We start from the raw sequence: 55,560 nt of genomic DNA, 5'->3' as shown, positions 1-55,560 counted from the left end.
TGGTTCAGACTCTCGTCCATTGACCAATATTCCTCACTGCTGCCTCCCGTAGGAGTTTGGACCGTGTCTCAGTTCCAATGTGGGGGACCTTCCTCTCAGAACCCCTATCCATCGAAGACTTGGTGAGCCGTTACCTCACCAACAATCTAATGGAACGCATCCCCATCAAACACCGAAATTCTTTAATAGCAATAAGATGCCTTATCGCTATACTATCGGGTATTAATCTTTCTTTCGAAAGGCTATCCCCGTGTGAATGGTAGGTTGGATACGTGTTACTCACCCGTGCGCCGGTCGTCAGCGGTATTGCTACCCTGCTACCCCTCGACTTGCATGTGTTAAGCCTGTAGCTAGCGTTCATCCTGAGCCAGGATCAAACTCTTCATTGTAAAAGTATTTTTGATTGATTACTAAATTTACACTCAGTAATCGAATTCTTGCTCTGTTAGGATGTTGTAAATTTATTGACGTTTATTCAAATCCCTGCTTCATTTGTAATGAATCAAATCATTGACGGTTTTAAAATTTTACCCGAGATTCCTATCTAAAAAGACAAGTCTCTCGCTCTTGTACTACTTGTATTGTTTATGTAAATCTTTCAAAGAACGCTTCTTTAAGTATGCTTCGTTTTAAAAGCGGATGCAAAGGTAAGACTTTATTTTTAAACACCAAAACTTTTGAGAAGTTTTTTTTGTTTTTCTTTTTCGTCCCGTGCGCTTCTCTTGTCGTCTCTCTTGCGAAAGGAAGAAAAGCCTCTGCGAGCTTTTAAACAGAATGTCAATCTTTCAAGGCTTAGCTTCTCTTGCTAAGCGGATGCAAAAGTAGGCTTTTTACCCATACAAGCCAAACTTAAACACCTTTTATTTTGAATAAAAAGGAAATTAATTTGTAATACACTGAATGAGAGATGTGTTATAAAACATAATTCAGGAAGGGGGAAAAAGGAAAGCAAAGAGAACACACATTATAATATATACGCGCGCGTATACACGCAGATAAAGGAAGAAGAAGGAGGCTTCCTTTTAAACACTGTTAACCGCATTTTGACTTATACATTGCCTCTAGTAGCAAGAGTATATACTCTTACCATCAACTAGTACGTACTTTTAGTATGCAAGAGTACGTATTTAACAGGTAGTTAAAGTAGATATTCCGAGAGCAACGAAAAGCGAAGCTATGAAAGAACGGAACAAATGGCATCAACGCACTCATATACTGATAATTAGATCAATAATAAGAGTTCCATACCCATACACCGTTACCTCTTTTTTTCATTTCTTCCGCTCCTGTCTTCTCGTTTTCCAGAATGGTCGTACTTATTCATTTATCAACTTTAGTCACTCTGCTATCTACTCTATGTTCATTGCGTGGTCTTTTTGTTTCATATCTACACTGCCCAAAAAATTTGTAGATACAGTAAAATCAAATCAAAGAGCCATATTCGCACATCAATGATCAAATCGGGTGTCACTTTTTGAAGATATACATAACCATTTATTTAGATAAATACATTATCTTTGTGTAAAGTGAAATAGCTCGACTATATTATTACCGAAAAACCTATTTATCATGAAACAGGTCAACCATTTTCCCACTACGTATCTTCTCATTCTATTCGCTATGGCGATCGGCATCGTATCGTGTAGCCGTAGCCAAAAGGAGGTTATTCCATCGGCCGCATTCGCTCCGTATGTAAACGCATATACGGGAGGCAATATCTCACAGTCATCGCCCATTCGGATTGAGTTGACTCAAGAACAAGCTGCGGTAGACCTCAATCAAGAATTGAAGGAAAATCCGTTTGACTTTTCGCCTTCACTCAAAGGAAAGGCGTACTGGATCAACAATAGCACCATCGAGTTTTTGCCCGAAGAGGGAGCGTTGAAACCGGGCGAGATGTACGAAGCAAGGTTTCATCTGGGAGACTTTGTACAGGTAGAAAAGGAACTAAAGGAATTTGACTTTTCGTTTCGGGTGCAAGAAAACAACTTCGCTTTGCAACTGCAACCGATTGAAATCGAAGCGGGAAACCCAAACGTGACTATCATCAAAGGCAGCATACGCTTCAGTGACAAGGCAAACAGCGAACAGGTAGGCAAAATGCTATCGGCAAGCAACGGAGCCAAAATCACGGTCAGTGCTACCACAAGCCCGAGTCTGTTTGAGTTTGCCGTAGCGGGAATAGCCCGGCAGAAGAGCGACCTCGAACTCACCCTCACCGCCGATGGTAGTCCGGCAGGAATTGACCGCAAAATAAGCGAGTCCATCATCATTCCGGCACAAGGAAGTTTCCGTTTCTTATCTGCCCAGCGGATTGATGAGCCCGAGAACGGAATTGAGGTCGTATTCTCCGACCCGCTCTCGATGTTGCAAGACTTAAAGGGGCTGATCGAACTACCCGAACTATCTGCTTATATCTTCGAGGTAAAGAACAATAAAGTGAATATCTACTTTGAACCCAGCCAACTGAGCAAACTAACACTGAACATCCACCAAGGGGTGAAGAACTTCGACGAGAAACCACTTGGCAACTCTCATAGCATCGCCTTTAGCGAACTGAACCTGAAACCGCAAGTGGAGATAAAGAAGGCGGGAGCCATCATCCCCGATTCTAAAAACCTGATTATCCCTTTCCGTGCCGTTAGCCTATATGCAGTAGACCTGAGTGTGATTCGCATCTTCGAGAGCAACGTACTACAGTTTATGCAGACCAACTCGCTCGAATCGGGCAATGAACTGCGACGCTCGGGACGGTTGGTGTATAAAAAACGCTTGGTACTAACCAGCGACCCAAGCAAGGATGTGCGCCGTTGGGAAGATTACTCCATAGATCTGGCAGGGCTCATCAAGCAGGAGCCGGGTGCTATCTACCGGGTAGTACTATCGTTCAAGCAAGCGTATTCGGCCTACCCGTGTGGCGGTGGCAGTAGCAACCGAAGCTTTGCACCTGATGATGCGGTCGTGCTGACCAACATATCCGACGGATTGCCTTCGGCCGAGAGCGAAGCCGAATGGGATACGCCACAGGCTTACTATTACTATACCGGAGGCGAACAGCCCGACTGGAGCGAATACCAATGGGAGGAACGCGACAATCCGTGTCACCCATCCTATTATATGCTATCAGATCGCTCGGCTGCCTGCAATGTATTGGCGTCGAACCTGGGGCTGACCGTGAAACGAAACTCACTGAACAAACTTTGGGTAGCGGTGAACAACCTGCTCGATACTCAGCCGGTAAAGAAGGCCACCGTAACCGCTTACAACTTCCAGTTACAACCCATCGCACAGGCCGAAAGTGATGACAATGGATTTGCCACACTCACCCCCAAGGGAGTGCCCTTCATGGTCGTAGCCGAGGCAGACAAGCAAAAAGCGTATGTGAAGGTAGCCGATGGCGAAGAGCTGTCGGTCAGCCGTTTCGATGTAGGCGGCAAGGATATTCAGAAGGGGCTGAAAGGCTTTGTGTATGGCGACCGCGGAGTATGGAGGCCGGGCGATACACTGCATATTTCGTTCATGCTCGAAGATCGCTTGAAACGAATACCAGACAAACACCCGGTGGTACTGGAGCTATACAACCCGAGAGGGCAGTTCTACACCAAACAGCTATCGACCAACGGGTTGAACGGACTTTATACCTTCCACGTAGGCACGCAGCCCAACGATCCGACAGGATTGTGGAACGCTTATATAAAGGTAGGTGGCACCACCTTCCATAAACCACTGCGGGTAGAGACCGTAAAGCCCAACCGATTGAAAATAAACCTCACCTTGCCGGTTGCCATCATCAAAGCCTCAGCAAAGAAGCTGCCAACCACCCTTACGGCCAACTGGCTGACGGGAGCTACTGCCTCTCACCTGAAAGCCACCGTTGAAATGTCGCTGAACAAAGTAGAGACACAGTTTCAAGGATATCAGCACTACCTGTTCAATAACCCTGCCACCAACTTCACCGTAGGTAAGATGGACCTGTTTACCGGTACACTCGATGCCAACGGGCGCACAGCCTTTACATTGGATTTGCCTCAGGCAACAAATGCGCCGGGTATGCTACGTGCCAACATCACCACCCGCGTGTTTGAACCCGGAGGCGATGCAAGCATCAGTACCCTGACAGTGCCCTACTCTCCGTTTACTTCGTACGTAGGCATCAACCTCAACCAGCCCAAGGGGCGATACATGGAGACGGACAAGAATCATACGTTCGATGTAGTTACCCTGAATGCCGAAGGCCGTCCGGTAGACCGTGGCAATCTGGAATATAAGATTTACCGCATCGATTGGAACTGGTGGTGGAGCAAGGCCGATGAATCGTTCGAAACCTACATCAACAGCACCGCCTATACCCCCGTTGCCACAGGCAGACTATCGACCCACGGCGGAAAGGCGCAGATTGGCTTCCGGGTCAACTATCCCGACTGGGGGCGTTACCTTGTTTATGTCAAAGACAACGAAAGCGGACATGCCACCGGAGGAACCATCTACGTAGACTGGCCCGATTGGCGCGGACGTTCGGGCAAGACAGACCCCAGCGGCATCACCATGCTAGCCTTCTCGATTGACAAGGAGAAGTATGCACCGGGCGAAACCGTGACTACCATTATACCCGCCGCTGCCGGAGGTCGAGCCTTGGTAGCGATAGAGAATGGTTCGGAAGTGCTACACCGCGAATGGATCGAAGTTTCGCCAAAGGGCGACACCAAATATCAGTTTAAAGTAACACCCGAGATGGCTCCCAATGTGTACCTGCACATCAGCCTGCTGCAACCGCATGCACAAACGGTCAACGACCTGCCGATTCGTATGTATGGCGTAATACCTGTCTTTGTGAGCAACCGGCAAACGGTGCTCGAACCACAGATCAATATGCCTGCCGTGCTTCGCCCCGAACAGGAGTTCAGCGTAAGTGTAAGCGAAAAGAGCGGCAAACCGATGACCTACACGCTCGCCATTGTAGACGATGGACTGCTCGATCTGACGAACTTTAAAACACCCGACCCTTGGAATGATTTCTATGCACGCGAAGCCCTCGGCATCCGTACGTGGGATATGTTCGACAGTGTACTGGGCGCCTTTACCGGCAGCTACAGTTCGCTATTCAGTACCGGAGGCGACGAAGCCCTCAAACCATCCGATGCGAAGGCCAACCGCTTCAAGCCCGTGGTGAAATTCATCGGTCCCTTTGCCTTAGGCAAAGGCAAAACACAGACGCACCGCATCGCCCTACCGATGTATGTGGGCAGCGTACGAACCATGATCGTAGCCGGACAGGACGGTGCATACGGTAACGCCGAGAAAACAACACCGGTGCGCACGCCCCTCATGCTACTGTCAACCCTACCACGGGTATTGAGCACGAACGAGGAGATTTTAGTCCCCGTCAACGTTTTTGCCATGGAGAATCAGGTAAAAGAGGTTAGCGTATCGCTCACCACCACCGGCAAAGCACAGATTGTAGGAGAAGCCCGGAAAACTGTACGCTTCGCCAAGACGGGCGATCAGTTACTCTTCTTCCGACTGAAAACCCATTCGAAAACCGGGAAAGAGACCATCCGATTAACAGCAAGCGGTGGCGGACAGACCACCAAAGAGCAAATCGAAATAGAGGTACGTAACCCCAACCCTGCTATCACCTTTGCCGAAAGCAAATGGGTGGAGAGTGGTAAGAGTTGCGAACTTCCGTATGCACTGCAAGGTGCGGCAGCCGAAAGCAGCATCCGCCTCGAAGTTTCTCGTCTGCCCTCGGTCGATCTGAGCCGACGGATGGACTTCCTTACCTTCTATCCGCACGCCTGCACCGAGCAGCTTACTTCAAAAGCCATCCCCCTCCTCTACCTGGCACAGTTTAAAACACTGACCGAGACAGAGAACAAAGCCGTACAAAGCGGCGTACAGGATGCCATCAAAGAACTCTATGCAAGGCAGTTGCCCAACGGAGGGTTCGTTTACTGGCCGGGCAATTCCGTAGCCAACGAGTGGATCAGCTCGTATGCCGGCATGTTCCTCAGCCTCGCACAAGAGAAAGGATATGCAGTCAACGCCCCTGTACTGGAGCGTTGGAAGCGTTTTCAACGCATGGCGGCACAAAACTGGAAGCCCGTTGCAGCCGATCAGGATGCCGGTTACTGGCAATCGGACTTGCAACAGGCCTACCGTCTCTATACACTTTCTTTGGCAGGTGCTCCCGAACTCGGGGCGATGAACCGCATGAAAGAGATGCCGCAACTATCGGCACAAGCTAAATGGCGATTAGCAGCCGCTTACGCCCTGAACGGGAAGATGAAACCTGCACAGGAGTTGGTCTATCAAGCTAAAACAACAGTTGAACCCTATTCGCTCCACAACACGATCTACGGATCGTCGGATCGGGACGAGGCAATGATTCTGGAAACCTTGCTGCTGATGAAACGCAAGCAGGAAGCATTGACACAAGCGCAGCGAGTCTCTACCAACCTACTTGCCGAAAGCGCATTCAGTACACAATCCACCGCCTTCTCCCTGTTGGCAATGGGGCAATTGGCAGAATCGCTATCGGGCACACTCAACTTTACATGGACACTCAACGGACGTGTACAACCGGCGGTAAAATCGGCCAAGGCACTCTTCGTTGCTCCCATCGCTACCTCGCCGCGCAACGGAACAGTCACCGTTAAGCAGCTAGGAAGCGGTGCGCTCAAAGTAGACCTGATTGTACGTACACAATTGCTTACCGACACCTTGCCCGCCCGTGCCGATAACCTCAGGCTCGATGTTCGCTATACCGATCTCAACGGAATGCCCGTCAGTATCGAAAAGATGAAGCAGGGAACCGACTTCCAAGCCATCATAACGGTAGCCAACATCAGCGGTACAACCGATTATACGAACCTGGCACTCACGCAGATCGTTCCTTCGGGATGGGAAATTTACAACGAACGCCTTGCCGGACAGGCTGCCGGAGCAAATTACAGCTACCAAGATATCCGCGATGACCGGGTACTGACCTATTTCGACTTGAAGGAGGGCGAATCGAAAACATTCACCACCCGGCTACAGGCCACCTATGCCGGTGAGTTTGTATGCCCGGCGGTGCAGTGCGAAGCCATGTACGATGTACATGCACAGGCACGTACCAAAGCGGGACGTATCTTAGTAGAGAGGTAAGCGGGCGTATGAAGTGGAGAAGTGTACTTCCTTCCGGTAAGCGGGGGAAGATTGTTGCAGGCATTGCATGCCTACTGTTTGTGGGTTATCTGTGTTGCTTGCCGAGACAGCTGTTTCGCGTACCCTATGCCACCGTTGTAGCCGACAGGCACAACGAACTGCTGGGTGCACGCATTGCAACAGATGGACAGTGGCGCTTTCCGCCGCGTGATACCGTACCCGCTAAGGTAGAGGCCTGCCTCGTTGCCTTCGAAGATCATCGGTTTTACAAGCATTGGGGAGTCGACCTACTTGCCGTAGCCCGGGCGACACGACAAAACATAAAGGCCGGACGCGTAGTGAGTGGTGGAAGCACCCTCACCATGCAAACCATCCGGTTGGCACGGGGCAACACCAACCGCAGCTTCGGCGAAAAGTTGATCGAGATGCTTTGGGCTACCCGCCTCGAGTTCCGATGTTCGAAAGAGAAGATACTTGCCCTATATGTATCGCATGCTCCTTTTGGCGGCAATGTAGTGGGACTGGATGCAGCTGCCTGGCGATACTTTGCCCATTCGGCGGAAGAACTCTCGTGGGCAGAGGCGGCCATGCTTGCCGTACTGCCCAATGCACCTGCCATGATTCACCCCGGCAAAGGGCGGCAAACTTTATTAAGAAAGCGCAACAAACTACTGGCTACCTTATATAAAGAAGGCACCATTGATCGGTCTGCTTACGAACTGGCGTTGGTAGAGCCGCTTCCGCAAGAGCCGCGCCCGTTGCCGCAAACCGCTCCGCATCTGATAGATCGCTATTACCAGACGCAACGCGGGCAGTATCATGTATCGACCATCGACCGGGGATTGCAACAACAGGTAGAGGCGGTAGTAGAACGATGGAACAGAGAGTTTGTCCGAAGCGATATCCGCAACATAGCCGTGTTGGTGGTCGATGTACCCAAAGGCGAGGTACTGGCCTACTGCGGCAACACGCACTTAAACAAACAGCTACCCGGCAATCAGGTCGATGTCATTCAGTCGCCCCGCAGCACAGGTAGCATCCTTAAACCGTTCTTGTACGATGCCATGCTGTCCGAAGGGGGGCTGCTGCCCAATACCCTGCTACCTGATGTACCGATCAACATCAATGGCTTTACACCACAGAACTTTAATCAGCAGTTCGAGGGGGCTGTACCGGCTTCGGAGGCCATTGCCCGTTCGCTCAACATCCCGACGGTCATCATGCTGCAACGCTATGGAGTACCCAAATTTTACAGCTACCTGCAACAGTTGGGGCTAACAACCCTCACCAAACCGGCTGCTCATTACGGGCTTTCGCTCATTCTGGGAGGTGCCGAAGCTACCTTATGGGAAGTAACAGAGGGATATCGTAAGCTCGCAGGCAGTTTGCTGCCCCAAGCAGCAACCACACTTCACACAGAGTTCAAACAAGGCAGCAGAGAGAATAGGTTAAACGGAGCAGAGAGCACCATTCATCAGCCATCCGTTAAGATAGACCGTGGTGCGGCCTACCAAACCCTATCGACCTTGCGCGAAGTGAACCGTCCGGATGAAATAGACTGGCGCCTCATCCCCTCCATGCAACCTATCGCTTGGAAAACAGGTACAAGCTACGGCTTTCGAGATGCATGGGCAGTGGGTGTTACCCCCCGCTATGCCGTAGGGGTATGGGTAGGTAATGCCACAGGCGAAGGAAAACCCGGACTGGTCGGTGCACGCACTGCCGGGCCGGTGCTGTTCGACCTCTTCAATCTCTTGCCCGCTTCGGCCTGGTTTAACAGACCAACGGGCGTATTTGTCGATGCTGAAGTCTGCCGCCTGTCGGGTCATCTCAAAAGCCGTTTCTGCGAAGAAACCGATACGCTGCTCATACTCCCTGTCGGACTCAAAACGGAAACCTGCCCATACCATCATGCCGTAACCCTATCGGTCGACGAGCAATTCCGACTCTACGCAAACTGTGCACGTACGGAGCCTACGCTACAACGTAACTGGTTTACGTTGCCGCCCGTGCAGGAGTGGTATTATAAGCAGCAACACCCTGAATATCGTCCGCTTCCCCCCTTCAAACCGGGGTGCGGAGAGGATAACCGACAGCCGATGCAGTTCATCTATCCGCCTGCCAACGCACACATCCGTCTTCCCAAGCAACTCGACGGAACACCCGGACAGATTACCTTCGAGCTGGCACATACACAGCCGCACGCTACGGTTTACTGGCATCTCGACCAGACTTACCTGATGCAGACGCAGGATTTTCATAACCTGTCTATTTTGCCGGTACCCGGTAAACATAGCCTCACGGCAGTAGATGAAGAGGGAAATACCTTATCCACAACATTCTATATCGAATAACTGTTATAACAAAAAATATATATGAAATACGGAGTCAACAGACAAACATTACTTCTTACAGCCGGCATTGTATGGCTAGTGGCAGGAGCCAATATTCTACGCATCGGGCTCATTACTTGGTTCAACAGTCCCCGTGATCTTCTTTTCAAAGTGGGAGAGGCTACTGTTGTGTTTCTGTTGTTCTTCCTCTTTGTCTTTAAGAAACTGTACGATAAACATACACGCCGCATCGAACAGAAAACAGATAAAAGCTGTCCGTTCTCCTTCTTCGATGTCAAGGGATGGATCATCATGACCTTCATGATTGCACTGGGCATTACCGTACGAGAGTTTCACCTGCTGCCCAACCGCTTTATCTCGGTGTTTTATACCGGCTTGTCACTGGCACTCATGTTCACCGGATTACTCTTTCTTCGCTATTGGTGGAAGAAGCGTCGCACAACTTAAAGTGCCACCTGAAAACATAATTTAGTAGATTTGTGTTACCTTTGTACGCTAAAACCAAAGAAAGTGATATGAATCTGACAGAAAAGACTCTCCAAGAGTTTCTTCGCTTCCAACGAAACGAAATAACCGAAAGCATCGTTTACGACCGATTGGCTTCAATCGAAAAGGACGAGACAAACCGCGAAACCTTGCGCCTGATATCGAATCAAGAGAAGGGGCATTATGCCGTGCTGAAAGAATACACTCAACAAGACGTAGCTCCCAAGCGGTTTCGCATCTTTAAGTTCTACTGGCTGGCACGTATATTGGGTATCACCTTTGCCATCAAGCTGATGGAATCGAGCGAAGAGAGCGCGCACAATGAGTATGCCACCTATACCGATTACCCCGACTTGCAGGCCCTCTCGCTCGAGGAAGAGGTACACGAAAAGAGTCTGATCGCACTCATCAACGAGGAGCGGTTGGAGTACATGGGCTCGGTCGTACTGGGATTGAACGATGCGTTGGTAGAGTTTACCGGTGCATTGGCAGGATTTACGCTTGCTTTAAGCGATCCCAAACTCATTGCGCTAACAGGCAGTATCACCGGTATTGCTGCAGCACTATCTATGGCATCGTCCGAATATCTGTCAACCAAGTCGGAGGGCGACAAGAGCAAGCACCCGACCAAAGCGGCGGTCTACACCGGAATTGCCTACCTCATTACAGTCATCGCACTCGTGAGCCCGTTTATCCTGATCGGTCATGCCTTGCTGGCATTGGCAGTGATGCTGATCATGGCACTCCTCATCATTGCCTTATTCAATTATTACTACGCAGTGGCACGAAGTGAGAGCTTTCGCAAACGATTTACCGAGATGGCGATACTGAGCTTCAGCGTAGCGGCAGTGAGTTTCCTGATCGGTTATCTCCTCAAAACATTTACCGGGCTCGATGCCTGATACCCCTTAACATGAATTAAATAAAATGAAGAAAGTTCCTTCTCCGCTCGTATCGCTGATACCGCTTGTCGTACTGGTCATTTTGCTGTTTGCCATTATCCGCACCTTTGGTAGCGATGCCCTAACAGGAGCCAGCCAGATTGCTTTATTAACCACAACCGGGGTTTGCGTACTCATCGGCATGGCCTTTTACCGTATTTCGTGGAAAGACTATGAGCTGGCCATTACCAACAACATCACCGGTGTGGCTTCGGCTATTATCATTCTGCTTATTATCGGTGCGCTTAGTGGTGCGTGGATGGTGAGTGGCGTTGTACCTACCCTGATTTATTACGGTATACAAATTATCCACCCCAGCTTCTTTCTGGCCTCGACGTGCATCATCTGCGCCTTGGTATCGTTGATGACTGGCAGTTCTTGGACTACCATAGCCACCATTGGCATTGCCCTTATGGGCATCGGTAAGGCGCAGGGATTTGCCGACGGATGGATAGCCGGTGCCATCATCTCGGGAGCTTACTTTGGCGATAAGATATCGCCTTTGTCAGACACCACCGTACTCGCCGCTTCGGTTACCGACACACCACTGTTCAAGCACATCCGCTATATGCTCATTACCACGGTACCTTCGCTCATCATCACTCTGGTACTGTTTACTATTGCAGGATTGACACACGAGGGAGGCGATACGGCACACATTGCCGAATTTGCCGCTTCGCTCGACGGTAAGTTCAACATTACCCCCTGGCTGCTGATCGTACCGACAGCAACGGGTCTGCTGATTGCCCGACGTGTGCCATCAATTATTACCTTATTCTTGTCTACTGCCATGGCGGCAGCGTGTGCAGTCATCTTCCAACCTGAACTATTACACGAAATAGGAGGACAAGCAGAACACGGTATAAACTCTCTCTTTAAAGGCTTCATCATGACCCTTTACGGAGGCACCAACCTGCAAACAGAAAACGCTGCACTGACTGAGCTGATCGCTACGCGCGGCATGGCAGGAATGATGAATACCGTTTGGCTCATTCTCTGCGCCATGTGCTTTGGAGGAGCAATGACAGCAAGCGGTATGCTTGGTAGCATCACTTCGGTGTTTGTACGCTTCATGAAGAACACCGTAAGCATGGTGGTATCGACCGCTTGTTCGGGTATCTTCCTGAATCTGGCCACAGCTGATCAATACATCAGTATCATCCTTACAGGAAATATGTTTCGTAACATCTACGAGAAAAAGGGTTACGAAAGTAGACTGTTGAGCCGCACTACCGAAGATTCAGTTACCGTTACATCGGTACTCATTCCTTGGAATACCTGCGGCATGACACAAGCCACGATATTGAGTGTACCTACACTCACCTATCTACCATACTGCTTTTTCAACATTATCAGCCCTTTAATGAGCATTACCATTGCGGCGATCGGATATAAAATTGTGCGAAGGCAATGAACAATATGCAACAGCCGTTGTTTTGCAATAAACGAACAACATTATTCAACCTAAACAAAAAAGAATTATGAAAAAGTTTATTGCATTAGTAGCATTAGTATTAGTAAGTGCATCAACTATGTTGGTTGCACAGGAGTCATCAAGAGAAATCCGTAAAGCAGAAAGAGATGCCGAAAGAGCAAAGATGAAAGCTGAAGAAAATGCAGCCAACACACTTGCTTATCAGCAAGCCGTGCAAGCACTGAAAGACAAACAATTTGTGCTGGAAGCAGATCAGGTAATCTTCCGCAACGGACAAAGTGCTTTTGTATCGACTACCACTAACTTTGTGATGATGAACGAACAGCGTGCCACCGTACAGATTGCCTTTAACACTGCATACCCCGGCCCTAACGGAATTGGTGGTGTAACCGTAGACGGTACCGCATCGGATATGCAAATGACAACCGATAAGAAAGGCAATGTGAATTGTAACTTCAGCGTACAAGGTATTGGTATTTCAGCTCAGGTTTTCATCTCGTTAACCAACGGCGGTAACAACGCAACCGTAACGGTGAACCCGAACTTCAATTCGAACACACTTACCTTGAATGGCAATCTGGTACCATTGAACCAGTCGGATGTATTCAAAGGACGCTCTTGGTAAAAAATTACTCGTAGCTAAAAGCGAATAACTTAACGAATCTCCGCTGCAAATCGCACAAAAAGTGTACATTTGCAGCGGAGTTTTTTATTCGGATTACTTATGAGAGAATATATCATTGCAGATAATCAAGATATTAGCAAAGCGGGAATGATGTTTCTGCTGGGCAGACAGAAAGACGTGTCGTTACTACTCGAAGCAGACAGCAAAGCAGAGTTAATAAAGGAGCTTCGCTTGCACCCTGAGGCAGTGGTTATTCTTGATTATACACTTTTCGATTTTAACGGTGCCGATGAATTGATGGTACTGCAACAACGATTCAAAGAGGCCGACTGGCTCTTGTTCTCGGACGAACTGAGTATGCACTTCCTACGTCAGGTGCTATTTAGCAGCCGCACTTTTGGTGTGGTGATGAAAGACAGTTCAAAAGAAGAGATCATGACCGCCCTGCAATGTGCATCGCGCAAGGAGCGATTTATTTGTAATCACATCAGTAACCTATTACTGTCCAATAACACCTCGTCAAACACGGGCATTACTCATATTCCCGAAGACCATCTGCTTACTGCCACCGAGAAAATAATTCTCAAAGCCATTGCTCTTGGCAAAACGACCAAGGAGATTGCTGCCGAGAAAACACTCAGCTTTCATACCATCAACAGCCACCGAAAGAACATATTCCGTAAACTAGGGGTTAACAATGTGCACGAAGCTACGAAATATGCCATGCGAGCTGGCATTGTAGACCTGGCCGAATATTATATCTGAATCTCTCCGCTACCGATGCAGATCTGTGCCCCTTCGTCGTACACCACACCAAACTGTCCGGGCGCAATGCCTTGCAGTTTCTCGGACGATAGCAGTCGCAAGCCGTCAGGCTCGCGAATCAGTCTCCCTTTGATAAACTCGGGTGTATGGCGAATCTTAAAGGTTACACCCACCTCGCCTGCTTGTCCGACCCAAGGATCTTCGGTAATGAAATGAAAGTCGGGCATGCGGAACTCGTAGCCGTACTGTGTATCGACATCGTAGCCATGGGAAACGTAAACAATATTCTCTTCTATATTTTTGCGAATAACGAACCACGGGCCTCCACTCAATCCGAGTCCTTTGCGCTGACCGATGGTATGAAACCAATACCCCCGATGCGTCCCTACCCGCTTACCTGTTTCGAGTTCGATAATAGCCCCCTCGCACTCACCCAGAAAACGGCGAACGAAATCATTGTAATTGATCTTTCCCAGAAAACAAATGCCTTGACTGTCTTTGCGACGAGCACTGGGCAAACCGGCTCTTAGAGCTACATCACGCACCTCGTGCTTCATCAGGTTGCCCACGGGGAAGAGTAGTTTTGAGACTTGCAGGTAATCGATCTGTGCCAGAAAGTCGGTCTGATCTTTCAACGGGTCACGAGCCGTTCCAAGCCATGTCTTACCATCGCGCTGCACTGTAGTGGCATAATGCCCGGTGGCAGTGAAGTCAAAGTCCTTTCCCACTCGTTCTTCGAAGCAGCCAAACTTCACCAGCTTGTTGCACATCACATCGGGGTTGGGAGTTAATCCGCGCTTAATCTTGTCAATGGCGTAGGCCGCCACACTATCCCAATACTCGCGGTGAAGGTCGACTACCTCGAAAGGCAAACCATACTTACGGGCAATGGCGGTAGAAAGCTCAATGTCTTCCTCGGCCGAGCAATCCATGTACTCGGCACCATCCATACCGATCTTGATGTAAAAGAGTGAAGGGCGAAGTCCTTGCTCACAAAGAAGGTGTACGACAACCGAGCTGTCGACACCTCCGGATAATAAAGCGGCTATATTCATGCTAATACCTATTGAAACTGATGCAAAGATAGCAATTGGCCGGCAAATAAGCAATCACACATTAAAGCCATTTTTATACCATAATTGTGGTAGAAAACGGAAGTATTTCATACATTTGCAGCATAAACAGCTCACTATGATATGAAAATAAGAAACCTACTACTGATTCCGGCAACGCTTGTTGCCACCCTATCGAGTCTTACCTCGTGTGGTGTAGACCGCTGGCCGGAGTATGCTGCAGAAACCGAATTGGATCAATGGATCACCACCGTGATGCGCGAGAACTACCTTTGGTACACGGATATTCCGGAAGATAAAAACTTGAACTTTTTTAAAGCACCCGAAGATTTTCTAAAGAGTATCGTATCGAAAGAGGATAATGCTGCTTCGTATATAGACACCATCTATCAGCAACCCCTACCTAGCTACGGATTCGATTACAATCTTTATCAAGTTGTCAATAACGATACAGCTTACAACGCACTGATTACGTATGTACTGCCCGACTCACCCGCCAGTGCTGCCGGACTGAAGCGAGGCGATTGGATTGTGGAAGTAAACGACGAGGTTATCACTAAGAAAAGCGAACCCAAGTTATTGAATACGGGCTTAGCCTTGAAACTGACAACAGGCACATATACCTACCAGACAGATCCTGAGACCGAGGCGCAAATAGGAGTGGTGGTTAAGAGCGGAACCGCGCAGATCGGTGCCGAACAAGGAGTAGAAGACAATCCGATCCATTACCACAGCGTGATAACCACCGCCAATGGTATCAAGGTGGGCTATCTTGTATACAGTCACTTCACTGCCGGCACAGAGGCCGATCCGCAAAAATACAACGAGCAGTTAAGAGCTGTTTCGCGCGAGTTTGCCACGGCAGGCATTACCGAACTCATTCTCGATCTGCGCTATAACAAAGGCGGTTCACTGGCATGTGCCCAACTATTGTGCGCATTGGTAGCACCCCAGAGTGCTTTGGGCACACCACTAGGAAACCTAACCTACAACGACAAACTAACCAGCAAAGATCGGTCGTTGACTTTCGACTCCAAACTAATCGGATCGGGTAGCAACTTGAATATATCGCAAGGCTTTATCATCTCTTCCAATGCCACAGCAGGAGTATCGGGAGTAATGCTCAACTTACTGTCACCATTAAAAAGATGGGGTCTTGTAGGCAGCAACGTTTCATGCAACGGGGTGGCTACGGAGGGTTTTGCAGACCCCACAAACACGTGGTCGCTCAATCCGGTGGTTTGTACGGTATACAATAGCCTCCAAGAGTCGGGACGCGGCGGGAGTTTTACTGCCACCAAAACGATCAGCGAAACGAATAACCTGACTAAATTCCTTCCCTTTGGAAACCCGGATGAGATGCTGCTCAGTACCACCATCGGATTGATAGACGGTACCATCAAGCCTACAAGCCCAACGGCTCAATCCACCATCCAACCAGTCAAAGAAGTGATTCGTACCCCTGCCCGAAAGAGTATTACCAGAACAACAATCCGGTAACGCAAAGAGCATTGAAGCAGTACCCGACCTTAGTCGACAAATGGGTTTGTTTCAATGCACCAGAGATGATATGCAGCGCAAAAGGAAAGAACCTAAAGCTTTAAAATTATTTGTTACTTTATTTGAGTTTTATCAAAAGAAACGTATCTTTGTAAGAAGGGAACGAGAGAGAATAGCTGATATATCAATCCCAAAAACAAAGAAAAATGAGAACACCACTACGCGTTTTGGTTGCATTTAAAGAAGGGGATACAGACAACTTGTTTGTAGAGACGTTATGTAGAGGTATAGCTGGTCTGGGAGTGGATATCACCTACTCGACCGAGCGCTTCTGGAACGAAGAGCAAGCGAGTTACGACATTATTCACCTGCAATGGCCCGAGGAGCTAGTTGGATGGTCGTGCAATGCACCAGAAGTAGTAGAGCAGCTACGCGTACGTATCGGGTATTGGCGCAATAGAGGGGCACATATCGTATATACGCGGCACAACCTACGCCCACACTATGCCAACCCGTTTATCAAGGCAGCTTACGACGTGGTTGAACAGGCAGCAGACGTGGTAGTACATATGGGTGAATACAGCTACAATGAGTTTCTAGCAGAGCATCCGCAAAGCTGCAACCGCATCATACCTCACCACCTCTACGAAGATACGTATCCACAAGACCTATCGCCTGAAGTGGCGCGCAGAAAGCTTGGTATCGGACGCACAAAGTTCGTGCTGACCGCATTCGGCAAGTTCCGTAACCGTGAAGAGGTAAGTATGGTGCTGAGCGCCTGGCTGCACACACACCTACCGGGCAAATACCTACTCGCTCCGCGCCTGTTGCCATTCTACCGCAAACCATGGTACAAGCAAGTAACCAAGCGGTGGATGTCTCGGATTGCCTATCACACACTGATTCCTCTTGCACGCTTGTGGCATATCCGTGCGGGATCTAACGAAGATATTGTAAGCAACGACCGTCTGCCTTATTACCTCGCAGCATCGGACGTAGTGATGGTTCAGCGCAAAGAGATTCTCAATTCGGGCAACGTACCTCTGGGATTTCTTTTCGGCAAAGTAGTGATCGGACCGGATACGGGCAACGTAGGCCCATTGTTGCGGCAAACTGGTAACCCTACTTTCGATCCCGACAACACGAAGAGTATCGTAACGGCGATCGAAGATGCCTACCGCTTACGCCTTGCAGGGCATGGCGAAGCGAACTACCGCTATGCACAGGAACATTTCGGACTAGAACAGATCAGCCGTGCCTATGTGGCGGCTTATGAAGAAGCGAGGGCAATGAAGCAATGAAAACAACCAAACAATTACTTCTATCAGGTGTTTTTTACACGGCCGTAGCCAAATATTCGGGTATAGTGATTTCACTCGTGGTGGTAGGGGTACTCTCTCGCCTACTCTCGCCCGATGATTTTGGTATCGTAGCCATTGCCACGGTCATTATCAACTTCTTCAGCATCTTTACTGACATGGGCATCTCTCCTGCCATCGTGCAACAAAAGGAACTCACGCGTGAAGACCTGTCGGACATCTTTTCGTTTACCATCTTCTCAGGTATAGGCATTAGCTTGCTGTTTTTCGGTGCATCGTGGCCTATTGCCGCCTATTATAAGAGCGAGATATTACGCACATTGTGCCAATTGCTGGCACTGAACCTATTCTTTGCCTCGGCCAATATTGTGCCCAGTGCCCTGTTCAACAAGAACAAGGAATTCAAATTCATCGCCTTGCGTAGCTTTATCATCCAGATAGTATCAGGAGCAGCAGGAGTAGGAGCAGCACTATTAGGGGCAGGGTTATATGCTCTCATCATCAGCCCCATCTTGTCGAGTATCCTGATGTTTGCGATCTCGTACCAGCGCTATCCGCAGTCCTTACACCCGACGTTGGGATTGCGGGCTATTCGCAAGATATTCGGCTACTCAGCCTACCAATTCTTGTTCAACGTTATCAACTATTTCAGTCGCAACCTCGATAAGCTACTTATTGGCAAATATTTAGGAATGTCTTCGTTGGGATATTACGACAAGTCGTATCGGCTGATGATGCTTCCGTTACAAAACATCACACAGGTTATTACTCCAGTGATGCACCCGATACTGAGCGATTTACAGAACGATAGCCTACGCCTTGCTTCTAGCTACGAGCGCATTGTACGGTTGCTAGCGTTTGCCGGATTTCCCATCAGCGTATGCCTATTCTTTACCGCCAAAGAGCTTACCTTTATTCTCTTCGGTGCACAGTGGTTACCGTCGGTGGCGGTGTTTCGCATTCTCACGTTATCGGTGGGGCTGCAAATCATCCTCTCCTCGTCAGGTAGCATCTTTCAGGCTTCAGGTGATACACGCAGTCTGTTCGTCTGTGGCGTGTTCTCATCGGTACTCAACGTGAGTGGTATCCTGCTGGGAGTATTTTACTTCGGCTCGCTCGAGGCGGTGGCGTGGTGCATCGTGATTACGTTTACTATCAACTTCGGGCAGTGCTACTGGCAGATGTACCGAGTCACATTCGGGCGTAGCGAACGTTATTTCCTCAAACAACTCGGCTCACCCCTACTGCTCAGCATGCTTTGTACAGTCGTATTGCTACCCCTAAGCTATGTACTCGAAGAGACACATATATTGATAAACATCCTGATAAAAGGAACCGTATTTGCCGCTGTGGTGTTTATCTACGTGCAGTTGAGCGGAGAGTACAACTTATTAGACGGAGTTAAAAAACTGTTTCGACGCAACAAGCTATAACCAATTCGGTGACAAAAAACAAAACAGATAACGAAATGAAGGCATTGTTCTTACTCTTTCACGGATTCGAGGAGTTTAACGGCATCAGCAAGAAGATACGCTACCAGGTAAGCGCGCTCGAAGCGTGCGGCATGGAGGTACACACCTGTTGGCTCGACGACGACCATAACCACAAACGCCGCATGATCGACGATAAGGTGCTGTGCGACTACGGCAACGGACTGGGCGGAAAGATACGCAAGCGTACGGGTCTGGGCTGCATCGCCCGGTACGTGAACGAAGAGCGGATCGGGTTCGTCTACATCCGCTACGACCACAACGCCAACCCGTGGACCATCGCCCTGTTGCGTAAGCTCCGCAAGAGTGGTGCGCGCATCGTGATGGAGATACCCACCTACCCCTACGACCGCGAATACAAGGGACTTCCCGCGCCGTATCAGCGCATTTTACTGGTCGACAAGTGCTTTCGCAAGCAATTGGCACGGTATGTGGACTACATCGTGACCTTCTCGGACTACGAGATAATTTGGAACCGCCCCACAATACGCATCTCGAACGGCATCGACTTCGGGCAGATCAGGCAGAAAACGAGCGGTGCACCGGCAGGCAACGAGGTGCACCTCATTGCCGTGGCAACAATGCACCCATGGCACGGATTCGATCGCGCCATCCGGGGTTTGATAGACTATTACGCGGCTCCGCACACCGAAGAGGTGTATCTGCACGTGGTGGGCTACGGCGTGCCGCAGGTGGTGGAGGGCTACAAACAGTTGGTAGCCGAGCATGGGTTGGAGGAACGCGTGGTGTTTCAGGAAGCGCTGTTTGGCAGTGCGCTCGATGCGCTCTTCGAGCACTCGCACATCGGTATCGGCAGTCTGGCGCGCCACCGCAGCGGTATCGAGCATATCAAAACACTCAAGAACCGCGAGTATGCGGCACGGGGCATTCCGTTCGTATACTCCGAAACCGACAGCGACTTTGAGCAGATGCCCTACGTGCTCAAAGCACCGCCCGACGAAACACCGCTCGACATCGGCAGGTTGTTGCGCTTTTACCACTCGATCGATCTCGATCCGGGGCGGATACGCGCTACTATCGAGCAACGCTTGTCGTGGCAGCAACAGATGCAGGAGGTGATAGACCGTGCGTTTTCCAAACCCTAAAAATCAGACTCACCCATGAGGATAGACATCATCCGCCGAATGGCACAGAAGGTACGCTACAATGCGACCGTTGAATGGTATAATTTTTGGTACATCGTGCTGGGCAAACGTCAACGCGTAGTGCCGCAGGTGGCATCGATCGATGAAACGATACGCCGCATCGCCCAAGAGGGGTGCTCGATCAGCCGCTTTGGCGATGGCGAACTGCTACTGACGAGCCCCGACAAGGCCATCGGCTTTCAGCAGGGCAGTCCCCGGCTGGCAGCCATGCTGCGCGAGGTGCTCGTGAGCCACGACGAAGGGCATCTGGTGTGCCTCTCGGACACGTTTACCAATCTGTACCGCTACAACCGCAAGTGCCGCCGCTTCTGGCGCACGCACTTCTTCTTGTACGGCGCGTGGTGGGATCGCTACCTGACACCGGGACGGAGGTACTACAATACCTTCGTGACGAGGCCTTACATGGATTTCGCCTCGAAAGAGGATTCGGGCCGATGGTTCGAAGATATGCGCAGCATCTGGAACGACCGCGACGTGGTGATTATCGAAGGAGCGCAAAGCCGTCTAGGAGTGGGCAACGACCTTTTTGACGGGGCACGCAGCATCCGCCGCATCCTCTGCCCCCCACGCAATGCCTTCGAACGCTACGACGAGATACTGGCACAAGCCTTGAAACTGGAGAAGGGGGTGCTCTTTCTCATCGCCCTCGGCCCTACGGCTACGGTGCTATCGTACCAGCTCTTCAAGGCGGGCTATCAGGCGGTCGATGCCGGACACGTGGACATTGAATACGAATGGTGGCGGATGAACGCCAAACGAAAGGTGAAGATAGAACGGAAGTTTGTGAACGAAGCCGCCGGAGGAGATCGGGTGAAAGACCCTGCCGACAGCCGCTACGAGCAGCAAATACATGCTCGAATAGAATAGATATAACGCTCAAAGACAATAGATATGAGGTATGAAGTAACCATCGCCATCCCCCTCTACAATGCCGAAGCTTACATCGGAGAAACCATGCAAGGGGCATTGGCACAGACCTTCGGGTCGATCGAATTTCTGCTTATCGACGACTGCGGAACGGACGCTGGAGTAGACTTGGTGCGCACCCTGCAAGGTACCCACGAACGGGGCAAGGACATCCGCATCGTGGCACATCCACGCAACCTCGGTGTGGCAGCGGCACGCAACACCGCCATCGAACAGGCTACGGGCAAGTACCTCTTCTTTCTCGACAGTGATGACCGGATAACACCCGACTGCATCGAGCTGCTCTATCGCTCCATCGAGCACGAAGGTGCACAGGTGGCAATCGGCTCGCACCGGCAGGTTAATGTCGCTACGGGTGAGGTCACACGCGAATTCGCCCTGCCGCACCTTTCGGCACACGAACCGGGCAAATTGGCGGCACTGCGTTTTGGGGAGCTGCACCACGTGCTGGGGTTCTACATCTGGAACATCCTGTACGATCTCTCGTTCGTGCGCGACAAGCAGCTACGCTTCCAAAACCTGCACATTGGCGAGGACTTTGTTTTTCTGTACGACCTCCTTCCCGAGGTCGACTCGTTTGTTCTACTGCCCGAATATACCTACGCGTACATCATCCGCCCCGACTCGCTTTCGCAACACGGCACACGCAAGCAGATTCCGCTGAGCGAGATCGACGAACAGGTCTACATACGCAGCTACGGCAAGCAACGCTTCGAGGGACTCAAAGACCAACCCTACGCCGCCGACATGGTGACCAACCTGATGAAGTACAGTTTCGAAGCCGCCTCGTACGTGGTAGATAGGCGCAAGCTGATCGTGCCCCCGGCAGGCGCACGGCAGATACGCGAACTGCTTCGCCATCCTCTCACGGCAGGCGAAGTGTGGCAGCTCGATCGTCATCGAACAAGTAACCTTATCTATCTGTTATGGAGTAAGCTGCCGTATGGTATCGCCACGCTGCTGCTGACCGGCTTTCTACGCCTGCTCCAGCTATCGTGGAGCGCAAAAACGACACTCCGCCGGTTATCAACCCGATAAAAGCCAACGATTATGAAGATAGTGTATGTATTTCGCTCACTAACCGTCGTAGGTGGCGTAGAGCGTATTCTGATTGAAAAGATGAACTACCTCGCCTCGCTGCCGGGCTATGGAGTAACGCTGATTACCTACGAACAGGGGCAGCATCCCATTGTGTTTCCGTTGACACAGGCGGTGTGCCACATCGATCTGGGGATAGAGTTCTATACCCAGTACCGCTACGGAATCGTGAAGCGAAGCTACCTCTATATAGGAATGTTGCGCCGCTTCAAGCGGGCATTGAAGAAGCAGTTACAACGCATCGAACCGGATGTGATTGTAAGCACTACCTACTCGCCCATGGAGATTGGCATCCTCAGCAGCATCAAAGGGGAGGCCAAATGGGTGCTCGAAAGCCACTCGGCCAAAGGAGCTATCGGCAAGAGAGCCATCCACCGGAACAACCCCCTGATGAAGTTCGCAGCCACAGTGGCAGATTGGAAATTGTACCGCGGAATCAAGCGGTGCGACGCCTTCGTTGCCCTGACACGTGCCGATGCACAGGCATGGCGCAAAGTGAAGCAGGCAGTGGTGATACCCAATATGCTGACCCATTTTCCGCAACGAGTCAAAGATCCTACACAGACCTACAAACAGGTTATCAGTGTAGGCCGATTGGAGAATCAGAAGGGCTACGACCTGCTTATCGAAGCGTGGAAGCGAGTAGCCAAGAAGCATCGCGACTGGAAGCTCGCTATCTACGGCGAAGGAAGCGACCGCGCCATGCTCGAAGAACGCATCGGCTCGTACGGGCTCAAAAGGCAGGTGACACTGTATCCACCCACCAACCGCATTTACGAGAAGTACATGGAGAGCGATTTCTACGTAATGAGCTCGCGCTACGAAGGGTTTGGGCTGGTGCTGGCGGAAGCCATGTCATGCGGCGTGCCCTGCATTTCGTTTGACTGCCCGCACGGACCCAGCGACATTATCATGCATACCGCAGACGGACTGCTGGTGCCGGACGGAGACACTGAACACCTAGCCACTTCGATCTGCTACCTGATTGAGAACGACGAGGCAAGGCAACAAATGGGCAAACGGGCGCGGATGAACATACGACGCTACCTGCCCGAATGGGTGATGCCGCAATGGACCCGACTATTCGAATCATTAACTACTAAACAGAACCATCCATGAGTTGGTATACCAATTACATACGCGTTTATGAGCAGCCTATCGGCAGCGTTTCGCCCTCGATCATCGAAGAGGTGCGCAGCAAACTGAAGCAGTTGAAGGAGATTGAGCAACAGGCACAACAGGGACAGCAACCGAATCCTATCATCGCCTCGGTAGTTATCATCGCCCACAACGAAGAGGAGCACCTGCTAAGCTGTCTGTGGTCGCTGTGCGACAACGAATGCGACTTTCCAATCGAGATTCTGGTGGTCAACAACCAGTCGACCGATCGTACCGAAGAGGTGCTGCAAACCTTGGGAGCAACCTACTACAACGAAATCCAAAAAGGACCGGGACACGCCCGCCAATGCGGACTGAACCATGCACGGGGAAGATATCACCTCTGCGTCGATGCCGATACGGTATATCCCCCCCACTACATCGCCACGCATGTGCGCGAGCTAAGCCGCAAGGGAGTAGTGTGCACATTCGGACTGTGGAGCTTCATGCCCGACAAGCATCATTCGCGTGTGGGGTTGTGGGTGTACGAAACCTTGCGCGACCTGCACCTGAAGCTTCAGGCGGTTAAGCGTCCCGAACTCTGCGTGCGTGGCATGAACTTCGCCTTCGACACTGCACTGGCCAGACGCTTCGGCTTCCGCACGGACATACGCCGAGGAGAGGACGGATCACTGGCTCTGAACATGAAGCCATACGGTAGACTGGTGTTTCTGACTGGCAAACGGGTACGAGTGCTGACCGGAAACGCTACGCTCAATGCCGACGGTTCACTGCTGAAGAGTCTGTGGGTGCGCATTGTCAAAGCCGGAAAAGGATTTGTCGGACTATTCACGCCAAAGGAAACATACGAAGATAAAGACTCGAACTTACTCAACTAACCGCACTGCGCCATGAACCATCCTTACTTCACCCTTCAACTGATCTTCTGGATCGCCCTCTTCATCGTATTCTATACGTATATAGGTTACGGCCTACTGCTCTACTTACTGGTCAAAGTCAAGGAGGCTTTTGCCAAGCCCCACCCCACCCCCACGGAGGGCGAACGACCCGACGTCACCCTCTTCATCACCGCCTACAACGAAGCCGAGGTGGTTGATGCGAAGATGGAGAACTCGCTTGCGCTGGACTATCCGCACGAGAAACTACACATCGTATGGGTGACCGACGGTACTACCGACGATACCAACGAACGCCTGCGCACGCGCTGGGCAGGAACGACCACAGTGCTCTTCGCCCCCGAACGGCAAGGCAAAACAGCCGCCATGACGCGCGGTATGAAGCTCATCGAAACACCTCTCGTGGTGTTTACCGATGCCAACACGATGCTCAACAAGGAGGCGGTAAGCCGCATCGTACACGCCTTCGACAACCCCAAAGTGGGCTGTGTGGCAGGCGAAAAGCGCATTGCCCTACAAACACGCAACGGAGCAGCCGCTGGGGGCGAGGGGCTCTATTGGCGGTACGAATCGACCCTCAAAGCACTCGACGCACGCCTATACTCCGCTGTAGGAGCTGCAGGTGAACTGTTTGCCGTGCGTAGAGAGCTCTTCGAGGAAATGGAACGCGACACACTGCTCGACGATTTCGTGCTCTCGCTGCGCATCGCCATGAAAGGGTATCTCATCGCCTATTGCAGCGATGCGTATGCCATCGAAAGCGGATCGGCCGATATGCGTGAGGAACAGAAGCGCAAAGTACGTATTGCTGCCGGCGGCTTGCAATCGATCTGGCGACTCAAGCCACTGCTCAATCCGATGCGCTATGGAGTATTGAGTTTTCAATACATCTCGCACCGTGTTTTGCGGTGGTCACTCACTCCTATACTGATGTTTGCACTGCTTCCACTCAACATAATCCTGTTGAAATTGTTATATACTTCGGTCGAAACATCGCCGGGCATCGTGACGCTATATAGTGTGTTGCTACTGATGCAGGTTCTGTTCTATCTGGCGGGATTGTGGGGCTATTATCTATCGTCGCATCAACTAAAAAACAAACTTTTTTTTGTACCTTACTATTTCTTGTTTATGAATGTCAATGTGCTCAAAGCCATTGATTATCTACGCAAGAGACACGGAAACGGTGCTTGGGAAAGAGCCCGGAGGGCATAAAGTCTGCCAAAGGAAAGAACAAACAAAGGAAATAAATATCCGTAAAGAAAATGCATATTTCTTTACTTATTCAATTCTTATTTACCTTTTTTTTATAACTTTGTCGCATTGCATTTAATTATACATAAGCTATTTAGCGATGAACAGAATTTTACATAACGAGCAAAACTCTCAACGAATATTGCAGATGGTAGCCGATACGCTCATTTTGGTACGCCCCGATGGCATGTGTGTAGACATTAACTCACACAGCGAGTTGTGGTTTCTGCAAGAAGAATTGCTTCTAGGAAAGAACCTATTCGACTTCATGCCTAAGCGTACACTGGAGAAGATACTGCCCATCTTTCGGGAAGTTGTTGAGAAGCAAGAAAAAGCTAATCGGAACTTCCGACTAGACTTGAAGGATCAGACTTATTACTTTAAGTGCATCATGACACCCTATGACGGTATGGTACTTTGCCAATATCGTGACATTACCGCACGCAGCAATGTGAAATTACAACTGGAACGAGTCAACAGGGAGTTGGTCGAGATACAGAGAGCAGCGCAAATAGGCCAATGGAAATACAATACAAACGACAACCTTTTTTATTATTGGGGGCATACAGGTATTTTCTGCGACAACGAAGTGCGTAGCATCATGCTTGACGAATATACGAAGTTGATATTAGCCGAAGACCGTGCCTCTTTCGTTAAATGGCTTAGTTCTAAGAAAGATAGCGATGACAAAGAGGATTGCCTTGACTATCGTATCAAATACGACGAGAGGATATACTATATCCGCTTGAAAGCTTATGTACACGAATTGATGCCCGACGGAAGTTTTACCATCGAAGGCTACATACAAAACGTGACCGACATACAACGCCGCCGCAACGATATCAATACGCTTACTCATGCCATCAACAATGCCAAAGAGAGCATAGTTGCAGCCAAAGAAGACGGTACAATAATATTCGCTAACCGACAGTTCAGAATCAACCACCGCATCTCAGAAAAAGTAGAGATCGAATCACTAAAGATCTATGAAGTGGTGGGCGATATGAACACGCTGGAGAGCTGGAAACGTCGGTACAGAAACGCTAAGCCGGGTGAAAGTAGCACCTTTATTGCCTATCATCCGCTCAAAAACAACAAAAATGCACTAGCCTTCGAAGGAATGATCTACCATGTAACAAGCGACGAGGGAGTGGTGAGTTACTGGGCCTTTTCACACGATATATCAGACAGGCTGCGCTACGAGTCGCAAATAAAACGGCTCAACCGCATCATGGATAGCACCATGCAGCACTTGCCTGCCGATATTGTAGTGAAAGATATTAACAACGACTTCCATTATTTGTATTATAATCGGACGGCACACAACCCACACATGAGCGACCAACATATTATGGGCCAGAGTGATTTCGACTTCTTTCCACCCGATATAGCCGAAAGCCAACGGCAGGAAGACATTGAAGTGGCCCGAACAGGAAAAGAGCTACACAAGGTAACCGAAGAGATAGATGAGAACGGGATGCCCAGAATACTGGATAAAAGGAAAATAAAGATCGAAAGCAATGACTTCTCGCCCATGATCATCAACATCGAATGGGACATCACCCAACTGGAGTTAATGAAACGAGAGCTAATGGTTGAAAAAGAGAAAGCCGAACGATCAGACAAACTCAAATCAGCTTTCCTAGCCAATATGAGCCATGAGATACGCACACCGCTCAATGCTATCGTCGGGTTCTCGCGCATCATAGCCGAAAGCGAAGATGCACAGGAACGACAGACGTACTACGAAATTGTAGAAAGCAACAATGAACGATTGCTTACGCTCATCAATGAAATACTCGACCTGTCGAAAATAGAATCGGGGATTGTTGAGTTCACCACCACTCAGGTGAAACTGAATCGCTTGTGCGAGGAAATATACGACGCACACCTATTCAGGTGTCCACCAAACGTAAAACTGATATTAGACCCCTCGGACGAAGAACTAATCATAGACACGGACAAGAGCCGCGTATTTCAGGTCATTTCAAACCTAATCGGGAATGCCTTCAAATTCACCGAAGAAGGAAGCGTAAACTATGGCTACAAGAAATTGGGAGGGTGGATTTACTTTCATGTGTCGGACACCGGCATAGGTATCGCTCCCGACAAGGTAGACAAGGTGTTCGAGCGGTTTATCAAAGGAAATACCTTTGCACAAGGCACCGGACTGGGGCTATCGATCTGTAAAACCATCATCGAACGTCTTGGAGGCGAAATATATCTGCAAACAGAGCTGGGCAAGGGAACCACATTCGTGTTCACATTGCCCGCCCGTAATGAAGATCTCAACTCGGAAGAGTTTGATAACCTAATGCAAACCGATACCGAAACAACTGAGTGGCCTTTCAATATGCAGTTACCAACTCCCCCAAAAAACAACGAGAATAAGGAGATCATCATTCTCATAGCCGAAGATACCGATAGCAACTATGACCTGCTAAAGGCCATTCTGGGCAAACGCTATCGCTTGGAGCGGGCCATGAATGGTATGGAAGCCATTACCTTATTCGAATCACTGAACCCCGATCTGATTTTAATGGATATCCGTATGCCTATTCTCGATGGACTGAAAACAACACGGATCATCCGTGAACTATCAACTGAAGTACCTATCATTGCACAAAGCGCGTACGCTTACCCGAGTGACTTGTCGGCAGCCGCAAGCGCAGGTTGCAACGAATTCGTATCCAAGCCTATCGCAGCCGATCAACTCAAAGAGGTTATTTTGAAATGGCTTAACCGAAGGGAATAAGCAAACAGATAAACAGCAAATAACCGAAAACCAATTTATCACCTCCTTAACTGTAAAGCAAATCATTATGGGAAAGAAAGCCGTATCCCGCCTGTGTTATTATCTCTCTATCGCACTAACGCTTCTCTTGGCACTCTTTGCTCTTGGAGGAGCTTTTGCCATATTCGTTACCCCCGAAAACTCAATGCTGATTACCTTTCTGGGGTTAGCATTACCGGTTTTACTGCTCATCAATCTTGCTGCAGCCATCTACTGGACTATCCGCTGGCGCTACTGGGTATGGTTACCCTTGTTGGCCATAGTAGGCAATGCTTTTTACCTGAACGGTATCTGGCAACCGGGTACGACACACACCGAACCTATCGAAGGAACAACCACCATCGTAACGTACAACGTAAACAGCTTTAACAAAGAGACCTCGGGACATACCTGCAAAGAGATTGCTGCCTACCTAAAAAGCCAACAAGCCGATATCATCTGTTTTCAAGAATTGGGCATCAATTCAACCTTTACCGCCGATAGTATCAAAGCCGCTATGAGCGAATGGCCATACAGCTACATTCCTCAAGCAGCCGACAGCCTTTCGTTGCTTCGACTGGCTGTGTTCAGCAAATTCCCCATCGCCGAACGCGAGCTTATCACCTACCCCAACAGCAGAAATAGCAGTCTGTGGTGCAACATCGACATCAAAGGGAAAACCTTTCGCTTATTCAACAACCACCTGCAAACAACCCAAGCCAGTGCCAATAAATTGCACTTAGCGAAGGCACTGCATAGACAGCTACCGGAAGAAGAGAAATACGAAGAGGTGAAGTATGCGGGTATTCATCTACTCGATGAACTATATCATAACTTTCTAAAACGTAGCATACAGGCCAATGTAGTAAAGCAGTGCATCGATGAGAGCCCCTATCCTGTATTGGTGTGTGGCGACTTTAACTCTCTTCCATCCTCTTATACCTATCATACCGTGAAAGGTAAACAGCTCAAGGATGGTTTTAAAGAGTGCGGACATGGTTATATGTATACCTATCGCTACTTTAGACATCTATTGAGAATCGATTATGTACTTTATTCTAATGAGGTTGAAGGAGTGAGTTATTTCTCGCCCGAGTTAGTGTATAGTGATCATAATCCGGTGGTGATAAGGGTGAGGTTGTAGGCTTCTAACAAGAGAATAGGATATGAATACTCCATGAACATCTCCTATATGGTGGGGAAGTAAATGGATAATATATAAAGAAAGAGACCTACTCGGATTTGGTTCCGAGTAGGTCTCTTCTTTATTACTCTTAAGGAGTTATATTGCTGTTATTATAACTTCACCAATGAGTCTTTGATGTATTGGAATTTAGCATCACCAACAACCAGATACTTGATTACATAAGGCGTAGTAGCCGAACCATCATAGATGGAGAAGTTAATTGTATAAGTTACCTCAACACCGGTTACTGGTTTAGCATCAGCGTAAAGCTTCTCTAATGCAGGGGTGAATGCTTCGGGCAAACGCTCGAACATCAACTTAATCAAATCGGCATCAGTCTTATTTCCATACTCACTAGGAGTCTGAGCCTTCCATGCAGATGGACGGAAGTCGAAGTTATTATTATAAGCAGAGCCACCATAATAATAATCATTATTACCATAAGTTGTTACATACTGTGCTCCCTTATTCACTTTTACCCAATCGGTAATAGTTTGATAAAATAATGAAGTTTCTTTATCAGCCTTTGAAGTAGACAAAGTTATAACAACACTTGGGTCGAACTTCCACACACCTTCAGAGCGAACGAACTGATCGGTTACAGTTTCGATAGCATCGTTCTTCACGAATTGTCCGCTTGTGAAGATATACTCATCAGCACGAATCGAAGTTTCTTTGCTCGTAGAGTTGTAGAACTTATAAACAGGAACCTTCACATCGCCTTCTTGTGCAAATGGATACTTCTGTTTCAAGAATGCAGGCAGATAATTATCAGCGTTGAATGTAGAGCTAAAGTTATCGTATTTGCTACCCATAAGATTGAAATCGGCTTGGCTAAGCATCAATACATTGGCAGTAGTATAAGGAGTCCAAGCTGTTCCGCTATACGAATACAGGGTATTAACTAGCAGGTAATTATTCTTTCCCGGAGTACTGATAGCTACATTGTCGATACGAGTCGTAGTAGTAGCTGCCGTAGTACCATTACCTTGATAACGGAATGCAATGCGAATCTTTTTACCTACATAAGAAGCTAAATCGGCAGAGCCTGCATTAACCATATCACCACTGCCGGTAGCAGAGGTAGGAATGGTAAACTTAGAAGTCAGATTATCCCACTTAGCAGCATTGATACCCGCTTCGGTAGTAGGATCTGTCAAGTTAGTGCTCACCAATACGGTGATAGAGCCACCAGTTGCTACATAGTTAGCATAAAGAGCATCGAATGTAAGCAACATACCTTTTTCAACCGATATTTCCTTGGAAATGAGGTATGAGTCCAATTCGCCGGCAGCATGCTGATATGCTGTTTGCTGGGCATATTTATTACCACTATAAGATTTTGCCACCCATTTGGATGTACCGGTTACGGTTGTGTTGGTCCAATTAGCCAAACTCAACTCAGTGTTAGCCGTTGTACCAGTTTCAAAATCTTCTTTGAAAGCAACTGTCATAGCAGCAGGTTCCACATCAGACACGTTGTATGAAGCACATACAATCTGTCCCGATACGGGAGTTGCCACTTTGGCAGCCAAGATACCCGGCACATAGTTAGCAGCCGGCTTAGAAGGAGTAAAGAAGTTCAAAGAACTTGTCGTACCCCATGCTGCCTGATAATCGGTAGCAGCCAAGGTAAATATCGTCGTTTTGTTAAGCTGATTCACGTACTCGGGCAGTGATACCTTTTTGTTAAAGGTTACTTTTACAGCCGCACCATCATCTGCGGTATAGTATTTATCAGCAAGAAATGCCGGTAAATACTGTTCAGCAGTAATAATAGAGGTAAAATAATTATTAGTACCCACATTCTTTAAATCGGTCGAAACACCTGCTTCCTTTGCGATTGCAACGTTGGCCTTATTCGAAGCCACAGCAGCATAATCTGCATTGAGCATGGTATACTCTTTCTTGAAAACATTTGTAGGCTGAGTCATTTCCTCCAACCCTTTGAAGTTTTCTTCATTATAATCACAACCTGCCAACAGCACTAAAGCCGCTATAGGCATTAATAGTTTTTTCTTCATAATTTACTTACTAGTTGGTTTAGAAATTACACTTTAATCTTACACTATAAGTACGTCCGAATCCGTAGAATACGCCATAAGCTGTTTTCCAGTCGTGGTTTGCACCATCAGTCGCATCTGTGATATATTCTTGATCGAATACATTGTTGATGTTTCCTGAAATCATCGCTTTGATCTTACCCATATTGAACTTATAGCTGGCATTCAAGTCAATTGTGCTTGCAGTAGGAATACGCCATGGAGTAACAAATGTTTTTTCGCTATTCATCACCAAGTCGTTCGAAGTCAACGCCCAGTCAGAGTAGTTGTTGCTGAACAGTGTCCAGTCAATACCCAAACGAAGTGAGCTATCGATTTTGAATGTTGCACCCAGTGCAGCAGTTGTTTGAGCCGATCCACCTACTTTTACACCTTTGAGGTTCAATTTCATTTCGCCCGGTTGTAAACCATTAGCAGCAGCATTAACAAGTACAGTTAAGTCTTTACCGGCATCATCTTTGATTACAGCAGTATTAACAAACTGTCCTTCTACGCTGAAGCTACCTGTTGCGTTGCTATCCCAACGCCAGTTACCAATCGAGAACATACCGTTTACATCTAACCAACGGAAAGGTTGAGCCAGAAAATCGAGTTCGATACCTTGGTGCAATGCGCTTACTCCCTGCATGTTTACAACAGCCTTAGTTGCCGAAAGCAAAGCAGGATTGTAGGGTGCGTTGATATCTCCATCATAGAAATTAGTAATATCGTTCGAGCGAGCCATTGTTTTATCCATCCAACGAGTGTGGTATGCATTCAAGTTTACACTTAAGAAACGAGAACGATAGCCGTAACCCACTTCGAAAGAGAAGATCTTTTCGTTTACTGCATCCGGGTTGGTTGCATTGCTTACAGTCGAATTAAGGAAAGCACCTCCCGAGAAGAAAGGAGCACGACTGATATAGCCTACGTTGGCAAATACGTTGTGGTTTTCGGTCAAGTTATAGTTTACTCCACCCTTGGCATTCCATCCAATGAAGTTTACTGTTTCCGACTTAGCATGCTCAGCATCGTAGTAGAAACGGTCATAACGCCAGTAGCCAGTATTAGATACCGATCCGGATACGAAAGCACTAATTTTGTCTTTGTTGTACTCAGCTTGTCCAAATACACCTTCCGACATTACATAACCATCATAATCGCGATACACTACATCACCTACCTGCAATTTCTTGTTTACAAAGGCACTGCCGGCTGCTGCACCCGAGTTATTAGAAAGCAATACGTTCTTTCTTGAGCTTGAGTCAACGAAGAAGTCACCACCGTAAAGGTCAATAATTTCGTTCGTATGTATACCTTTATAATAACGAAGGTCGATACCACCATATAGATCGATATTCTCGCCAATCTTTGTAGTATAGGTTGATAGTAAACCGTACCAGTTGTGCGAGTTTACTGATTTAGACATCACCATGGCCGAACCATTTTCGCTTTGTTCGTTCAATCCGTAGACTTCATCGTATGCAAACGTACCGTCTGCTTTACGGAAAGCCATATTGAGCTGACCGTTGTTGCTACCAAACCAGTTGTTACGATCGGCACTTGTAAGACCCTGTCCGCTATATCCATAACCACGACCAATCGAAGCGTAGAGTGCTGTACTCAAGCTAGATTTGTCATTGATCTGCCACAAGTGGTTCAACGAAAGTTGAGGTTTGTTATATACGTTGCGAGCTGATGTCTTACGTTGTCCGTTGATACCAAAGCCATAGCTAGGGTTGAATTTGTATGCGCTCTCGCCGTTCATATAGCGTTTGCCTACCTCTTGCCATCCCTCGATAGTAAGACCATCTTTGCTATTGCGTTGGTTGTGCCATTGGGGAGCACCGAAACCGGTGAATGACAGTTGATGATTATCGTTGAAACGTTTTGTTACATTGATAAACCAATTGTATCCCTCGAAGTTAGTACCTTGAATATAGCCATCACCCCAAGTCTTTCCACCTAAAAGAGTCATCGCCCATCCCGATTTGCTTACACCGGTAGACACTTTGAAAAGCATCTTATTCATTCCGTCGTTACCCATAGCATACGATACGAAACCACCTTTATTTACATCAATAGAGTTTGTTACGATATTGATAGAGCCACCCACAGAAGGAGCTGCTACTTTTGAGGCACCCAAACCGCGTTGCACCTGCATGCTGAAAGTTACGTCGCTCAATCCGGCCCAGTTAGACCAGTATACGCCACCCCACTCCATATCATTCATCGGTACACCGTTGATCATCATAGCCGAGTTTTCAGACTTAAAACCACGAATGTTTACCTTAGAGTCACCAAATCCACCACCTTGTTTAGTAGCGTAGATACCCGGGGTCGATTTCAGTACTTCGGGGAACTCTTGTGTGCCCAGTTTCTCTTCAATAAACACAGGATTGATTGATGATACCGCAATAGGAGTCTTGCGTGCCACCGCGATAGAAGAAGTAATCGTTACGTCGCCCAATGCCACAGCATCAAGTTCCAATTTGATTACACCTAAGTTAACCGTACCTGTTTGCGTAATTTTTCTCTTAAACCTTAAATCCGCAGTCATATTATTTTCAGAGAATCCAAACACTTGAGGATGAATAACATCCTCAAGGTTTGGTTATGTCACAAGATTCACCTAAATTAGTGCTACCAAACAAACCATAAAGGTACTTGTGCATATGACAACAAAAATAGCCATAAAATCAGATAATATCACTCCTTTTGGGGGTATATTTTACGCAATGGATGAATTTTCTCGTTTAGGACTGAATTCCGTGATCGATAAATCTTTAGGATTACGTTCTTCCTACGCCGGTTACCAATATAGCGAAATTATTTCGAGCCTATTTTGGATCTACTATTGCGGCGGTGACCACATCGAAGATATCGGCAAACACCTTGGCAAACATCTTGAATTACGCCCGGATACTGAAATCCCCAGTCCGGATACTTTATTGAGAGGCATAAAAGAACTCGCAGAATTGGATATCCACTATACTTCCCAAAAAGGAGCAAGCTATGCTTTCAATAAGGCGGAACAGCTTAATAGTTTGATGCTCGATATGCTCCTTCAAACAGAACAACTCAAGCCAAACACGCTTTATAACTTGGACTTCGACCACCAGTTTATTCCCACAGAAAAGTATGACACTCAGTATTCTTACAAGAAAAAACGTGGTTATTTCCCCGGCACGGCAACTATTGGTGGTAACATTGTTGGTGTGGAAAATCGGGCCGCAAACGCAAATGTCCGTTTTCGTCAAGCGGATACGCTCCAACGGACTTTTCGTCGTTTGGCCGATAGGGGAATATTCATAGACCGTTGCCGGATGGACTGTGGTTCTTATTCGGAAGAGATTATCCGTATGACACATGGCTACTGCAACAAGTTCTACATACGAGCCGGCAAATGTCAGTCTCTGTATGAAGAAATGACGAAAATCACAGATTGGAAAAAAGAAGAAATCAACTTCGAGAATTATGAAGTGACCTCCATACCTTTTACTTCCTTTTTGCAAGAAGAAAACTACCGACTTGTTATTCAAAGGCAAAAGCGTAAGGACAACCAATTGGACCTATTTGATGGTGAATACACCTATCGGTGCATCTTAACCAATGACCATGAAAGTTCTGAAAAAGACATTGTACTCTTCTACAATGCTCGTGGAGCCTGTGAAAGAACATTCGACATGATGAATAACGATTTCGGGTGGAGTCATCTTCCCTGTTCATTCCTCAAAGAGAATACAGTATTCCTGCTACTTACAGCCATGGCTAAAAACTTTTATGCTTACCTTATTGAGAAGGTTGCAGCCGTGTTTGAAGATATTGAACCGGTAAGCCGAGTCAAACGATTTATCTTTCGATTCATTACAGTTCCTGCGAAATGGGTAAAGACAGGCAGACAATGGGTACTCAATATTTATTCCGACAAACCATACAAGTTGCTTTGGAGTCCGTAAAAACAACTTTTCGTGGGATTACTTATGCCTTCAGCTAACTGGGGAAAGGGGAAGCTATGCCCTATAACCTGAAATCAAGGAGAAAAGCAGGGGGAAAAGCTACGAGTAGGAACTATTAGGTGAATTAAATCGCTATTTGAATCAGTTATAAATTAGCTGCGGATTTGAGGTTAAATTCTTTGTATCCAAGATACTTGATTACTAAGGTAGCATTTGGAGCAACTTTCAAAGTGAAGTTACCGTCCAAATCAGTCACTGCCCCTTGGCTTGTACCAACAACAGTAGCGGCTGCACCAATCAATGGCTCACCACTTTCTGCATCCACAACTTGACCTTTCACTGTAGTCTGGGCTACAGCTGCGGTGGCATAAGATACCATCAGCAGCGTTACCAGCAGGAAATGAATTAGATGTCTTCTCATAAATTCCTTTTGTTTGTTAATAGAATTTGTTAATTAATAAATATCAATAATCGTTTTGAAATGCAAAGATAATAAATCATATTTATAACTATGTTACATTTATGCTTCATTTTTTAAGAGAGAAGAACATTTTATAACTGAACAAAACATAAAAGCCCCGAAAATGACTTCGGGGCTTACTGTTTCTAAGAAAAAGCACTTAATGCTCTTTCATTTTGTTGATTATACTAGTCGTTCATCAGCTTTCTATAACGTACGCGCTTTGGTTCTTCATTGCCCAAACGCTTCAATTTATTTTCTTCGTACTCCGAATAAGAGCCTTCAAAATAAAATACGTTCGAATCGCCTTCGAAAGCAAGAATATGTGTACAGATACGGTCGAGGAACCAACGGTCGTGCGAAATAACTACGGCACATCCGGCAAAGTCCTCAAGACCCTCTTCGAGTGCACGCAGCGTATTTACGTCAATATCATTGGTAGGCTCATCGAGCAACAATACGTTGCCTTCTTCTTTCAATGCCATAGCCAAGTGCAAGCGGTTACGTTCACCTCCCGAAAGAGCACTACAGAGCTTCTCCTGATCGCCACCGGCAAAATTGAAGCGCGACAGATAAGCACGTGCGTTGATATCACGACCACCCATGCGAATCAGCTCCGTACCACCCGAGATCACTTGATATACGGTTTTCGAAGGATCAATGTCTTTGTGCTGCTGGTCTACGTAAGACACCTTTACGGTCTCCCCTACTTCGAACTCACCACGATCTACACTCTCTAATCCCATAATCAGACGGAACAGAGTCGTTTTACCCGCACCATTAGGCCCGATAATACCTACAATACCGTTGGGCGGAAGCATAAAGTTAAGATCGTCAAACAGCAGTTTGTCGCCATAGGCCTTAGCCACGTGCTTGGCTTCGATCACCTTATTACCCAAACGCGGACCGTTGGGGATAAAGATTTCGAGTTTCTCTTCTTTCTCCTTCACATCTTCGTTCATCAGCTTATCATATGAGTTCAAACGAGCCTTACCCTTCGCTTGACGAGCCTTAGGAGCCATACGTACCCATTCCAACTCACGCTCGAGTGTTTTGCGACGCTTGCTAACGGTTTTCTCTTCCATCTCCATACGTTTGGTCTTTTGGTCGAGCCAGCTAGAGTAGTTTCCTTTCCAAGGAATACCTTCGCCTCGGTCAAGTTCCAATATCCATCCGGCTACGTGGTCGAGGAAGTAACGGTCATGCGTTACAGCAATAACGGTACCTTCATATTGCTGCAAGTGTTGCTCGAGCCAGTCTATTGATTCTGCATCCAGGTGGTTGGTAGGCTCATCAAGCAACAAGATATCCGGCTTCTGTAACAACAAACGACACAAGGCTACACGTCTGCGTTCACCTCCCGAAAGGTTCTTCACCGATTGATCTTCGGGTGGGCAACGGAGTGCATCCATGGCTCGCTCCAGTTTACTATCGAGATTCCAAGCATCGGTTGCATCAATGATATCTTGCAACTCTCCCTGGCGGGCAAAGAGCAGATCCATCTTATCAGAATCTTCATAATATTCGGGCAAACCGAACTTAAGGTTGATCTCTTCGTATTCTGCCAGCGCATCGACAATAGGTTGTACACCTTCCATCACAACCTCTTTTACAGTTTTGGATTCATCAAGATGCGGTTCTTGCGCCAAGTATCCCACCGAATAGCCGGGCGAGAATACCACTTCTCCTTGATAAGATTTCTCCAGACCGGCAATAATCTTCAGTACGGTCGATTTACCCGATCCGTTGAGACCGATGATACCAATCTTCGCCCCGTAGAAGAACGAGAGGTAAATGTCTTTGAGCACATACTTATTGGGTTGATAAGCCTTGCTTACCCCCACCATTGAGAAAATTATTTTTTTATCGTCAGCCATATAAATAAATAGTTAATAATTAGCCATTAATAGCTTGAATCGGGCTTCCCACCGAGGTTTCCCCCTCCACAAACTTTGGCAAATATACGAAATTTATTTGTGTTTTGTTTGGATTCTAAAAAAAAGTCTCTATCTTTGCACCCGCTTAACAGCAATAAAGGATTGATTCGCTAGCTCAGCAGGTAGAGCACAACACTTTTAATGTTGGGGTCCTGGGTTCGAGCCCCAGGCGGATCACTGAAATAGAATTAAAGCCCTGATTTTCAGGGCTTTTTCTTTTATCTAAACATCTTACTCCCCCATCATACTCCCCGCTAAATTAGCTGCTTTTTATAAACCTTTAACTTATAGTAAGGCTCAAAATACTCATATGAAAGAAAACGTTCAGTTTTAAATTCCCGTTTCACTCACAAAATACGAATGGCATTGCCCGATTGAGTTTTAGCAAAGAACGGATAGGAAACGGTACGCACTTGCTTCGACTTCTGACCGAAGTATCCCGAAAATATGGCTTTAATCATATCGGCATTGAATGTGTCAACTCCAAAAGCAGTGCATTTGCCAAGAAGTTAAGTTTTTATTCCATTGATGGCGAGAATTACTCAGCATAAAACCACTTTAATTTTAGCTTCAGACAAAGAGTATGAACCATTATACTTAAATCTACTCCCCCAATCCCCTCAAAGCCTAATATATGAGAAAGAACAAATAGATATAGAAATAAATAACACAAACGGTGGATAATGGCAAAGAGAATTAACCTTATCACACCGAGAGACCGTCCTCATTCTAAGCATTAGATTATATTGCTGAGAGTGGGGATTTTCTCATATCTAACCATTCTTTTCTAACAGAGAGCTAAAGACTCTCTCTTTATTTTTTTCTTCTCAATAATCACCCTTCATTTTCATTCGAAAGCCTTATATATGAAAATAGATAAAAAATATAAACAATTTAAAAAAACAAGGAGAAAATGACAATGAGAAAAGTAAAAATGATTATTGAAATAGTAAAATTCATTGGGATAATAGCGAGTCTATTAGATGGTTTTGAACGCATAGAAGCTTTCATTAAAAAGAGAAATAAACCAAAACCAAATCCCGTAGGATTAAAAATAGAAGAATGATTATGACTAAATTCGAGAAGATCGAAGCAGGTTTAATTATTGTTTTTGAAGTAGTATTATGTACGCTCAAAAACGGAAAAAAATTTAGAATCCTTCTGAAGAAGAAGGTGAAATCAAGTAAAGAAACAATTTAAAAAAAAGTAAATATGGAAACTAATTTATTAATAACACCATCTCAGAATATGATGATGGTAAGAGCTAATGATTGGAAACAAGAGGTAGAGGATGCCGTTCTTATTATGGAACAGCCAAAGAAGCATTCTCCATTCATTGAAGCAAACACAACGGAGGTGACATTAGGGCATCTCAAAAACGATTGTATTATACCAACCTTTGCAAAAGACAATGAGGTTTGTATCTCACATCAGAATTTCATAGAATCTGTCTATGAAGCAACTAAAGATTTTTATCATGGGGAAATCATTAACACCCCGGATATAAGAACCTCACACATTGTTAAGGGAAGAATCCCGGAGGCAATCAATAAAAGAGTAGATCAATTATTGGAATCTGACAAAACAATGTATTACGAAAGAATGATTTTCAACATAGAAATTCCAAGCATTCACCAAGATGTAAATGGAAATCAACTGAACCTATCCATCACAGGCTGCAAAAGCTATGCGAGAGATAATCTAAGCGGAAAGATGGCAGCACAGAAATTTAGTATTGCTGTTGGATTTCTGAATCTGGCTTGTACCAATCAATGTTTATCAACGGACGGATACAAAGAAGAAATAAAAGGAACAAGTTCAAGTGATCTGTATAAGTTCACACTGGATTTATTCAGTCAATATAATGTAGCAAAACACATTCACCTTATGCAGTCGCTTGGTGATACAATGTTAAGCGAACACCAATTCTGCCAAATACTAGGAAGAATGAGGTTATATAACTATCTACCACAACATCAACAGAAAAAGTTACCACGATTACTTATCACTGATAGTCAAATTAATAATGTGGCTAGACAGTATATACATGATGACAACTTCGCTGGGAGTAATGGTGAGTTGAGTATGTGGAAATTTTATAATTTACTCACAGGGGCAAATAAGAATAGCTACTTAGACTCATTCTTAGGACGGAGCGTTAATGCAACAGAAGTATCAATGGGGCTAACAGAAGCATTGAATCACAAAGATGAAGCATATTCATGGTTTATCGAATAATCGAGAATGAATATGGCTTGTATGATCCGAAGAGGGTATCACTTATAATAAGGTGGTATCCTCTTCCCTATTTAAACAACTTAATAACAAAAGAAAATGGAAGGATATCAATTAGAAAACAGTCGAGAGTTTAAAGCTGCAATGGAATTGGAAAAAGCATTAAATGATACGTGCTTTGATTATAAGAAATTTGCCGATAGTATTAAGAATTATCACCCCACTCTACAACAATCACTATTCAGATTGATTCGGGAGATTATTTATGTTCAGGCAGATGACAACAGACGCTATGATGCTCGAAACAACGCATCTCATGAAGTTGCCAAGAAGCTAGTGGAAGTGATAGAAATGGAATGTTTACCTTATATATAATGATTATGTATCTAGAATGTATGTGTTCCGAAATCACAATTGACGAATGGGAACAGAAGATGAAAGGAAGTAGACCACTTAATTATAGTTGGCTAAGACAACGGATCAAAAAGCATCTACCAGAATTATACAGATCACTCTATCTAGAATTTTACAATCCGTGGGAAAATCAATGTCGAGTGAATCACGATTATTACATTCTCGTTCATTCTGGCATAGAGTATTTTATCAGAAAAATGGATATCTGATGCAGTCAATAAAATAAGGTATTGAGGTTTATCAGAGATTCCAAGTTTTAATAGAACTGGATTTCTATTAAGAGGTAAAGTGTATCAGAATATGAAACCTAACAGGATTCCATTTTATACATACTACTCCAATGGATTTTAGTGGTTCTTGTACTCAAAATAATTCTGTGTTCAAATAAGTCTGATAGGGAGTTTTGAATACATCATTTTATGTTATCAATTTAATCAAAGAATAATATGGAAACAAAGAATAAGATAGCAGTTATTTATGCCCGTGTATCGTCTGGCAATGATCGACAAGATACAGTGAGGCAAATAGAAGATTTGAAGAGATATGCTAAATCGCAAGATATAGAAATTTCGAATATCTACCAAGAGCATATATCAGGTACTAAGAAAATAGAGGAAAGGCAGATTCTAGGAGAATGCTTAGAATATTGTGTTCGGGAGTCTGTGAATTTTCTACTTTTGTCAGAATTATCAAGATTAGGGAGAAGTACATTACAAGTGCTACGAAGCTTGGAGATTCTGCATGAAGCTAAAGTTTGTGTTTATATCCAGAATTTGGGACTTTATACTTTGCAAGCGGATGGGAAAGTAAATCCGATTGCTTCAATCATGGTGACTGTCCTTGCTGAAATGGCTAATATCGAAAGAAGCAACATTCAATATCGCTTAAATTCCGGTAGAGCAAACTATATCTCCAAAGGAGGAAGATTAGGTCGAAAAGTTGGGAGTAACAAAACAGAAGAAAAGAAAAAAGAGGAGTATAAAGAGACCATTCTATTATTGAAGAAAGGTTATTCAGTAAGGAATGTAGCCAAACTTCAAGGTCTTGGTCTTTCGACAGTTCAACGAATTAGAAATCAATTCATAAACGATAAATAAACAATTAAGGGCGGGGGAGTAATACCCCCTCTCCTTTTTAAAACAACAATTGACGTATCAAAAAGAAAAAGCTCTTCTATTTTTCTAAGCGAGCAAAAAAAAATAAAAACAAGAAGGGATAAAAAGGGCATACGAATAGAATAAATATTTGGTTTTATTATAAATATAAGGCAATGAAACTTTTTTTTATTTTTTTCCAGTTTTAAAAGCTTTATTTCCTTACCTTTGAAGAAATAATACTCCCAACAAGAGCGTCATATTGAAAAAAAACGTATATTTGCACCATTCGACTAGAGAAAAAGTCGAATATTAGTAAGCGTTTTTGCTTTATCCGAAATACCGAAATCTGGAAAATTTCAAAGTGAAAGGATAGAGACAATATGACGCTCATTCTGTTTTGTATATGCTCGTGTATAGCTTTGCTATATGCTTTCATTATATGCATAGCGTGAGAGTATTGTTTCTTCGTTCATCTTCACAAGGCTTTTCCAGATGCCGGGTATTTGATGAGCAGAACAAGTCTCACGCTTCTTTTTTAACGTTTAATCTAAAGAAACGGCTAAATTCGGAGACTTATAAGCGTATAGGAGGAGAATTTATGAAAATAGCTAAATTGATTCAAGCACTCTTTTTTCTTTTAGTCACAACACTGTCTTATGCACAAACAATTACTACAGTAACAAACGAAAAGGTGGGTAAACTATCAAGTATTATTAAGAAAAAAAATGTGTTAAATATTTCTCGTTTAAAAATTTCAGGGACTATGAACAACGAAGATTTTGCCTATCTTGGTTCTATGAATAATCTGGAATACTTGGATTTAAAGGATGTAAATCTATCAAATGATAAAGAAAAAGATAATAAAAAAGAATTCACTAGCTATAATCAATTAACTTTACCTGTATTAGCTCATCTGAAAGAATTGTGGTTGCCATTATCTTGTAGAGGATTCTACCCTTACAAATGTAATACCCCAAATATTCCAGTCTTAGATGTGTTGCATATTAGACGAGGATGTGAGATTATTACATATAGCAATGATCGTGAAAAAATACACCTTAAAAAAATTAATATTTTAGAAAACGATTTGACAAAAATTAATCTAGGCAAATTCAGAGACACACCTCAAAATATTAGTCAAGGAGAGCTAGACTGGTTAATAGGTCGAGAGCATAGAACAAGTAAATATTACGAACAAACAGGGTTCTATAATATAAAAGATGAGTATATACATAATTTGAAACAAAAAATATTCGTAGATTCATTGGTAGTACCAACGGCTGATTGTTTAATAAAAGATTGTTTACCATTAAAAGAAATTTTCCCTAACTACATCTTTATTAATAAAGACAATCTAGTAATATTAAATAGGTGGAATGATAAATATAATATCAATGATATTGTAAGCATAGACTCTATTGTGCCGTTCGCTTTTGCTAATTCTCATATCACGACTATCAATATACCGAAGAAAATCAAGCATATACCAGATTTTTGTTTTACGAATTGCAAGAAATTAAAAAAAGTGATATTAAATGAATCAATAATATCAATCGGTAAAAATGCTTTTAGTAAATGTGCCATTAAAGATATAGAAATTCCTCAATCTGTAACAAACTTATACTTCTCAGCGTTTGAAACTTGTCCAATAGAGAAAATTATTTTTCTATCTCCAAATCCTCCTCACATAAATGATCAAGTAATCAATGTCTTCGATAATGGCTATATATATTTAACAGACAGTTGGGTCAATCGTGAGAATTATAGTTTAGGATGGGATTTTACATATAAAATGATCGTTCCAAAGAATGCTATTACGGCATATCATTCACAGGAATTATGGAACGAAATGAACCTAATCGAAAAAGATGCCCAAAGCAGTTTTAATATTACAGTTGAAGAACCCGGAAACATTTTATCTTCTTTGCCATTAAAAAATCTTAATTCAATAGATTCACTAATCATCACAGGTTTTCTCTACGAGACAGATTTAAACATTATTAAGAAATGCAGATTTTTAAGTTATTTAGATTTATCCCACACCTATATTACTTATTCACCTAAGTTCTTAAAGCAAGAGCAAGCTGATACGGAAGCTTTAAACTTCTTGTTTGGATTACTCGGGAAAGGATTAGATCATGAGTCCAGAGATAAGAAAATTTCTACTAATGAATATCAAGCAAATAAAGCTTTAGCGTATGTATTGCAATCTGCAACAGAATTCAATGAGCCGGAGAACAACTGTTGTATTCCATATAATGCCTTAGAAGGAATGGCTCTTTTAAAAACAGTGAAGTTACCTTTAAGAGCTGCCTGTATATATAGGGAAGCTTTCAAAAACTGTAAAAGTTTGGAAACAATCGAATTTTCTCCATATTTGAGAACCATAGTATTTTCTGCATTTGAAGATTGCATGAGTCTTAAAAAAATTAGACTTCCTCAAAGCGTTGAAAGAATTGGAGAAAAGACTTTTTATCGATGTATGTCATTAGAGCAAATTGAGTTACCTCAAAAGCTGAAGAAATTAGGTAATAATACGTTTAAAGATTGTATAAATTTAAAAGAATTAATTTTTCCAGAAGGACTCATGGAGATTCCTAGTGGATGTATTAGTGGTTGTTATAAAATGAATAAAGTCGTCATACCAAAATCAGTAATCAAAATTGGGTCTGATAATAATAGATATGTACGTTTAAGATTACCTGAAGGCGAATATTTCGAAAAATATCCAGACGCTGCTGATTTCTATTTTAAGTCATCAACACCTCCCATAATAGAAGGTAATAATATGATTCACTATGGTGGCAAAGTACATATTCCTAAAGGAAGCATAACTGCTTATTATAATATGATGGGCAATAAAGTCGAATATATAGAAGAATAATTATTATGAAAGAAGACAAAGATTTAGAGTTTCTAGCTTTCTGCAAGAATGAAGACTTACAAATTCTAGTAGATTACTTAACTACAGACAAAGATGGAAAGAAACGTTATTTGGAAACTTTGACAAAAAGTAATGCGTACCTCCAATGTTATCCCAATCATCTCACAAGTATGTGGGAAGATATAGCGAATGAATTTCAGCTATTTGGCGGTAACACGATCGTTAATTGCATAAGAAAAACTGGTGTTACATATCGAACAATCTTATTTGAAGTTTGTGATAGGATGAAAGTAAATTACAATAAGGAGGCTTCTACAGAAATGATAGAAGAATATCTCCTACAGAAAATATTAACAGATTCATTAGAACAGATGACGGTAGAAGATATGCAGAAGCTTGTTGATGAGATGAATATAAAAACTCAGATTCCGACTAAACAAGGGATGATAATTGCATTACAAATGGCTATTAGAAATGGCGGGTTTGCTCCATATAAAATGGCTGTGATTGTTGCAAATGCAGTCGCTCAAACTTTATTAGGCAGAGGACTTTCATTAGCTTTGAATGCCGGATTAGCTAAATATATAAGTGTTTTCGCTGGCCCAATAGGATGGTTAGTGACTGTTTTGTGGACTTTAGTTGATGTAGCTGGTCCTGCCTATCGTGTGACAATACCTTCTGTCATTCAGGTTATATATATGCGTAGGCGCTCTCAAATGTTGTTAAAATAATAATATCAAAATCATTAAATATGAAAAAAAGAGTTTTAGGGATGTATAGAGATGACGATGGAGATGTTTATACAGGAAATCCATGGACAGAATGGGACACAGATAGACCAGAAGATGGTGATGATCCAGACGAAGGCTATAACGATGATTAAACTATGGAGAGCCATCATCAACGAGGTTTTCTACCAAAATGTATATTAAATCTCTATAAAGATGATGGTGATGTGATATTTTTCTTTTCACATTTCGAAGAGGATAATATGGGAAATCTCTTTGCGATTTATGAATTTGATACTACAGTAAGCTAACCGAAAATAAGACAGGAAGATAAGTACCCTAAAAAAGTAGTTATCTTCCTTGCTTTACATTTTTATTTATATGCACTATTGATTATCCCTTCAATCTCTATTCCGTCAAAACCAGATTCAACATAACGTAACAACAAATACATAAGAGCATCATCTTTTGAGACACCATAGTCATGTAATTTACAAGCAAACCGGAATAGATTAGAATTCCGAAATCCCGGACTAACCGGAAAATACTTATCTGATAACTCTTGTACTTTCTTTATAGCCTGATCGGGACTCTTAAACTTTGGAGGCGGTAACATGAGATTTTTCCAAAATGTTGCACCTGTACTATTTATAGTCTTTGATGTCACATAAGGAGTAACTTTGGTTGGAGATGATGGGGTAAAATGGAAAACCTTTGAGCTTGAATTATAATATACCTTTGGATCATAACTTATGAAATGTGCCCTTGATAAATTATCGCATTTAGAATCTATATGCGTATTCCCCAAGTACTCACTGATTGAACGATACAGTTCTTTATGAAAAGCCGGATCAAGGGAATCATGTTGGATAATCAGTTTTATTCCTCCTCTTGGTGAATGGAAAGCCATCTTAACATAGGGATCACTTGTGTGTTTCACCCAATCAGAATCTCTTTCCGTTAATTCATTAGGGAAATCATAATCTAAGTCTATACAGATATAGAAAGAATAATCTGATAATGCCGTATCTAATCTTTTTCCAAAAATACCATTAACCAAAACTACAGGTAATTTCTTCTTTAACCAATCTTGTTTTTTCTTATTACCCATATTTCTCTGAATATCTAAAGTAACCTCCTTTATATATCCATAAGGAGTTTCTATTTTATTCTTTAGATCAAGTAGTTCTGATATACAGACATACTGATTCCTAAATAGTCCTTCTATTAAAGTTATTTTATCTGTCATATTCTATTTATTATAAAAGGTGGGATTCAAGTTATTAATCTCTTATATAATAGTAATGTAGATCGTTGGAGAATATCCCACCTATTGAGTTTTCTCTATCGTACCACTTTGAGGGTAATATTATACTCTTTCTTTAATGTGTCTTTTAACGGATTATACGAGCGAGCTTTCTTTTCTTTCATGGGGATAAGTCTAAGAATGTCTTTCAACCTGATTGTAAGTGTATATGTTCTACAATACTTTATGGCATCCAATAGTTTAGAATCATATCCATATAAGATTTTTACCTTCTTAAGAAATACAGGTGTTCTTTTAGTCGCTGGCGTAAGAACAGGCATTCCACTTATGCTTACCCCCGTATCACTATTCTTCCTGAAATAATCAAAGACATCTTTCATTAGCTGTGAATCTATATCATCGGAATAGAATACATGAATCGGATCACCATTATGCTGCCTTATCCGAAGTCTACATATAGCTTGAATCATTCCGGCTGTTCTTATTCTTCGTTCAGTCGAATGGATACCGTAGTTTTTGTTAATCAAGGATAGTCCTGATTTGCCTGTTCGCCATTCTCCAACAAAAGAAATGCCTGCATAATTACTAAAAGCATTGGTAGCCTTGTCTTGACCAGAACCACGATAAATGATACTGTATTTTCCAGCCAATCCTTTTTTATTTAGTTCTTCTTCAAGCACTTTCATTAGATTCAGGTGTTTATCTTCTTTGTCTGGATCACTGTCTCTGGCTACCATGTATTTCCATGTGACAATAAGTAACGGAGAAGCCTGTTGTATCTGATCTGCCAACTCATCAACTATATCCTGTATTCTGTCCCGAATTGTATTGTCGTCTACATCTTTCTCAAACAACCACCTTTCAAGGGACATTGGAAATTTTTGAAAGATTATAGGTGACGAGTACATCTTCCCCGAATTCTGGATCAACTTGAAAAATGTTTTCTTATAATCACTTAGCACATCCGCTGTTGCATCCAATATGATAACATTCATTTGCATACCCTTTACTACCCAATCTTTTAGAAAGTGATATATTGGATAATACCTCCCTTTTGTATTCCATATAGCCGAATAATTTTGGTTGATATGAGCCAACACCTCTTCTTCCCGAAATGTATTCAAGGCTGACTTAGTACTATATAGATGATCGCTGGTTTTTCTTAAGAATGTACTATTCACAGACTTCATTTCCTGTATTCCCAAACAATGGTAATATAAACCTGTTCCAATAGGGATACTATCTTTAGATGATGTCCCCAAATTACCCATATAAGCAAGAATCTTAAGCCGTTCAAATGCATTAAACGGTTGTATAAAGGATGGTTGTTCGTCTATTATACAGAATTTGCGTACTTCGGTGGATTTCAGTAATGCTCCTAAGTTTCCAGTATATTTAGATATATCAACCATCTTTCCACTAGCATAAGCGAATAAAGCTGGCAAATAATCCAAATAGAGATGAACACTGGGGACAATCAGAACCTTTTTCTTTGTTACCTGTTCAGGGTGAGCTATATAACTACTATAGTGAGAATCTTCTTGATGTAAAGTCACTATTTCGTCTTTTAATATAGGGAGAGACAAACTTTCCAGTCTTTTCTTCATATCATTCGCATCGGCACGTGTGGAAACAAAGATCACTATTCCCTTATCGCACCTCTTGGCAACCAGATCACAAGTAGCTGTACTTTTCCCGCCTCCACATGGGAGAGGAACAATAGAAGCTCCTCCCTTACATGGAATTATGGCATCTCCAGTTTGATGTTTTATAGTTAGACTTGCATCAAATGAATCGAACACAACTTCTATGTCTTTGTAGTCTCTTACTTTTGACATAATACTATCTCTTTAAAAACTCCATTTTCTACTTCTTGACATTTCTGTGAATATATCCACAGCTAACCACTTTCTTGATGAGAATAACTTGGCAGGTATTAGATGCAGTGTTGGTGCGTTGGCATTACAATGTAGATTACATGATAACTTGCCTATTAATCCTGTGTCTAAACATATCTTTTGCGGCAGGCATAAGACATATCCTTTTTGCTTAAATTCTTCTAGTGTCATCATAATTTGTGATGGATTAAAAATCCCCTCCATCTGTCACATGGAGAGAAAAGTTTAGTTGGAAATTAGTCATTCTCTATTTGTTTCATTTTTTTCGAACGATTATAAAGACAAATATTTTTTCGGTTTTCAAAAATTTCATTTGGAGCACCTTTCTTAATGGCTTTAATCTTGTCACTCTTAGTAGGACTCATTGTTTTTTCAACATCTAACTCGCTGATTTTCTGATCCTGTTCTTTTTCAATATGTTCCAAGTCATTTTTATACTTGGAATGAAATTTTTGAAAATAAGACAACAAAGAAGTTTTTAGACTTCCATAATTCTTGTCTTTCAATAAAGAGAGAATATCATTTTTGACCAAATCACTCATCATAGTAATAAAGCATTTCATATCACGGGTGAACGTTTGATTGTTTGAATCACCGTTTTGGTTATGGACATAAACTATTGCATCTATAAATTCCACCTTCTTTATGTTCTTATCATCGTTAAACTTATAAGCGATAGCCTTATATAACTGATAACCTCTTCCAGCATTTTCTTCGCTAAATGGAGTAGAATCCTTACCTGCAATTAGATCTGCCTTCTTTGTGGCATCCCTCTTAAATGTTAACAGGTAGTCTGCATACTTAGGGGACACACCAAACTCACGCTGCATTTTAGAAGATTCTGTATATAATTTGTTTGTAGACTTACCTGTCTCTAAATTGGTTTTTTTACGATCTTCATTAGTCCAGTTCTTATCCATTGAATTCAAAATTTCAATAAACGACATGAGGTCACCATCGTAATCAATCAACTCCAAAGACAAATCAACATCTGTATGCTCTAGAGCTACCATTAGTCTATGCTGCCCATCGAGAACAGCTAGATACAGGTACAGATGTGGAGTCTCTAAAGTGATTTCTGACCCAGAGATATCCACTGCTTTCAATCCATTCTTTAAAGCTGTTTCCAAAGGTACAACAATAACAGGATTAGAGAATTTTTTATCTGGGCTGGAATTGACCTGATTATAAAGCTTATTCATTTGGCTGGCATAAATTTCCCTATTACCCACTAAAAAAACTATTTTCACCCCATGTTTAACCACTTCACGATAAGAAAATAAGTAATGTTGTTTATATGACACCTTATCCATTAAGAAAGAAACTAAACCTATATTAGGGTCTATTGCCTCATTACCATTTACATCTACGAGGGCTACTGCTTTAGCTGACTGCGAATCGAAATCTTCCGCCATAGACACATCACCTTTTACTAATAAACCGCCATCTTGATTAGCCACGTGAACTTCGCTGATCCCATTTCTCATTAATGACTCCATTTTTAGGTTATCATTAGTTGTGTTTTGTTCATTCATTTTCTTTTTAAATTTATGAATAGACGACTTTACTGCTGATAGTAGCCGGCATCATCGTTTCAGTAAAGTCATCTATTCGTGTTAATTATTTGGAGTACTTACAACTCCATTTCTGGTTAGACACTCTCAATAAGTCCAATGCCAAATCAGCATCGACCACTATAATCTTACCATTCTGCGAAATGGCAGCATCAATAGCACCACTGGATTTAATTCTTTGAGCAGTGGCAGTGCTACAACCGAATAGTTCTGTGATTCCAGTAATACCATATACATACCGCTTTTTACTTAATGGAGCAGGCTTAACCTCTTCTCCATTGTCACTTGTCTCATTTGTAAACCCAAACTCTTTCTTCATCAACTCCACAAAGTCACCTAGAGTAGATTGGATAAGTAGTTTCTTTTTTAAGTCTAAATCTTTCATTAATATAATTTGTTGTTCGTTTTTAAAAATTCTTGGTCAGATCGTCCAATATACTTTTTCGATTAACCGTTGCAAAGCTACAGCAAGTGCGAGGCTGATAAATTTCCCCTGATTATATATTTATAAAAAAAAACACAAACAACTAATAAACAATTAATTAAAAAACAAGATAATACTAGTCACTTGTTAATTACACATTTATTAACTCACCCGTCACTTTAGAAAAAACTATTGCTGTAGTCTGTCTTGACTTAATAGTTATGCGACTTAATATGATTCTTGTGATCCTTTTATGATTAGGCAAAACAGCATAGGCTAGTGGCATAGTTATAGCTTTTCTAAGCATTTGCTAATATACTTAAGGAGGCTACATAATTTTCAATCTAATTTAAGTAATCTCTATATTGTGAAATGATTTTAAAAAACTACTTTTGTCAGATCATTCGACTAATTATTATAATACCCTAATTCAATGCAAAAAATCAATAAAGAAAAGAATACCAAAGATCGCAAAGCAAAAAAGGATATTGAAGAATTCTTCTTAGAATTGGAAGAGAGTTTGAGTACTATTAAAGAGCTCCCCAATATAGAAAGGCTTAAAATTCGACTGAAAAGAATAATAATATTAAAATTAGATATAAGAACAATTATTGAAAAACGATTGTTAAAAATACAAAAGTTTTTCATTCCTTTTCTTCTTTTTGAGAAAGAACTACCTGTTTCAAGCAGTGTTGTTGCTGAAGAAAAAATATCCAAATATGAAACAAAAATAGCAAAGTTAAACGACTCAGCAAAATCAATCAATTCGTTAATTGATTCATCTCCTGAAATGGAAAGAGAAGATATAATATCTCTTATACAAAAAATTGACAAGATTATATTTAAGACACAAAATTATCAACGAAAGATCAGTTCATTAAATTCATATTATCACATTCCAGATCTCGCTAAAATTAAATTAAACGACAGGAATTTTCGTGCAGAAGACATAGTGTATTATAAAAAATACTACAACGAAATAAATTTCCGTGAAACAATTGTATCTTATAAAAAAGAACTAATCGAGCTCCTTAATGATTATAACAAAGAAGTAGGAAAGAAGCTTCAGATCAATCTAAAATCACTTCTTTTATCTACAACAGAAAGCGAAGAATTAGTATTACCATCTATTCCAATAGATATTTTTTGGCATAAGGATGAATCGTATGTCAGTGAAGAGAGAGTATTTAAAAAGGGAAGACTAGCAAAGTTATATGATATTTTAGAGAAACGGGCTTACGTAGAATCCGGTAAAATTGATGTATTTATTTCCATTTTCGAACAATTCAATTATGATTTATCCGAACAATTACCAATCAAGTGGACTTGTCCACCAAAGTTTAGTGACAGTAATGACGAAACTTCTAATTTAACACTGCTATACTATTTAATATCAGCTTTGAGAGACAAAGAGACATTTTTTAAAGTTACTAACAGAACTAATAGTGAAAGCGAAACAATTAAAAAATCCACAAAGGAAATATTAACATCCCATGACCGAGATTTGATAACAAAATATTTTTGTCATAGCCAAGGAGAAAAAATTCTTAAAGAGAGTCTGCATATTGGCAATAATAAAAATGCTGTAGCTATTGTAAAAGAAATATTAATTGAATGTGGTGTATTAGTCTAGTCTGATGAAAAATGAAATAGACTACTTCATCTGACAATTATTACCATTTGATAATTTAGGGTAAGTGGGAGCATTAAGTAACCGATATTTTTTGATTTTCAAACAGATGATCACCAACACACAGTGCAAATAGGACAATTAGAGGGGGTATGTTGCCGCTTATCTTTAGATAGACACTATTTAAAGGAATAGCACTAAGTGCTTTTCCCCCAAATATACAGAAAATCCAATTATGCCGTCTTTTGGATATACTCAAAAAGTTTTTGCAATTGCATCGGGCTCATTTTATCTATCCGCTCTAGGATGTCAGATTTATATTGATATGAATTCCATTTTTCCATCTGTAGTTTCTGTGTTTCGTCAGCGACCTCAATATAAGGTTTCATTGACTCGTAATCAGAATGCCCGGTACAGCTCATAACTACTGTTGGAGATATCCCTAAAGCCAATGAGCAACACACAAAAGTACGTCTACCATCATGACAACTAATCGTTTCATAGAACTTATGTATTTCTTCATGGCGTTCTGTTCCGATAAAATAAGTCTCTACTACTTCTCGATCCAATCCTGCCAATTCTGCTGCTTCTTTTAAGTAATCATTAAGCTTTTGATTGGAAGGAACAGGAAACACATAAAGACCTTCATGAGCTTTGTATTTATCCAATATCTTATGGGCATGAGACACAATTGGAACTCTAATTTTATCCTTTGTCTTTTGAGTATAGATCTCCATATATTGATTCGATACATTTGCTTTCTTCAATGCTTTTAAATCAGAATAACGTAGAGAGGTAAATGCCATGAAACAAAAGTAATCTCTTGCTCTGCCCAGATAGTCTTTATTCACAGGAAACTGGAATGAAGCAAAGCTAATTAACTCTTTATATTTCAAGAAAGTAACGGACTTAGGTGGAACTGCCAAATTTGTTTTATAAGCAAAAATGTCTTTATGCACTGGATAGCCATTGAGTTCAGCCCATCTCAGAATTCCTTTAAGGTTTCGAAAGTGTTTGGTGATGGTAGCATTATGATAACCGTTTGCGATATACCACTCTTTCAGCCCATTCAATTTCTTTCTATCCAACGTATCCAGTGAGACAGAAGAATCAAAACTATTCAGGTGCCCCCACATCTGATTATACTTAAAATGAGTTTTATCACCCCAGTTGTTTTCAGATGGACGCAATTTCATAAACTCAAAGAAAGCATCTTTAAGTGTCTTTTCAGGAACTTCTTCAACTTTCACAGGAACTTCTTTTTTTATTCTCCTTAGCTTCTCATTTACCAATTCTTTTAATTCGCTCTCTGTTGGTATCTGAGAATGTATACCATATTCAATAAAAGACTCTTTAATACATTCCAAAAAATGACAAATACGATTATTAATATCTCTGGCAATTATCATTCTTCCACCAACTTTATGAGTTGTATTATACCTAGCTCTTTGGTTCTGATTGTCCCATTTATCGGGATCAGCATTACACCCAATCGAAAAGCCAACCTCAGCCTTACGATTATTCCATCTAACACGGATCATAACTTGCCCATTTTTATGAAGGAACGCTCTACAACTATGCTTAATTTCTATCATACGCTTGACTGTTTTTATGTTATTTCCCTGCAAATATAGAAAGAAATTTCGTGGGGAGTAACCCCTGATTTCTACTCCCCCCTTTTTTGATTGTATAAGTTTTTACCTGCCAGAAATTGATAGCAGCCACACAATAAATATCTGATATTAAAGCACATACAGCATCAATCGGAATCATATAAAATCATCAAACACGTCCCAGGCGGATCACGAAAACAAAACGCAAGGTGCTAATTATCAAGCTCTTGCGTTTTTCTTTTTATAACTTTGCACCACATTTGCACCACTGAATATCAAGGACGGTTCTCCCGCTTGCCGCTGCAAGTTCTTTGATTCTATTTTTTGCTTTCCAAAAAAAAACTACCCGACGCTGATTTGGTTTATCCTCCTTCCTCCTTTACCCCTTATACCCTTCCGTACATTATACTTTTTGCCTAAATAAGTTTAGTCTCTTCTTGCATATATTATACAAGGATCAGATTAAACTTATTGTGATGGCTATTCAATGAAGGTTTAAAAATAGGTTTAGTAACACCTTGCATATATTATACAAGTACTAAAGTAAACTTGTTCTGCTCCCTTTATAGTCCTATCTTTTTTAGAAAGCAAGATAGCTTTTCCTGTTTTACGCTTGCTCATATTGATTCATCTCTTGTGGTCTTGTCAGTGATTTTTAGTTGCAAAGGTAGAAGTTTCAATCTCTCATTCTTGCAAGGTCAAGCCTTTACGGTTCCTATTCAAATCTCCATCCACCATATATGGCGGTAGTATTTGAATAGGAAAACCTTGCATAATGAATTGAAACACCTTTGTTGGCAACAAAATACATAACAAGCCCCAAGTAGTTGGTTCAACGAAAGGGGACAAATAAAAAATCGAATTATGGAAATTGCAACAAAATTTGCGAATTGGGAAGTGCCGGAGTTATCAGCACTCCAAGACAGTAAAGCTTATCAGCTTCGAGAACATCTGAACAAAGGTGGAAAATTGAATCGTGTAGAGAAGAACTGGCTCACGGAAGCCATTAACAGCAATACCTACTTCCGACGTGGAATACCGCTTAGGGGATGGAGATTTGATTTTACTGATGTAGTTCACCTTTATTGGGTAAAGCAGTTCGGACATATCTCTGAATATTATGCAGTTGATAAAACAGCTTTAAGAAGCATTCTTCATGGGGTAATCGATGAAATCGTTGAGCTAATTTGATATAAAACAGGTATTAACTTTTAAATTATATGATATGTACGAATATGAAGAATCGACAGAAATCATTGGTTCTTATTGCTCTTTAGTTGTTCCATACAGAGGTTGCAGTGATGGAACTGTGGTTGGCGATTATGGAATAGAATTGGTGGTTCACCTCACTAATGGCAAAGAGATTGTAGTTTATCGTGACGAAGTGATTATTTATGACCTCAAATCCGCAGCTAATTTATAACTGATTCAAATAGCGATTTAATTCACCTAATAGTTCCTACTCGTAGCTTTTCCCCCTGCTTTTCTCCTTGATTTCAGGTTATAGGGCATAGCTTCCCCTTTCCCCAGTTAGCTGAAGGCATAAGTAATCCCACGAAAAGTTGTTTTTACGGACTCCAAAGCAACTTGTATGGTTTGTCGGAATAAATATTGAGTACCCATTGTCTGCCTGTCTTTACCCATTTCGCAGGAACTGTAATGAATCGAAAGATAAATCGTTTGACTCGGCTTACCGGTTCAATATCTTCAAACACGGCTGCAACCTTCTCAATAAGGTAAGCATAAAAGTTTTTAGCCATGGCTGTAAGTAGCAGGAATACTGTATTCTCTTTGAGGAATGAACAGGGAAGATGACTCCACCCGAAATCGTTATTCATCATGTCG

General features: G+C 43.5%; 38 protein-coding genes, 1 tRNA gene, 1 rRNA gene and 3 pseudogenes. 31 read left to right on the top strand and 12 right to left on the bottom strand.

What is annotated here, in order from left to right; genetic code table 11:
* A 16S ribosomal RNA gene (locus tag TY03_RS16190) occupies window positions 1-389 on the bottom strand; the annotation flags it as partial.
* Between the two features lie 1,180 nt (window positions 390-1,569).
* On the opposite strand from TY03_RS16190, the gene TY03_RS16185 reads away from it, so the two are divergent.
* From TY03_RS16185 to TY03_RS16155, 7 genes are all read left to right on the top strand, one after another.
* Entirely contained in the window at window positions 1,570-7,146 is a 5,577-nt protein-coding gene (locus tag TY03_RS16185) for an alpha-2-macroglobulin family protein (protein ID WP_042371798.1), read from the top strand.
* A gap of 8 nt (window positions 7,147-7,154) precedes the next feature.
* Complete coding sequence (gene pbpC / locus TY03_RS16180) at window positions 7,155-9,500, top strand: penicillin-binding protein 1C (RefSeq protein ID WP_042371796.1); 2,346 nt, start codon at window positions 7,155-7,157, stop codon at window positions 9,498-9,500.
* Window positions 9,501-9,521: 21 nt separating this feature from the next.
* Window positions 9,522-9,947 (top strand): hypothetical protein, encoded by a 426-nt coding sequence (locus tag TY03_RS16175; protein ID WP_042371794.1) that lies wholly within the window; start codon window positions 9,522-9,524, stop codon window positions 9,945-9,947.
* A 68-nt stretch (window positions 9,948-10,015) separates the two neighbouring features.
* Complete coding sequence (locus TY03_RS16170) at window positions 10,016-10,888, top strand: VIT1/CCC1 transporter family protein (RefSeq protein ID WP_042371792.1); 873 nt, start codon at window positions 10,016-10,018, stop codon at window positions 10,886-10,888.
* 25 nt (window positions 10,889-10,913) lie between these two features.
* A complete protein-coding gene (locus TY03_RS16165; protein ID WP_042371791.1) occupies window positions 10,914-12,341 on the top strand; it encodes a Na+/H+ antiporter NhaC family protein in 1,428 nt (475 codons plus the stop codon).
* A 67-nt stretch (window positions 12,342-12,408) separates the two neighbouring features.
* Window positions 12,409-12,987, top strand: coding sequence for a DUF4251 domain-containing protein (locus tag TY03_RS16160; RefSeq protein WP_042371789.1), 579 nt, complete (start codon window positions 12,409-12,411; stop codon window positions 12,985-12,987).
* 99 nt (window positions 12,988-13,086) lie between these two features.
* Window positions 13,087-13,752, top strand: a complete 666-nt coding sequence (locus tag TY03_RS16155; protein ID WP_042371787.1) for a LuxR C-terminal-related transcriptional regulator — start codon at window positions 13,087-13,089, stop codon at window positions 13,750-13,752.
* On the opposite strand, the gene mnmA is transcribed toward TY03_RS16155, so the two are convergent.
* Entirely contained in the window at window positions 13,743-14,807 is a 1,065-nt protein-coding gene (mnmA, locus tag TY03_RS16150; protein WP_042371785.1) for a tRNA 2-thiouridine(34) synthase MnmA, read from the bottom strand. The genes TY03_RS16155 and mnmA overlap by 10 nt on opposite strands.
* A gap of 141 nt (window positions 14,808-14,948) precedes the next feature.
* On the opposite strand from mnmA, the gene TY03_RS16145 reads away from it, so the two are divergent.
* From TY03_RS16145 to TY03_RS16095, 11 genes are all read left to right on the top strand, one after another.
* Window positions 14,949-16,325 carry a PDZ domain-containing protein gene (locus TY03_RS16145; protein ID WP_042371783.1) on the top strand — a complete coding sequence of 459 codons (1,377 nt, stop codon included), beginning with the start codon at window positions 14,949-14,951 and terminating at the stop codon, window positions 16,323-16,325.
* Between the two features lie 206 nt (window positions 16,326-16,531).
* Window positions 16,532-17,626, top strand: a complete 1,095-nt coding sequence (locus TY03_RS16140) for a glycosyltransferase family protein (RefSeq protein ID WP_042371781.1) — start codon at window positions 16,532-16,534, stop codon at window positions 17,624-17,626.
* Complete coding sequence (locus tag TY03_RS16135; RefSeq protein ID WP_042371779.1) at window positions 17,623-19,077, top strand: lipopolysaccharide biosynthesis protein; 1,455 nt, start codon at window positions 17,623-17,625, stop codon at window positions 19,075-19,077. Before TY03_RS16140 ends, TY03_RS16135 begins: the two co-directional genes overlap by 4 nt.
* Window positions 19,078-19,112: 35 nt before the next feature.
* On the top strand, window positions 19,113-20,240 hold the full coding sequence (locus TY03_RS16130; RefSeq protein WP_042371873.1) for a glycosyltransferase family protein: 1,128 nt from the start codon (window positions 19,113-19,115) through the stop codon (window positions 20,238-20,240).
* 15 nt (window positions 20,241-20,255) lie between these two features.
* Window positions 20,256-21,167, top strand: coding sequence for an SP_1767 family glycosyltransferase (locus TY03_RS16125; protein ID WP_042371777.1), 912 nt, complete (start codon window positions 20,256-20,258; stop codon window positions 21,165-21,167).
* 24 nt (window positions 21,168-21,191) lie between these two features.
* Window positions 21,192-22,265 carry a glycosyltransferase family 2 protein gene (locus tag TY03_RS21580; protein ID WP_052332521.1) on the top strand — a complete coding sequence of 358 codons (1,074 nt, stop codon included), beginning with the start codon at window positions 21,192-21,194 and terminating at the stop codon, window positions 22,263-22,265.
* A 12-nt stretch (window positions 22,266-22,277) separates the two neighbouring features.
* Window positions 22,278-23,444, top strand: a complete 1,167-nt coding sequence (locus TY03_RS16115; protein WP_042371775.1) for a glycosyltransferase family 4 protein — start codon at window positions 22,278-22,280, stop codon at window positions 23,442-23,444.
* Window positions 23,441-24,322 carry a glycosyltransferase family 2 protein gene (locus TY03_RS16110; protein WP_042371772.1) on the top strand — a complete coding sequence of 294 codons (882 nt, stop codon included), beginning with the start codon at window positions 23,441-23,443 and terminating at the stop codon, window positions 24,320-24,322. The genes TY03_RS16115 and TY03_RS16110 overlap by 4 nt, the downstream gene beginning before the upstream one ends.
* Window positions 24,323-24,334: 12 nt before the next feature.
* Window positions 24,335-25,555: a glycosyltransferase family 2 protein gene (locus TY03_RS16105; RefSeq protein WP_042371770.1), complete on the top strand. Its 1,221-nt coding sequence runs from the start codon at window positions 24,335-24,337 to the stop codon at window positions 25,553-25,555.
* A gap of 139 nt (window positions 25,556-25,694) precedes the next feature.
* Window positions 25,695-28,349 carry an ATP-binding protein gene (locus TY03_RS16100; RefSeq protein ID WP_042371767.1) on the top strand — a complete coding sequence of 885 codons (2,655 nt, stop codon included), beginning with the start codon at window positions 25,695-25,697 and terminating at the stop codon, window positions 28,347-28,349.
* Window positions 28,350-28,416: 67 nt separating this feature from the next.
* Complete coding sequence (locus TY03_RS16095) at window positions 28,417-29,511, top strand: endonuclease/exonuclease/phosphatase family protein (RefSeq protein ID WP_042371765.1); 1,095 nt, start codon at window positions 28,417-28,419, stop codon at window positions 29,509-29,511.
* Between the two features lie 152 nt (window positions 29,512-29,663).
* Here TY03_RS16095 and TY03_RS16090 read toward each other — a convergent pair whose 3' ends face one another.
* Window positions 29,664-31,577 (bottom strand): choice-of-anchor J domain-containing protein, encoded by a 1,914-nt coding sequence (locus tag TY03_RS16090; protein WP_042371763.1) that lies wholly within the window; start codon window positions 31,575-31,577, stop codon window positions 29,664-29,666.
* A 19-nt stretch (window positions 31,578-31,596) separates the two neighbouring features.
* Entirely contained in the window at window positions 31,597-34,155 is a 2,559-nt protein-coding gene (locus TY03_RS16085; RefSeq protein WP_449374811.1) for a TonB-dependent receptor, read from the bottom strand.
* A 115-nt stretch (window positions 34,156-34,270) separates the two neighbouring features.
* On the opposite strand from TY03_RS16085, the gene TY03_RS16080 reads away from it, so the two are divergent.
* Complete coding sequence (locus TY03_RS16080; protein WP_042366226.1) at window positions 34,271-35,554, top strand: IS1380 family transposase; 1,284 nt, start codon at window positions 34,271-34,273, stop codon at window positions 35,552-35,554.
* 163 nt (window positions 35,555-35,717) lie between these two features.
* On the opposite strand, the pseudogene TY03_RS16075 reads toward TY03_RS16080, so the two are convergent.
* Window positions 35,718-35,975: pseudogene (locus TY03_RS16075) on the bottom strand (carboxypeptidase-like regulatory domain-containing protein); the annotation flags it as partial.
* 227 nt (window positions 35,976-36,202) lie between these two features.
* Window positions 36,203-37,891: an energy-dependent translational throttle protein EttA gene (ettA, locus tag TY03_RS16070; protein ID WP_042371759.1), complete on the bottom strand. Its 1,689-nt coding sequence runs from the start codon at window positions 37,889-37,891 to the stop codon at window positions 36,203-36,205.
* Window positions 37,892-38,055: 164 nt separating this feature from the next.
* On the opposite strand from ettA, the gene TY03_RS16065 reads away from it, so the two are divergent.
* The 9 genes and pseudogenes from TY03_RS16065 (at window position 38,056) to TY03_RS23040 (ending at window position 45,464) form a co-directional block, all read left to right on the top strand.
* Window positions 38,056-38,128, top strand: a tRNA-Lys gene (locus tag TY03_RS16065).
* A gap of 188 nt (window positions 38,129-38,316) precedes the next feature.
* Window positions 38,317-38,502, top strand: a pseudogene (locus tag TY03_RS22935) (GNAT family N-acetyltransferase); the annotation flags it as partial.
* 362 nt (window positions 38,503-38,864) lie between these two features.
* Window positions 38,865-39,017 (top strand): hypothetical protein, encoded by a 153-nt coding sequence (locus tag TY03_RS22540; RefSeq protein ID WP_154663604.1) that lies wholly within the window; start codon window positions 38,865-38,867, stop codon window positions 39,015-39,017.
* Window positions 39,018-39,163: 146 nt separating this feature from the next.
* On the top strand, window positions 39,164-40,189 hold the full coding sequence (locus TY03_RS16060; RefSeq protein ID WP_042371757.1) for a DUF3871 family protein: 1,026 nt from the start codon (window positions 39,164-39,166) through the stop codon (window positions 40,187-40,189).
* 96 nt (window positions 40,190-40,285) lie between these two features.
* The gene (locus TY03_RS16055) at window positions 40,286-40,561 is read left to right on the top strand and encodes a hypothetical protein (protein ID WP_042371755.1); all 276 of its coding nucleotides are present in this window, start codon (window positions 40,286-40,288) and stop codon (window positions 40,559-40,561) included.
* Between the two features lie 485 nt (window positions 40,562-41,046).
* Window positions 41,047-41,697, top strand: coding sequence for a recombinase family protein (locus tag TY03_RS16045; protein ID WP_042371752.1), 651 nt, complete (start codon window positions 41,047-41,049; stop codon window positions 41,695-41,697).
* A gap of 598 nt (window positions 41,698-42,295) precedes the next feature.
* Complete coding sequence (locus tag TY03_RS16035; protein ID WP_187374006.1) at window positions 42,296-44,581, top strand: leucine-rich repeat domain-containing protein; 2,286 nt, start codon at window positions 42,296-42,298, stop codon at window positions 44,579-44,581.
* Between the two features lie 5 nt (window positions 44,582-44,586).
* On the top strand, window positions 44,587-45,312 hold the full coding sequence (locus tag TY03_RS16030; RefSeq protein WP_042371746.1) for a DUF3944 domain-containing protein: 726 nt from the start codon (window positions 44,587-44,589) through the stop codon (window positions 45,310-45,312).
* 20 nt (window positions 45,313-45,332) lie between these two features.
* Window positions 45,333-45,464, top strand: a complete 132-nt coding sequence (locus TY03_RS23040; RefSeq protein ID WP_262482522.1) for a hypothetical protein — start codon at window positions 45,333-45,335, stop codon at window positions 45,462-45,464.
* A 218-nt stretch (window positions 45,465-45,682) separates the two neighbouring features.
* Here the strand turns inward: TY03_RS23040 and TY03_RS16025 are convergent, their stop codons facing one another.
* The 4 genes from TY03_RS16025 to TY03_RS16010 form a co-directional block, all read right to left on the bottom strand.
* Window positions 45,683-46,558 (bottom strand): BT4734/BF3469 family protein, encoded by an 876-nt coding sequence (locus TY03_RS16025; protein WP_042371744.1) that lies wholly within the window; start codon window positions 46,556-46,558, stop codon window positions 45,683-45,685.
* A gap of 95 nt (window positions 46,559-46,653) precedes the next feature.
* Window positions 46,654-48,414 (bottom strand): P-loop NTPase family protein, encoded by a 1,761-nt coding sequence (locus TY03_RS16020; RefSeq protein WP_042371742.1) that lies wholly within the window; start codon window positions 48,412-48,414, stop codon window positions 46,654-46,656.
* 296 nt (window positions 48,415-48,710) lie between these two features.
* On the bottom strand, window positions 48,711-50,009 hold the full coding sequence (locus tag TY03_RS16015) for a hypothetical protein (RefSeq protein ID WP_042371739.1): 1,299 nt from the start codon (window positions 50,007-50,009) through the stop codon (window positions 48,711-48,713).
* A gap of 85 nt (window positions 50,010-50,094) precedes the next feature.
* Window positions 50,095-50,433 carry a DUF3853 family protein gene (locus tag TY03_RS16010; RefSeq protein ID WP_074434194.1) on the bottom strand — a complete coding sequence of 113 codons (339 nt, stop codon included), beginning with the start codon at window positions 50,431-50,433 and terminating at the stop codon, window positions 50,095-50,097.
* A 472-nt stretch (window positions 50,434-50,905) separates the two neighbouring features.
* Between TY03_RS16010 and TY03_RS16005 the strand changes: the two genes are divergently transcribed.
* The gene (locus tag TY03_RS16005) at window positions 50,906-52,105 is read left to right on the top strand and encodes a hypothetical protein (protein ID WP_042371737.1); all 1,200 of its coding nucleotides are present in this window, start codon (window positions 50,906-50,908) and stop codon (window positions 52,103-52,105) included.
* A 230-nt stretch (window positions 52,106-52,335) separates the two neighbouring features.
* Here the strand turns inward: TY03_RS16005 and TY03_RS16000 are convergent, their stop codons facing one another.
* Entirely contained in the window at window positions 52,336-53,697 is a 1,362-nt protein-coding gene (locus tag TY03_RS16000; RefSeq protein ID WP_042371735.1) for a site-specific integrase, read from the bottom strand.
* 882 nt (window positions 53,698-54,579) lie between these two features.
* Here TY03_RS16000 and TY03_RS15995 point away from each other — a divergent pair.
* A complete protein-coding gene (locus TY03_RS15995; protein WP_081713117.1) occupies window positions 54,580-54,906 on the top strand; it encodes a molybdenum ABC transporter ATP-binding protein in 327 nt (108 codons plus the stop codon).
* A gap of 34 nt (window positions 54,907-54,940) precedes the next feature.
* Entirely contained in the window at window positions 54,941-55,138 is a 198-nt protein-coding gene (locus TY03_RS15990; RefSeq protein ID WP_042371731.1) for a hypothetical protein, read from the top strand.
* 145 nt (window positions 55,139-55,283) lie between these two features.
* Here TY03_RS15990 and TY03_RS15985 read toward each other — a convergent pair.
* Window positions 55,284-55,560, bottom strand: a pseudogene (locus tag TY03_RS15985) (IS1380-like element ISPto6 family transposase); the annotation flags it as partial.

The organism is Bacteroides neonati, from assembly GCF_000499785.1.
GTDB classification, from domain to species: Bacteria; Bacteroidota; Bacteroidia; order Bacteroidales; family Bacteroidaceae; genus Bacteroides; species Bacteroides neonati.
The sequence above is the reverse complement of the archived record's forward strand: the minus strand, read 5'-3'. Positions and strand labels throughout refer to the sequence as shown.

Excerpts from the sequence above, each read along its gene's own strand:
- TY03_RS16185 (WP_042371798.1), top strand. The coding sequence starts at position 1,570 with ATGAAACAGGTCAACCATTTTCCCACTACGTATCTTCTCATTCTATTC.
- pbpC (WP_042371796.1), top strand. The coding sequence starts at position 7,155 with ATGAAGTGGAGAAGTGTACTTCCTTCCGGTAAGCGGGGGAAGATTGTT.
- TY03_RS16175 (WP_042371794.1), top strand. The coding sequence starts at position 9,522 with ATGAAATACGGAGTCAACAGACAAACATTACTTCTTACAGCCGGCATT.
- TY03_RS16170 (WP_042371792.1), top strand. The coding sequence starts at position 10,016 with ATGAATCTGACAGAAAAGACTCTCCAAGAGTTTCTTCGCTTCCAACGA.
- TY03_RS16165 (WP_042371791.1), top strand. The coding sequence starts at position 10,914 with ATGAAGAAAGTTCCTTCTCCGCTCGTATCGCTGATACCGCTTGTCGTA.
- TY03_RS16160 (WP_042371789.1), top strand. The coding sequence starts at position 12,409 with ATGAAAAAGTTTATTGCATTAGTAGCATTAGTATTAGTAAGTGCATCA.
- TY03_RS16155 (WP_042371787.1), top strand. The coding sequence starts at position 13,087 with ATGAGAGAATATATCATTGCAGATAATCAAGATATTAGCAAAGCGGGA.
- mnmA (WP_042371785.1), bottom strand. The coding sequence starts at position 14,807 with ATGAATATAGCCGCTTTATTATCCGGAGGTGTCGACAGCTCGGTTGTC.
- TY03_RS16145 (WP_042371783.1), top strand. The coding sequence starts at position 14,949 with ATGAAAATAAGAAACCTACTACTGATTCCGGCAACGCTTGTTGCCACC.
- TY03_RS16140 (WP_042371781.1), top strand. The coding sequence starts at position 16,532 with ATGAGAACACCACTACGCGTTTTGGTTGCATTTAAAGAAGGGGATACA.
- TY03_RS16135 (WP_042371779.1), top strand. The coding sequence starts at position 17,623 with ATGAAAACAACCAAACAATTACTTCTATCAGGTGTTTTTTACACGGCC.
- TY03_RS16130 (WP_042371873.1), top strand. The coding sequence starts at position 19,113 with ATGAAGGCATTGTTCTTACTCTTTCACGGATTCGAGGAGTTTAACGGC.
- TY03_RS16125 (WP_042371777.1), top strand. The coding sequence starts at position 20,256 with ATGAGGATAGACATCATCCGCCGAATGGCACAGAAGGTACGCTACAAT.
- TY03_RS21580 (WP_052332521.1), top strand. The coding sequence starts at position 21,192 with ATGAGGTATGAAGTAACCATCGCCATCCCCCTCTACAATGCCGAAGCT.
- TY03_RS16115 (WP_042371775.1), top strand. The coding sequence starts at position 22,278 with ATGAAGATAGTGTATGTATTTCGCTCACTAACCGTCGTAGGTGGCGTA.
- TY03_RS16110 (WP_042371772.1), top strand. The coding sequence starts at position 23,441 with ATGAGTTGGTATACCAATTACATACGCGTTTATGAGCAGCCTATCGGC.
- TY03_RS16105 (WP_042371770.1), top strand. The coding sequence starts at position 24,335 with ATGAACCATCCTTACTTCACCCTTCAACTGATCTTCTGGATCGCCCTC.
- TY03_RS16100 (WP_042371767.1), top strand. The coding sequence starts at position 25,695 with ATGAACAGAATTTTACATAACGAGCAAAACTCTCAACGAATATTGCAG.
- TY03_RS16095 (WP_042371765.1), top strand. The coding sequence starts at position 28,417 with ATGGGAAAGAAAGCCGTATCCCGCCTGTGTTATTATCTCTCTATCGCA.
- TY03_RS16090 (WP_042371763.1), bottom strand. The coding sequence starts at position 31,577 with ATGAAGAAAAAACTATTAATGCCTATAGCGGCTTTAGTGCTGTTGGCA.
- TY03_RS16085 (WP_449374811.1), bottom strand. The coding sequence starts at position 34,155 with ATGACTGCGGATTTAAGGTTTAAGAGAAAAATTACGCAAACAGGTACG.
- TY03_RS16080 (WP_042366226.1), top strand. The coding sequence starts at position 34,271 with ATGACAACAAAAATAGCCATAAAATCAGATAATATCACTCCTTTTGGG.
- ettA (WP_042371759.1), bottom strand. The coding sequence starts at position 37,891 with ATGGCTGACGATAAAAAAATAATTTTCTCAATGGTGGGGGTAAGCAAG.
- TY03_RS22540 (WP_154663604.1), top strand. The coding sequence starts at position 38,865 with ATGACAATGAGAAAAGTAAAAATGATTATTGAAATAGTAAAATTCATT.
- TY03_RS16060 (WP_042371757.1), top strand. The coding sequence starts at position 39,164 with ATGGAAACTAATTTATTAATAACACCATCTCAGAATATGATGATGGTA.
- TY03_RS16055 (WP_042371755.1), top strand. The coding sequence starts at position 40,286 with ATGGAAGGATATCAATTAGAAAACAGTCGAGAGTTTAAAGCTGCAATG.
- TY03_RS16045 (WP_042371752.1), top strand. The coding sequence starts at position 41,047 with ATGGAAACAAAGAATAAGATAGCAGTTATTTATGCCCGTGTATCGTCT.
- TY03_RS16035 (WP_187374006.1), top strand. The coding sequence starts at position 42,296 with ATGAAAATAGCTAAATTGATTCAAGCACTCTTTTTTCTTTTAGTCACA.
- TY03_RS16030 (WP_042371746.1), top strand. The coding sequence starts at position 44,587 with ATGAAAGAAGACAAAGATTTAGAGTTTCTAGCTTTCTGCAAGAATGAA.
- TY03_RS23040 (WP_262482522.1), top strand. The coding sequence starts at position 45,333 with ATGAAAAAAAGAGTTTTAGGGATGTATAGAGATGACGATGGAGATGTT.
- TY03_RS16025 (WP_042371744.1), bottom strand. The coding sequence starts at position 46,558 with ATGACAGATAAAATAACTTTAATAGAAGGACTATTTAGGAATCAGTAT.
- TY03_RS16020 (WP_042371742.1), bottom strand. The coding sequence starts at position 48,414 with ATGTCAAAAGTAAGAGACTACAAAGACATAGAAGTTGTGTTCGATTCA.
- TY03_RS16015 (WP_042371739.1), bottom strand. The coding sequence starts at position 50,009 with ATGAATGAACAAAACACAACTAATGATAACCTAAAAATGGAGTCATTA.
- TY03_RS16010 (WP_074434194.1), bottom strand. The coding sequence starts at position 50,433 with ATGAAAGATTTAGACTTAAAAAAGAAACTACTTATCCAATCTACTCTA.
- TY03_RS16005 (WP_042371737.1), top strand. The coding sequence starts at position 50,906 with ATGCAAAAAATCAATAAAGAAAAGAATACCAAAGATCGCAAAGCAAAA.
- TY03_RS16000 (WP_042371735.1), bottom strand. The coding sequence starts at position 53,697 with ATGATAGAAATTAAGCATAGTTGTAGAGCGTTCCTTCATAAAAATGGG.
- TY03_RS15995 (WP_081713117.1), top strand. The coding sequence starts at position 54,580 with ATGGAAATTGCAACAAAATTTGCGAATTGGGAAGTGCCGGAGTTATCA.
- TY03_RS15990 (WP_042371731.1), top strand. The coding sequence starts at position 54,941 with ATGTACGAATATGAAGAATCGACAGAAATCATTGGTTCTTATTGCTCT.